At 60.7% G+C, this 57,671-nt stretch carries 47 protein-coding genes, 4 tRNA genes and 2 pseudogenes (1 of these 53 running past the window's edge); 26 read left to right on the forward strand and 27 right to left on the reverse strand.

What is annotated here, in order from left to right:
- Positions 1–233: the 3' portion of a DUF6124 family protein gene (locus tag HU722_RS18345; RefSeq protein ID WP_065873470.1), read on the forward strand. The gene continues 118 nt to the left of window position 1, outside the view; only the last 233 of its 351 coding nucleotides appear in the window; its start codon lies off the left edge, out of view; it ends in the stop codon at positions 231–233.
- A 466-nt stretch (positions 234–699) separates the two neighbouring features.
- Positions 700–1,851 (forward strand): M14 family metallopeptidase, encoded by a 1,152-nt coding sequence (locus HU722_RS18350; protein ID WP_065890736.1) that lies wholly within the window; start codon positions 700–702, stop codon positions 1,849–1,851.
- Here HU722_RS18350 and HU722_RS18355 read toward each other — a convergent pair.
- Positions 1,848–2,300 (reverse strand): winged helix-turn-helix transcriptional regulator, encoded by a 453-nt coding sequence (locus HU722_RS18355; RefSeq protein WP_065890735.1) that lies wholly within the window; start codon positions 2,298–2,300, stop codon positions 1,848–1,850. The two genes, HU722_RS18350 and HU722_RS18355, sit on opposite strands and share 4 nt — an antisense overlap.
- A gap of 99 nt (positions 2,301–2,399) precedes the next feature.
- Between HU722_RS18355 and HU722_RS18360 the strand changes: the two genes are divergently transcribed.
- Positions 2,400–3,671, forward strand: a complete 1,272-nt coding sequence (locus HU722_RS18360; protein ID WP_065881805.1) for an MFS transporter — start codon at positions 2,400–2,402, stop codon at positions 3,669–3,671.
- Here the strand turns inward: HU722_RS18360 and HU722_RS18365 are convergent.
- Together HU722_RS18365 and HU722_RS18370 are read right to left on the reverse strand one after the other, a co-directional pair.
- Complete coding sequence (locus tag HU722_RS18365) at positions 3,573–4,112, reverse strand: cytochrome b (protein ID WP_049712601.1); 540 nt, start codon at positions 4,110–4,112, stop codon at positions 3,573–3,575. The two genes, HU722_RS18360 and HU722_RS18365, sit on opposite strands and share 99 nt — an antisense overlap.
- A complete protein-coding gene (locus HU722_RS18370; protein ID WP_065873475.1) occupies positions 4,109–5,191 on the reverse strand; it encodes a catalase family peroxidase in 1,083 nt (360 codons plus the stop codon). The genes HU722_RS18365 and HU722_RS18370 overlap by 4 nt, the downstream gene beginning before the upstream one ends.
- A 167-nt stretch (positions 5,192–5,358) precedes the next feature.
- Between HU722_RS18370 and HU722_RS18375 the strand changes: the two genes are divergently transcribed.
- From HU722_RS18375 to HU722_RS18390, 4 genes are all read left to right on the forward strand, one after another.
- Entirely contained in the window at positions 5,359–5,865 is a 507-nt protein-coding gene (locus HU722_RS18375) for a sigma-70 family RNA polymerase sigma factor (protein ID WP_049712599.1), read from the forward strand.
- A complete protein-coding gene (locus tag HU722_RS18380; protein ID WP_065881804.1) occupies positions 5,862–6,599 on the forward strand; it encodes an anti-sigma factor family protein in 738 nt (245 codons plus the stop codon). The genes HU722_RS18375 and HU722_RS18380 overlap by 4 nt, the downstream gene beginning before the upstream one ends.
- Before the next feature lie 120 nt (positions 6,600–6,719).
- Positions 6,720–7,814 carry a cell division protein ZapE gene (zapE, locus tag HU722_RS18385; RefSeq protein ID WP_065890734.1) on the forward strand — a complete coding sequence of 365 codons (1,095 nt, stop codon included), beginning with the start codon at positions 6,720–6,722 and terminating at the stop codon, positions 7,812–7,814.
- A gap of 39 nt (positions 7,815–7,853) precedes the next feature.
- Entirely contained in the window at positions 7,854–9,146 is a 1,293-nt protein-coding gene (locus HU722_RS18390) for a protein kinase (RefSeq protein ID WP_065890733.1), read from the forward strand.
- 116 nt (positions 9,147–9,262) lie between these two features.
- Here HU722_RS18390 and HU722_RS18395 read toward each other — a convergent pair whose 3' ends face one another.
- Both HU722_RS18395 and HU722_RS18400 read right to left on the reverse strand, forming a co-directional pair.
- Positions 9,263–9,970, reverse strand: a complete 708-nt coding sequence (locus tag HU722_RS18395) for a YebC/PmpR family DNA-binding transcriptional regulator (protein ID WP_049712595.1) — start codon at positions 9,968–9,970, stop codon at positions 9,263–9,265.
- A gap of 100 nt (positions 9,971–10,070) precedes the next feature.
- A complete protein-coding gene (locus HU722_RS18400; RefSeq protein ID WP_065890732.1) occupies positions 10,071–10,928 on the reverse strand; it encodes a LysR substrate-binding domain-containing protein in 858 nt (285 codons plus the stop codon).
- A gap of 113 nt (positions 10,929–11,041) precedes the next feature.
- On the opposite strand from HU722_RS18400, the gene HU722_RS18405 reads away from it, so the two are divergent.
- The 3 genes from HU722_RS18405 to HU722_RS18415 all read left to right on the forward strand — a co-directional run bounded on the left by HU722_RS18405 (position 11,042) and on the right by HU722_RS18415 (position 13,688).
- Complete coding sequence (locus HU722_RS18405; RefSeq protein ID WP_065890731.1) at positions 11,042–12,166, forward strand: 2-aminoethylphosphonate--pyruvate transaminase; 1,125 nt, start codon at positions 11,042–11,044, stop codon at positions 12,164–12,166.
- Positions 12,163–12,990: a phosphonoacetaldehyde hydrolase gene (phnX, locus tag HU722_RS18410; RefSeq protein WP_065873481.1), complete on the forward strand. Its 828-nt coding sequence runs from the start codon at positions 12,163–12,165 to the stop codon at positions 12,988–12,990. Before HU722_RS18405 ends, phnX begins: the two co-directional genes overlap by 4 nt.
- Before the next feature lie 131 nt (positions 12,991–13,121).
- Entirely contained in the window at positions 13,122–13,688 is a 567-nt protein-coding gene (locus HU722_RS18415; RefSeq protein ID WP_065890730.1) for a cytochrome b, read from the forward strand.
- Positions 13,689–13,878: 190 nt separating this feature from the next.
- Here HU722_RS18415 and HU722_RS18420 read toward each other — a convergent pair whose 3' ends face one another.
- The gene (locus HU722_RS18420) at positions 13,879–14,763 is read right to left on the reverse strand and encodes a 1-aminocyclopropane-1-carboxylate deaminase/D-cysteine desulfhydrase (RefSeq protein ID WP_065890729.1); all 885 of its coding nucleotides are present in this window, start codon (positions 14,761–14,763) and stop codon (positions 13,879–13,881) included.
- 55 nt (positions 14,764–14,818) lie between these two features.
- Positions 14,819–16,858, reverse strand: a complete 2,040-nt coding sequence (locus HU722_RS18425; RefSeq protein ID WP_065890831.1) for an NADPH-dependent 2,4-dienoyl-CoA reductase — start codon at positions 16,856–16,858, stop codon at positions 14,819–14,821.
- Between the two features lie 213 nt (positions 16,859–17,071).
- Between HU722_RS18425 and HU722_RS18430 the strand changes: the two genes are divergently transcribed.
- From HU722_RS18430 to HU722_RS18440, 3 genes are all read left to right on the forward strand, one after another.
- Positions 17,072–18,202, forward strand: coding sequence for a carbon-nitrogen hydrolase family protein (locus HU722_RS18430; RefSeq protein ID WP_065890725.1), 1,131 nt, complete (start codon positions 17,072–17,074; stop codon positions 18,200–18,202).
- The gene (locus tag HU722_RS18435) at positions 18,199–19,227 is read left to right on the forward strand and encodes an AraC family transcriptional regulator (RefSeq protein WP_065890724.1); all 1,029 of its coding nucleotides are present in this window, start codon (positions 18,199–18,201) and stop codon (positions 19,225–19,227) included. The genes HU722_RS18430 and HU722_RS18435 overlap by 4 nt, the downstream gene beginning before the upstream one ends.
- Before the next feature lie 333 nt (positions 19,228–19,560).
- On the forward strand, positions 19,561–20,565 hold the full coding sequence (locus HU722_RS18440) for a transketolase-like TK C-terminal-containing protein (RefSeq protein ID WP_186752814.1): 1,005 nt from the start codon (positions 19,561–19,563) through the stop codon (positions 20,563–20,565).
- A 63-nt stretch (positions 20,566–20,628) separates the two neighbouring features.
- Here HU722_RS18440 and HU722_RS18445 read toward each other — a convergent pair whose 3' ends face one another.
- Complete coding sequence (locus tag HU722_RS18445; RefSeq protein ID WP_065876010.1) at positions 20,629–21,099, reverse strand: MarR family winged helix-turn-helix transcriptional regulator; 471 nt, start codon at positions 21,097–21,099, stop codon at positions 20,629–20,631.
- A 145-nt stretch (positions 21,100–21,244) separates the two neighbouring features.
- Between HU722_RS18445 and aceE the strand changes: the two genes are divergently transcribed.
- Positions 21,245–23,905 carry a pyruvate dehydrogenase (acetyl-transferring), homodimeric type gene (gene aceE / locus HU722_RS18450; protein WP_065880966.1) on the forward strand — a complete coding sequence of 887 codons (2,661 nt, stop codon included), beginning with the start codon at positions 21,245–21,247 and terminating at the stop codon, positions 23,903–23,905.
- 1 nt (position 23,906) lies between these two features.
- Here the strand turns inward: aceE and HU722_RS18455 are convergent, their stop codons facing one another.
- The gene (locus tag HU722_RS18455) at positions 23,907–24,680 is read right to left on the reverse strand and encodes a DUF2242 domain-containing protein (RefSeq protein ID WP_065876008.1); all 774 of its coding nucleotides are present in this window, start codon (positions 24,678–24,680) and stop codon (positions 23,907–23,909) included.
- 89 nt (positions 24,681–24,769) lie between these two features.
- Positions 24,770–25,669 (reverse strand): LysR family transcriptional regulator, encoded by a 900-nt coding sequence (locus HU722_RS18460; RefSeq protein WP_065876007.1) that lies wholly within the window; start codon positions 25,667–25,669, stop codon positions 24,770–24,772.
- A gap of 118 nt (positions 25,670–25,787) precedes the next feature.
- Here HU722_RS18460 and HU722_RS18465 point away from each other — a divergent pair.
- Positions 25,788–26,993: pseudogene (locus tag HU722_RS18465) on the forward strand (MFS transporter).
- On the opposite strand, the gene HU722_RS18470 reads toward HU722_RS18465, so the two are convergent.
- From HU722_RS18470 to HU722_RS18520, 11 genes are all read right to left on the reverse strand, one after another.
- Positions 26,940–27,464, reverse strand: a complete 525-nt coding sequence (locus HU722_RS18470) for a GNAT family N-acetyltransferase (protein ID WP_065876005.1) — start codon at positions 27,462–27,464, stop codon at positions 26,940–26,942. The pseudogene HU722_RS18465 and the gene HU722_RS18470 overlap by 54 nt on opposite strands.
- Before the next feature lie 99 nt (positions 27,465–27,563).
- On the reverse strand, positions 27,564–29,438 hold the full coding sequence (locus HU722_RS18475; RefSeq protein ID WP_065890722.1) for a SurA N-terminal domain-containing protein: 1,875 nt from the start codon (positions 29,436–29,438) through the stop codon (positions 27,564–27,566).
- A 230-nt stretch (positions 29,439–29,668) separates the two neighbouring features.
- Positions 29,669–29,941, reverse strand: coding sequence for an HU family DNA-binding protein (locus tag HU722_RS18480; protein WP_003174819.1), 273 nt, complete (start codon positions 29,939–29,941; stop codon positions 29,669–29,671).
- A 148-nt stretch (positions 29,942–30,089) separates the two neighbouring features.
- Positions 30,090–32,486, reverse strand: coding sequence for an endopeptidase La (gene lon, locus HU722_RS18485; RefSeq protein WP_065890721.1), 2,397 nt, complete (start codon positions 32,484–32,486; stop codon positions 30,090–30,092).
- A 173-nt stretch (positions 32,487–32,659) separates the two neighbouring features.
- The gene (gene clpX, locus HU722_RS18490; RefSeq protein WP_017136464.1) at positions 32,660–33,943 is read right to left on the reverse strand and encodes an ATP-dependent Clp protease ATP-binding subunit ClpX; all 1,284 of its coding nucleotides are present in this window, start codon (positions 33,941–33,943) and stop codon (positions 32,660–32,662) included.
- Between the two features lie 112 nt (positions 33,944–34,055).
- Complete coding sequence (gene clpP, locus HU722_RS18495; RefSeq protein ID WP_017848147.1) at positions 34,056–34,691, reverse strand: ATP-dependent Clp endopeptidase proteolytic subunit ClpP; 636 nt, start codon at positions 34,689–34,691, stop codon at positions 34,056–34,058.
- Positions 34,692–34,782: 91 nt separating this feature from the next.
- A complete protein-coding gene (gene tig, locus HU722_RS18500; protein WP_065876002.1) occupies positions 34,783–36,093 on the reverse strand; it encodes a trigger factor in 1,311 nt (436 codons plus the stop codon).
- A 399-nt stretch (positions 36,094–36,492) separates the two neighbouring features.
- Positions 36,493–36,568: transfer RNA gene (locus tag HU722_RS18505), tRNA-His, on the reverse strand.
- 77 nt (positions 36,569–36,645) lie between these two features.
- Positions 36,646–36,730: transfer RNA gene (locus HU722_RS18510), tRNA-Leu, on the reverse strand.
- Positions 36,731–36,787: 57 nt separating this feature from the next.
- Positions 36,788–36,863: transfer RNA gene (locus HU722_RS18515), tRNA-His, on the reverse strand.
- A 32-nt stretch (positions 36,864–36,895) separates the two neighbouring features.
- A tRNA-Arg gene (locus tag HU722_RS18520) sits at positions 36,896–36,972 on the reverse strand.
- Between the two features lie 279 nt (positions 36,973–37,251).
- Here HU722_RS18520 and folD point away from each other — a divergent pair.
- Positions 37,252–38,106, forward strand: a complete 855-nt coding sequence (gene folD, locus HU722_RS18525; RefSeq protein ID WP_065890720.1) for a bifunctional methylenetetrahydrofolate dehydrogenase/methenyltetrahydrofolate cyclohydrolase FolD — start codon at positions 37,252–37,254, stop codon at positions 38,104–38,106.
- Between the two features lie 206 nt (positions 38,107–38,312).
- Positions 38,313–39,236 carry a D-alanyl-D-alanine endopeptidase gene (pbpG, locus tag HU722_RS18530; protein ID WP_065890719.1) on the forward strand — a complete coding sequence of 308 codons (924 nt, stop codon included), beginning with the start codon at positions 38,313–38,315 and terminating at the stop codon, positions 39,234–39,236.
- Positions 39,237–39,385: 149 nt separating this feature from the next.
- Here pbpG and HU722_RS18535 read toward each other — a convergent pair whose 3' ends face one another.
- The gene (locus HU722_RS18535) at positions 39,386–40,048 is read right to left on the reverse strand and encodes a C39 family peptidase (protein ID WP_065880961.1); all 663 of its coding nucleotides are present in this window, start codon (positions 40,046–40,048) and stop codon (positions 39,386–39,388) included.
- Positions 40,049–40,258: 210 nt separating this feature from the next.
- On the opposite strand from HU722_RS18535, the gene HU722_RS18540 reads away from it, so the two are divergent.
- Complete coding sequence (locus HU722_RS18540) at positions 40,259–40,411, forward strand: hypothetical protein (RefSeq protein WP_175403023.1); 153 nt, start codon at positions 40,259–40,261, stop codon at positions 40,409–40,411.
- Here the strand turns inward: HU722_RS18540 and HU722_RS18545 are convergent.
- A complete protein-coding gene (locus tag HU722_RS18545; protein WP_049712574.1) occupies positions 40,408–40,818 on the reverse strand; it encodes a PA0061/PA0062 family lipoprotein in 411 nt (136 codons plus the stop codon). The two genes, HU722_RS18540 and HU722_RS18545, sit on opposite strands and share 4 nt — an antisense overlap.
- 196 nt (positions 40,819–41,014) lie before the next feature.
- Here HU722_RS18545 and HU722_RS18550 point away from each other — a divergent pair, with 196 nt between their 5' ends.
- From HU722_RS18550 to HU722_RS18560, 3 genes and pseudogenes are all read left to right on the forward strand, one after another.
- A complete protein-coding gene (locus HU722_RS18550; RefSeq protein ID WP_065890718.1) occupies positions 41,015–44,236 on the forward strand; it encodes an efflux RND transporter permease subunit in 3,222 nt (1,073 codons plus the stop codon).
- Complete coding sequence (locus HU722_RS18555) at positions 44,226–45,395, forward strand: efflux RND transporter periplasmic adaptor subunit (RefSeq protein WP_065880959.1); 1,170 nt, start codon at positions 44,226–44,228, stop codon at positions 45,393–45,395. The genes HU722_RS18550 and HU722_RS18555 overlap by 11 nt, the downstream gene beginning before the upstream one ends.
- Positions 45,379–46,791 (forward strand): annotated as a pseudogene (locus tag HU722_RS18560) (efflux transporter outer membrane subunit); the annotation flags it as partial. The gene HU722_RS18555 and the pseudogene HU722_RS18560, both read left to right, overlap by 17 nt.
- On the opposite strand, the gene HU722_RS18565 reads toward HU722_RS18560, so the two are convergent.
- The 4 genes from HU722_RS18565 to HU722_RS18580 form a co-directional block, all read right to left on the reverse strand.
- Positions 46,760–47,599: a TIGR03915 family putative DNA repair protein gene (locus tag HU722_RS18565; protein ID WP_065890717.1), complete on the reverse strand. Its 840-nt coding sequence runs from the start codon at positions 47,597–47,599 to the stop codon at positions 46,760–46,762. The pseudogene HU722_RS18560 and the gene HU722_RS18565 sit on opposite strands and share 32 nt — an antisense overlap.
- Positions 47,596–48,816 carry a putative DNA modification/repair radical SAM protein gene (locus tag HU722_RS18570; protein WP_065875995.1) on the reverse strand — a complete coding sequence of 407 codons (1,221 nt, stop codon included), beginning with the start codon at positions 48,814–48,816 and terminating at the stop codon, positions 47,596–47,598. Before HU722_RS18570 ends, HU722_RS18565 begins: the two co-directional genes overlap by 4 nt.
- Positions 48,817–48,995: 179 nt before the next feature.
- Positions 48,996–50,333 (reverse strand): lysine N(6)-hydroxylase/L-ornithine N(5)-oxygenase family protein, encoded by a 1,338-nt coding sequence (locus tag HU722_RS18575; RefSeq protein ID WP_065875994.1) that lies wholly within the window; start codon positions 50,331–50,333, stop codon positions 48,996–48,998.
- Positions 50,334–50,453: 120 nt separating this feature from the next.
- Positions 50,454–50,936: a sigma-70 family RNA polymerase sigma factor gene (locus tag HU722_RS18580; RefSeq protein WP_065875993.1), complete on the reverse strand. Its 483-nt coding sequence runs from the start codon at positions 50,934–50,936 to the stop codon at positions 50,454–50,456.
- A 255-nt stretch (positions 50,937–51,191) separates the two neighbouring features.
- Between HU722_RS18580 and HU722_RS18585 the strand changes: the two genes are divergently transcribed.
- From HU722_RS18585 to HU722_RS18605, 5 genes are all read left to right on the forward strand, one after another.
- Entirely contained in the window at positions 51,192–52,361 is a 1,170-nt protein-coding gene (locus HU722_RS18585) for an efflux RND transporter periplasmic adaptor subunit (RefSeq protein WP_065875992.1), read from the forward strand.
- Position 52,362: 1 nt separating this feature from the next.
- Positions 52,363–54,333: a MacB family efflux pump subunit gene (locus HU722_RS18590; RefSeq protein ID WP_065880957.1), complete on the forward strand. Its 1,971-nt coding sequence runs from the start codon at positions 52,363–52,365 to the stop codon at positions 54,331–54,333.
- Positions 54,326–55,729, forward strand: a complete 1,404-nt coding sequence (locus tag HU722_RS18595; RefSeq protein ID WP_065890716.1) for an efflux transporter outer membrane subunit — start codon at positions 54,326–54,328, stop codon at positions 55,727–55,729. Before HU722_RS18590 ends, HU722_RS18595 begins: the two co-directional genes overlap by 8 nt.
- A gap of 104 nt (positions 55,730–55,833) precedes the next feature.
- Complete coding sequence (locus HU722_RS18600) at positions 55,834–56,631, forward strand: alpha/beta fold hydrolase (protein WP_065890715.1); 798 nt, start codon at positions 55,834–55,836, stop codon at positions 56,629–56,631.
- Positions 56,632–56,691: 60 nt separating this feature from the next.
- Positions 56,692–57,462 (forward strand): FadR/GntR family transcriptional regulator, encoded by a 771-nt coding sequence (locus HU722_RS18605; protein ID WP_065875988.1) that lies wholly within the window; start codon positions 56,692–56,694, stop codon positions 57,460–57,462.
- The last annotated feature ends 209 nt before the right edge of the window (positions 57,463–57,671 follow it).

Raw genomic sequence — 57,671 nt, forward strand, 5'->3', positions numbered from 1 at the left:
CATCAACCCCTGACGAGGCCTTGTTCGCCATCAATCCAGGCATCAGCCAGGAGGAAGCCCTGGTGCACGCCTCGGAGCTGTTGCGCAGCGCCGCGGCAACGGCCTATGAATCAGCGAGCAGCCATCAGGGCAGTCATCGTGACATGGCGTTTTCAGTGGTGTATTTGATCGATATGGCGAAGGCGATGGTGGAGCGATCATTGCAGGTGCCAGAGGCTCAAGCGAACAAATAACTGGCGCTTAGAAAAAATATTTCTATCCCACGGATAAAAACATTTGACTTGCAAATGATAATGATTATTATTGGACCCAGCTGATCGCGAGATCAGTCGATAGACCAAGGGACCTTAGGTCGGACTCTTGGAATATCTCCTCATCAGGCTAATCACGGTTTTTGACCCGGCTCTTTGGCCGGGTCTTTTTTTTGCCAGTTTCCCTGGCGTGGCTTCAGGCTAATGAAGACTGTGTGCTACTTGATGGGGCGCATGGTAGCAAAAGACCATCGCCAAAAGAAAGCCAGCGGGTAGCTCCAGCCCACATCTTTGCGAATTAGCGCTTGAGAATCAATCTTATAGATTCTAAGCTGCCGCGGCGTCAAGGACGACGCCCCCCTCCCTCTCGCAACAATTTTGCATCCGGTCTTTACCAGACTCCTGTGTAATATAGCCGCCACAACACTCATACTCAGGCAACCAGACTATGACCGTGGCCTTGACCTCCATCAAAATAAGCACCGACTTCGACAGTGGCAATATCCAGGTACTGGATGCCCACGATGCCTATCAGTTGTTGCTGGCAATCAAACCCGATACCTGCAGCGCGCATTACCAGTGGTTCCACTTCAAGGCCGAAGGCATGCATGTGGGCCACACCCATACCTTTCGCCTGAGCAACGCGGGACAGTCCTCCTACCCCAACGCATGGAGCGGCTACAACGCCGTGGCGTCCTACGACCACATCAATTGGTTTAGGGTACCTTCGCGATTTGATGGGGAAATCCTGCATATCAGCCTCGAGACCCGCGAAAAACATGCCTGGTTCGCCTATTTCGAACCCTATAGCCGCGAGCGTCACGACTGGCTGATCGAACAGGCCCTGAACCGCACGGGCACCCAATTGCTGGCCACCGGTAAAAGTGTTGAAGGCCGTGATATCCAACTGCTACGGCGGGGTAAAGGGGGCGAAGGCCGGCGCAACATCTGGATCATCGCTCAACAGCACCCCGGCGAGCACATGGCCGAATGGTTTATGGAGGGCATCATCGAACGCCTGCAACAGGACGGCGACGATGAGATGAAAAAGCTGCTGAAAGTCGCCGACCTGTACCTCGTGCCCAACATGAACCCGGACGGCGCCTTCCACGGCCACCTGCGCACCAACGCCATGGGCCAGGACCTCAACCGCGCCTGGCAGAGCGCCAGCCAAGAGAACAGCCCGGAAGTACTGTTCGTGCAGCAACAAATGGAAAAGTACGGCGTTGACCTGTTCCTCGATATCCACGGCGACGAGGAAATCCCCTACGTCTTCACCGCTGGCTGTGAAGGCAACCCCGGCTATACCCCGCGCATCGAGACGCTGGAAGAACATTTCCGCAGCCACTTGAGTGGCCTGACCCGCGACTTCCAGACCACCTTCGGCTACACCCGCGACCTGCCGGGAGAAGCCAACATGAGCCTGGCCTGCAACGCGGTAGGCGAGCAATACGACTGCCTGTCCCTGACCCTTGAAATGCCCTTCAAGGACAACGACGACGCCCCCAACCCGCACACCGGTTGGTCAGGTAAACGCTCGATGCAGTTGGGCAAGGATGTATTGAGCACCGTGGCCTATATCGTCGACGAGCTGCGTTAAACCGACTCGGCGGGCACCCGCCGACAATCCTCGGGCCCCAGCAAGCGTCCATCCGCGGAGCGCAATTCCAGCGCTCGCAGCGGCTCACCCTGGGCGCGGTCTACCATCACCGAATGCGCCTCGCCTGCCCCGTAGAAAAACCCTTCCCCCCACTGCCGTAACCCGATGATCACGTTGAACAGGCCTTGACCCTTTTCCGTGAGGGCGTACTCCTGATACGCACTGCCATCCGACGCCGGCACAACCTCCAGCACGCCATGGGCCACCAGGCTGCGCAAGCGCGCGGACAAAATATTCTTGGCCATCCCCAAGCTGCGCTGGAATTCACCAAAGCGACGGCTGCCATCAAACGCGTCGCGAATGATCAGCAACGACCAGCCATCGCCTATGGCATCCAACGAACGCGCCACCGGGCATTCGGCATTTTCAAAACGGGTGAGCTTGACCATCAGGCTGCCTGAACTCGACTAACAATGTAGTTGCAATATAAAACTGGAATCCTTACCGTACAACTGGTTTCATTTTAAAACCAGAAAAGGATAAGCCGCATGTCGTCATCCCCCTTGAGCGGCGCCGTGGTATCGCTGTTCGCCATCGCCTGTGGCCTGTCGGTGGCCAACGTCTACTACGCACAGCCGCTGCTCGACGCCATGGCCGAGACCTTTGCCATGGACCACGCCACCGTTGGCATCATCATCGCCCTCACCCAGATAGGTTATGGCGTAGGACTGTTGCTGCTGGTGCCTCTCGGGGATCTACTCAACCGACGCAAACTGATCGTCACCCAATTGCTGCTTTCCACGCTCGCCGTGCTGGTGGTGGCGTTGTCTTCCAACAGTTTCTGGCTGCTGGCCGGCATGGCGCTCACCGGGCTGCTGGCCGTTATCGCCCAGGTGCTGGTGGCATTGGCGGCCCATCTGGCGTCGCCTGAACAGCGCGGGCACGTGGTCGGACTGGTTACCAGCGGTATCGTGGTCGGGTTGCTGCTGGCGCGCTCGGTTTCAGGCGCCATGGCTGACCTCGCGGGTTGGCGTTCGGTGTACCTGCTATCGGCGGGCCTGACGTTATTGATGGCGATCCTACTGTGGCGAGTGCTGCCACGCACCGAGCAACCGCAGGCGACCGGCACCTATGGCGCGTTGATCCGCTCGGTTTTCAGCTTGTTCAAAGAGGAAAAAGTCTTGCGTGACCGCGCCGTGCTGGCGATGCTGATTTTCGCCGCCGGCACCGTTCTGTGGACGCCATTGGTACTGCCCTTGAGCGCCCCACCGCTGTCGCTTTCGCACACGCAGATCGGCCTCTTCGGGCTCGCCGGTGCCGCCGGAGCCCTGGGTGCTGCGCACGCCGGACGCCTGGCCGACAAGGGCTTCGCCCAATGGGTCAGCGGCACGGCACTGCTGCTCATGCTGCTCTCCTGGGTTGCCATCGGTTTTACCCAATCGTCGCTGTGGGCATTGTCGCTGGGGGTAATTGTGTTCGACCTGGGCTTGCAGGCCGTGCACGTCACCAGCCAAAGCCTGATCTATGCGGTACGCCCCGATGCACAGAGTCGGCTGGTGGCGGGTTACATGGTGTTTTACTCAGTGGGCAGTGCGGTGGGATCGGTGAGTGCCACGGCGATGTATGCCTGGGCCGGGTGGATCGGGGTGTGCGGCCTGGGCGCGGCGATCAACCTGCTGGCGTTGATCTACTGGCTGGCCACACTGCCCCCGAAACCGGTCTCAGTCTTTACTGCCGGTCATGCTTTGCAGCACGCCGTCACGGCGAATCAGCCCATGGAACAGCGCCGCCGCCAGGTGCAACAACACGGTGAGGAATAGCAGATAGGCCAGGAACCCATGGGCCTTGCGCAGCACCGCAAACAAAGGCGCATTTGCCCCCACCAGCGCCGGCAACTGCACTGAACTGCTGAGCATCACCGGGTCGCCCGCCGCCGAAATCATCGCCCAGCCCAGCAGCGGCAACACCAGCATCAAGGCATACAGCACCAGGTGAGACGCCTTGGCCGCCAACACTTGCCACAGCGGCAAGTCGGCGGGCAACGGTGGTTGGCGCGTGGAGAAGCGCACCACCAGCCGCACGATCACCAGCGCCAGAATCGCGATCCCCAGCGGCTTGTGCAGGTGGATCAACCATTCATGCCGCTCCGAGACCGAGGCCGCCAGGCCCGCGCCGATAAACAGCATGGCGATGACCATCAGCGCCATCAACCAGTGCAGCAGGCGCGCCAGGGGAGCGAAAAACCGTGGTTGAGCATTCATGGCTTCGACTCCTGAGGGGCACTGTGCAACGGGCTGACTTCACCGGCGCGGCGCAGGTACGAGCTGGCGTACGCCGCCGAACGTGCCGCCAGCAACGGATCATTGGAGGCTTCGATGCCGCTGGGCAGAATCAGCGGGTCGAAGTTGATGTCGCGGCAATCGCCATCGGCCTGAGCCTGGCTGCTTTGCAGCACCAGGGTGCCGGCGTTGATGACTTTATGCTCGCCGGTCCAGGCTTTGCTTGCATCGTCCAAAGGATCGCCGGGGTTGGCCAGGGTCATGTTCAACTGCCAGCGCAGCGGCCCGACAGCGAGGCGCTGTACCAAGTCCTTTTCCAGGAAATCGCTGCCGGCAGGCGCAGTATCACCCGCTGCATCCTGACTCTGCGGCACTACGCCCCAACGCACGGCCTGGCGCTTGCCATCGGCCCCCACCAGGTAGAACGCGTTGATGCCGTTGTAGGTTTCGGTCGCGTAACTGGCCGAAGGCTTGGCGGTCTTGACCCACGCCAGGAACGGTGCAGTCTCGGGATGGGCGGCAAAGAACGCCGGCATGCCCGCCGGGTCCGGTTTGCCGGTGGAAGGCTGCGGCGCACCGGCCTTGAGCAGTTGGTAGAACGCCTCAGGCGTGCCCACCGGGAACACCGGCATGCTGTTCATGCCGGTGCGCCACTGCTGGCCGTTGGCCTGGCTGAATTGCACGGCAAAACTGCGGATCGGCACACTGCTGTCCGGTGCATAGGGGTTGCCGCTGGGCAACGCAAATCGGCCAATCAGTGGGGTCTTGGCCTCGTTGAACACCTGGGCGCTGGAATAGGCACGCGCCTCGGGGCTGCTCTCGAAATACCCGGCCACGCACACGCCCTTGGCATGGTTACGCCGGAAGCCAGGGTGGACACCGTTGTTGGTTTCCAGGGCATTGACCAGGGTTTTCGGACGCAGGCGCTGTGGGTCGAGGGTGCCATTGACGTAGGCAAATGCCCCCGCCACAACCGCAACCACAGCTCCGATCCCCGCCAGGCGCGCGATCAGGCTCGCCGTGCTCAAGGGGGGACGGGGCGGTGATGAGTGATCTACCATGAAGAAACTCCAGGGCCCAAGGCCGTAGGGGTGAACATAAGGTCGGAGCATTAAGACGAACGCCGATCGGCTCTATTCCCTGGCCTTGGATTTATTTCCCGGCAAGGGGAATAACCTTCATCGCCGCACGTCTCTCTAGTCCCAGCGTAGTGAACAGCCAGCTCCCCATGCATGAACTCGACGAACCGTTACGTGAACTCATCCCCCGGCTGCGGCGTTTTGCCGTGTCCCTGACGCGTAACGCCAGCAGCGCCGACGACTTGGTACAGTCAACCCTGGAACGGGCGATCATCAGTTGGGCCGACAAACGCGTCGAAGGCGACTTGCGCGCCTGGCTGTTCTCGATTCTCTATCGGCAGTTCCTCGACGCCCATCGCCGCACCCGGCGCTACGCTCGCATGCTCGAATTTTTCACCGGACGCGACGATGCGCAGCCGTCGGTCGAACGTACGGTGATCGCCCAGTCAACCCTGCAAGCCTTCGATCAACTCAACACCGAGCAGCGCGCCCTGCTGCTGTGGGTCTCGGTCGAAGGCTTGAGCTACAAGGAGGTCGCCGAAATCCTCGATGTGCCCATCGGCACCGTGATGTCGCGCCTGTCCCGGGCACGCCAAGCCCTGCGTCAACTCAGTGATGGCGAAATTGCCAGCCCTTCCCTGCGGATACTCAAATGATCAGCCTGCCTCCCAGCGAACGCGATTTGCATGCCTACGTCGATCACCAACTGCTGGAAAGTGATCGCCGTGTCCTGGAAACCTATCTGGCGGCCCATCCGGACGTCGCAGCCCAGGTCCACGCCTGGCAGCACGACGCGCAATTGCTGCGCGCCGCGTTGGGCGGTGCCCTGCAACAGCCGGCTAACCCGGACCTGGACCCGGCACTGATTCGCCAGCGCATCAAGCGCCAATCGCGCCGCCATTTCGCTACGGCAGCCATGCTATTGATCGCCGTCAGCCTCGGTGGCCTGGGTGGCTGGCACGCCCGTGAAGCCACTCAGCCTCCCCTGTTGCCGATGGCCGATGCGATGCAAGCCTTCCGCCTGTTTGCGCAGGACGGCATCATGCCCGCCGACTACAAAGTCCAGGGCAACGGCACGATGCAGGCTTGGCTCGACCGCTACTTCAACCAGGCCCACCGCCTGCCCGACTTGAGCGCATCAGGCTTCATGCCGGTCAGCGGCCGCCTGCTCACTACCGAGCAAGGTGCCGCCGCCATGGTGCTATACGAAGACCCACAGGGGCGGCGCATCAGTTTCTACATCCGCCCACCGGGCCCGGAAAACGGCTTCCTGCCCCGTGGCAGTCGCAGTGCCGATGGCTTGCAGGCCCAATACTGGTCCGGCGCTGGCTACAACTATGCGGTGGTCAGCCCAGTGGACCAGCCCACCCCGCAGATGCTGAAGTTCTAGAAGCCCACGCCCAGCACGACGCTATCGAGACAGGTGCCGGCAAGCGGCACCCTTCTCTATTGGTCAAATCGCCGCGGGCGCCCTACAGTAAGCGACCACTGAAATACAGAGTGACTTGCATTGGCCGTGCTTCCCCTTATCCGTCGCCTCCTCGGTAAAAGAACCGACAGCCTCGACGACTCGCCCATCCCTGCATTCTTTCAGCAAAAAGCCGAGCAACAGGGCTTTACCCTGAGCACTGGTCAAACCCGCGCCATTGCCGCCCTGGCCCGTGAAACCAAGACCCTGCTCACCGGCCAGTCCACCCGCAGCCTGTATTTGCACGGGCCGGTGGGGCGCGGCAAAAGCTGGCTGCTGGATGGTTTTTTTCAGGCGTTGCCGATTACCGAGAAGCAACGTGTGCACTTCCATGACTTTTTTGCCCAACTGCATCGCGGCATGTTCAAGCATCGCGGGCAAGACAATGCCCTGGCCTTGACCCTGGATGAACTGCTGACGGACTGCCGGGTGCTGTGTTTCGACGAATTCCACGTCCACGACATCGGCGATGCCATGCTGATATCGCGGCTGTTCAAGGCGCTGTTCGGACGCGGTGTGCTGGTGCTGGTAACGTCCAACTATGCGCCGCAAGACTTGCTACCCAACCCCCTGTATCACGAGCGTTTCAAGCCGGTGATCGACCTGATCGCCGCGCGTATGGAGGTGCTGGAAGTCAGCTCGCCCCAGGATTTTCGCAGCCTGCCCCAGACTCGGAGCGCGCAACGCTTTACCAGCGGTCACTATGTCTGGCCGGGGACCGCGAGCCAGCGCGAAGCACTCGGTTTGCCTCCTGTAAACTGCACGCCTCAGCCCTTGCCCGTCGGCACTCGAACCTTGATATGTCGCCGCCATACAGGCCGCTCCATTGCCTTCACCTTCAACGACCTGTGCGAACAGTTGACGGCAGTGATGGACTACTTGCTGCTGTGCCAGGACTACGATTACTGGGTCATCGACGGCTTGCCACCACTGGCGGAGTGCCCGATTGCCGTGCAGCAGCGATTCATCAACCTGGTGGACGTACTCTACGACCGGGACAAGCAACTGATTCTGATCGGCGAGCAGCCCCTCAACATTGCCTTGGGTGGCCAAGCCATCGACCTCGCCCGCACCGCCAGCCGTCTCGGACAATTGCAACAGGCCAGCCCGCAACGCTCGCGCGACCCGGTATCATGAACGCCATTCACGCCCCCTTGCCGAGTGACTGCGCCGTTCATGAATACCCTCGCCCAACTCAAGGCCGGCCAACTGGCCGGTATCACACGGCTGGACCTGTCCTGCGGACTGGCCGAATTCCCCCAGGAAATTTTCGAACTGGCCGACTCGCTGGAGATCCTCAACCTCAGCGGTAACGCCCTGAGCAGCCTGCCCGACGACCTGCACCGCCTGCCTCACCTGCGCGTGCTGTTTTGCTCGGATAACCTCTTTACTGAACTGCCAGCCTGCCTGGGCGAGTGCACCAGACTGAGCATGATCGGCTTCAAGGCCAACCAGATCCGCCACGTGCCTGCCGCCGCGTTACCGCCGTTGTTGCGCTGGCTGATCCTGACCGATAACCAGATCAGCGAGCTGCCTGACGAGTTGGGCGAACGGCCATTGCTGCAAAAACTGATGCTGGCCGGCAACCGACTGACGCACCTGCCGGAAAGCCTGACCCACTGCCACAACCTCGAATTGCTGCGCATCGCCTCCAACCGCTTCACCCAGCTGCCGGAATTGCTACTGGCCCTGCCAAGCCTGACCTGGCTGGCCTATGCCGGTAACCCGGTGGAAATGGCGATGGAGGTGGCAGGTGATGACGCCACACCACATATTCCCTGGTCCGAACTGGAACTGGCCGAAGTCCTCGGCGAAGGCGCTTCCGGCGTTATCCGCAAAGCGCTGTGGAAGCCGTCAGGCAAACCCGTCGCGGTCAAACTCTATAAAGGCACCATCACCAGCGACGGCTCACCGCTGCACGAAATGCAGGCCTGCATTGCTGCCGGGCTGCACCCCAACCTGATCAAGGTTGAAGGCCGCGTTATCGGCCACCCCGATGACCAGGCCGCACTGGTGATGGACCTGATCGACCCGAGCTACCGCAACCTTGCAGCCCTGCCGAGCCTGGCCTCGTGCACCCGGGATATCTACGAACCGGGCGTGCGCTTTAGCGTTGAAGTGGCCTTGCGCATGGCGCGGGGTATCGCCTCGGTGGGCGCGCATTTGCACCGGCATGGCATTACCCATGGCGATCTGTATGGCCACAACATTTTGTGGAATGAAGCCGGGGATTGTTTGCTCGGGGACTTTGGCGCAGCGTCGTTCCATGCCACGGCGGACACCGTGGAAACCAGAGCGCTGCAACGGATTGAAGTGCGCGCGTTCGGGGTGTTGCTGGGGGAGTTGTTGGAGCGGGTTGAGTCGGGAGTGAACGCGCAGTGGAGGGAGCTGCAAAGAAAGTGCTGTCAACCAGAGGTGATGGCACGGCCTGGCTTCGAGGAAATCGAAGCGCTGCTGAACCAGGGCTAAAACCCAATCCAACTGTGGGAGCTGGCTTGCCTGCGATGAGGTCGTGTCATTCACCTTTCCAGTGACTGATACACCGCCATCGCAGGCAAGCCAGCTCCCACATTTTTTACCGCGTTTTAGCCAGCCAGGCCGACGAACATATCCTGCACGTCATCATGGTTGTCCAGGCCTTCCAGGAAGGCTTCGACTTCAGCCATCTGCTCGGCGCTCAAACCGCTCACCGGGTTTTTCGAGAGGTAACCCAGCTTGGCCGACAACACGGTAAAGCCCTGCTCCGGCAGCGCCTTCTGTACAGCATCCAGGTCGGTGGTTTCGGTGATGAACAGGGTGGTGCCCTCTTCCTCGCCGTCTTCGAAATCCTGGGCCCCGGCTTCAATCGCGGCCATTTCCGGATCGGCGTCCGGGCTGTCCGGCGAGGCTTCGATCAGGCCGACGTGGTTGAAGTCCCAAGCCACGGAGCCGGAGGCGCCCAGTTGGCCCTTACGGAACGCCACACGGATTTCAGCCACCGTGCGGTTGATGTTGTCGGTCACGCACTCGACGATCAGCGGCACCTGGTGCGGGGCGAACCCCTCGTAGGTCACACGGTGGTATTGCACGGTCTCGCCGAGCAGACCGGCACCTTTCTTGATGGCGCGTTCCAGGGTTTCCTTGGGCATCGAGGCCTTTTTGGCCTGTTCCACCACCAGACGCAGGTGGGCGTTGGTCGCGGTGTCGGCGCCGTTGCGGGCGGCGATGGTGATTTCTTTCACCAGCTTGCCGAAGATCTTGCCCTTGGCATTGGATGCCGCTTCTTTATGTTTGACTTTCCACTGTGCGCCCATGACTCACTCTCTTTTCGTCCATCGCGCCGAAACGTCTACTGGCCGGCGCTTTGGGGGCAGAGTTTATAGCGCAAGAACGCATCGTTCCACCAAAAAACCGTCAGGGTGCCAACTCGAAAAATGCCTGGATCAAGCGCAATGAGCGCCGCCGCTCCATGCAACCAAGCATGTGGCGATTCAGCAGCCCTTCGCCCTGGATCGGCACGGCGCACACGCGCGGGTCCGGGCTGACTTCCATCGACGACACCACGCCTACGCCCAACTCGGCAGCAACGGCCTCGGTCACCGCCTCACGGCTGTCGAGTTCCAGCAGCACCTTGGGCTGTACACCGGCAGCCAGGCAGGCGTCATCAAAGGTGCGCCGGGTGATGGAGCTGGGCTCGCGCAGCACCATGATCACGTCGTTAAGCTGACCCAGGCGGATACCCTTGGGCAGCGTCGCCCAGGGGTGACTGACAGGCACCAGCGCGCAGATCCGCGACTCGCTCAAAGGTTGCAAATGCAGGCCATTGCGCGGTTCGACCTCGGTAAGTACCGCCACATCCGCATGCTCGGACAACAACGCGGCCAGGGTTTCCTGAGCGTTGCCCAAGCGCAGGTTGACGGTAATCCCAGGGTAACGCGCGCGCAGGCTGGCGATCATCGGCATCACCAGATGCGGGCCGTCCGCCGCCACTTCCAGGCGCCCGGTGAGCAATTGCTGGTTGGCCTCCAGCATCGCCTGCGCTTCATCTACCAGGCCGAAGATCGCCCGCGTGATCGCCGCCAGGCGCGCGCCCTCCTCCGTCACCTCTACCCGACGTGCGGTACGCCGCAGCAACGGGATCTGGTAGTGCTCTTCCAGCGCCTTGATATGCCCGGTTACCGCGGGTTGGCTGATGAACAGCCGCGCCGCCGCACGGGTAAAACTGCCCTCGCGGGCCACGGCATCGAATGCGCGCAATTGAAACAGAGTCATAGCTATCGGCCTCACTGATAGCTCGCATAACAACAAACAATTTGATTGATGACAAGCCAAACTGCAATTTAGTCGCCGTAGCTTCAGCCCCCGATGCCTTGCGAGAATTCGAAATGACCACCGCGCCGATCCTGCTGACCCCTGGCCCCCTGACCACCTCCGCCCGGACCCGTCAGGCAATGATGGTGGACTGGGGTTCATGGGATGACCGTTTCAACCAGCTCACCGCCAGTGCGTGCGAACACTTGCTGGCGATTCTCAACGGCGCCGACACTCACCATTGCGTGCCCTTGCAAGGCAGCGGCACGTTCGCCGTCGAAGCCGCCATCGGCACCCTCGTACCGCGCAATGGCAAGGTGCTGGTGCTGATCAACGGCGCCTATGGCAAGCGCCTGGCCAGGATCTGCGACGTGCTCGGCCGCGATTTCAGCACCTTTGAAACCGCCGAAGACGAACCGACCACCGCCGCCGACGTCGACCGCCTGCTGCAGGCCGACAAGGCCATCACCCACGTCGCGCTGATCCACTGCGAAACCAGCACCGGCATTCTCAACCCACTGCCGGAAATCGCCCAGGTCATTAAAAACCACGGCAAGCGCTTGATCATCGACGCCATGAGCTCCTTTGGTGCGCTGCCGATCAACGCCCATGAAGTGCCGTTCGACGCACTGATTGCAGCCTCCGGCAAATGCCTGGAAGGCGTACCGGGGATGGGGTTTGTCTTCGCCGAAAAAACCGCGTTGGCCGCGGCCCAAGGAAACTGCCACTCCCTGGCGATGGACCTGTTTGACCAGCACAGCTACATGGCCAAGACCGGCCAATGGCGTTTCACCCCGCCGACCCACGTGGTCGCCGCCCTGCACGAAGCGCTGCTGCAATACGTTGAAGAAGGCGGCCTGCCCGCGCGCCATCGACGCTATGCACGCAACTGCCAGGTGCTGCTGGATGGCATGGCCGAACTGGGCCTGCGCAGCTTCCTGCCGGCGGCGATCCAGGCGCCGATCATCGTCACCTTCCATGCTCCGCAAGACCCGCACTATCAATTCAAGGATTTTTACGAGCGGGTCAAGGCGAAGGGTTTCATCCTGTATCCGGGCAAGTTGACCCAGGTGGAAACCTTTCGCGTGGGCTGCATCGGCCATGTCGACGCCACCGACATGCACGCCGCCGTCACCGCCATTGCCGAGGCACTGCAAGCCATGGGCATCACCCTTTCTTCCTTCGGAGCACACGCATGAACTACCAGAACCCCAATGCCCTGCAAGCTGTGATCCTCGACTGGGCAGGCACCGTGGTCGATTTCGGCTCCTTCGCACCCACGCAGATTTTTGTCGAAGCCTTTGCCGAGTTCGATGTGCAAGTCTCCATCGAAGAAGCCCGCGGCCCGATGGGCATGGGCAAGTGGGATCACATCCGCACCCTCTGCGACCAGCCGCAGGTCGCCGAGCGCTACCGCAAGGCGTTCGGCCGCACGCCGACCGATGACGACGTAACCGCCATCTACCAACGCTTCATGCCGTTGCAGATCGAGAAGATCGCCGAACACTCGGCGCTGATTCCCGGTGCCCTCGACACCATCGCACGCCTGCGCGTGCAAGGCATAAAGATCGGTTCCTGCTCCGGCTACCCCAAACAAGTGATGGATAAAGTCGTCGCCCTGGCGGCCACCAACGGTTATATCGCCGACCATGTAGTCGCGACCGATGAAGTGCCCAACGGCCGCCCATGGCCGGCCCAGGCGCTGGCGAATGTGATCGCGCTGGGCATCGATGATGTGGCAGCGTGCGTGAAAGTCGACGACACCGTGCCCGGCATCCTCGAAGGCCGCCGCGCCGGGATGTGGACCGTGGCCCTGACCTGCTCCGGCAACGCACTGGGATTGACCTACGCGCAGTTCCGCGCCCTTGACACCGCCACCCTGGCCAGCGAGCGCAAGCGCGTCGAAGCGATGTTCGAAGGCTCGCGCCCGCACTACCTGATCGACACCATCAACGACCTGCCTTCGGTGATCGCCGACATCAATGCGCGCCTGGCCCGTGGGGAAATGCCGCAGAGCCACTGATAGAGGTCAAAACAACGGCATTTGCGTGGGGCAAAACGCTCAAAATCGGCTTACAGTTAACGCACTGCGTCACCAAAGAACGCAATGTTGTTCCGTGAATAAACTGTACCTGATAAGTGAGGAACCCAGCGATGCCGTGGAAAAACTCCGATACGCGCTACAGCACCATGTCGATCGCGTTGCACTGGTTGATGGTGGTGCTGCTGGCGGTGGTCTACGCCTGCATTGAACTGCGTGGCCAGTTTCCGAAAGGCAGCGGTGCGCGAACGTTGATCGTCGAAATGCACTTTATGTTTGGCCTTACCGTGTTTGTGCTGGTGTGGCTGCGGTTGTTTGCGCGCAGCCTGGGGGTTGCCCCCAAGATCGTGCCGGCACCGCCGCAATGGCAGAGCCTGCTGGCGACGCTGATGCATGTCGCGCTGTACGCGCTAATGATCGGCATGCCGATTGCCGGCTGGCTGATTGTGAGTGCCGAGGGGCATTCGGTGATGTTCTATGGCATGGAGTTGCCGCCGTTGATTGGCGAGAACAAGGACCTCGCCAAGCAGATTGAAGGCTGGCATGTCTGGTTCGGCAAGGTCGGTTATTGGCTGATCGGGCTGCATGCACTGGCGGGGATTGCCCACCATTACGTCCTGCGGGACAACACGGCGTTGCGGATGACGCCGGGGCGGTTTGCCAAGAAAACTGCTGAATGATGGAACGCGATTACGGCATGGGTAGCGTGCTGCGTCGTGCCTGTGACGGTCTGGCAGTCAAATAGGTTGGATCGAGGGTAACCGGTTCAAATGTGGGAGCTGGCTTGCCTGCGAATGTGTTAGGCCAGTTACAGATATGCCAATTGACACCCCTCTTCGCGAGCAAGCCCGCTCCCACAGGGGTTCTGTGTCAGGCATTGAACCCTCGGCGGCCTTGCAGGCCGCCGGTGTGCACGAAGATCAGGCGGGTGCCGGAAGTAAAGCGCCCTGCTTCGATCTGCGCCTTCAAGGCCAGTAACGCCTTGCCGGTGTAGAGCGGCTCCAATGGCAAGCCGCAGGCCCGCTCTGTGGTTTCGATAAACTCGAGCAGCAGCGGATCGACCTTGGCAAAGCCACCTCGGCTGGCGTCCACCAGCTCATACCCACTTTGCACGATAGACTCCACGTTCTGCGCCACACCGTGATCATCCGGCACCGCCATGGCGCCGTGCACCGTGTGTGCACCCGCCTCCGCCAGCACCAGACCGGCCAACGTGGTGCCAGTGCCTGCAGCTAACCACCAGCCGTCGTAGTCGGTCCACCCCAGTGCGGGCAACTGCGCCCGCACCTGCTTGACCAACACGGAGCAACCCGATGCACCCGCAATACCACCGCCGCCTTCAGGCACGGGATGCAGATGGGGATACTGCTCACGCCACGGCAGCCAAAAGTCCGGTTCATGGCGCGCGCGATAACCGCCATACCCCAGCCAATGCAATTGCATGCCAAATGCCTTCAAGTCGAGGACAGTAGGGGTGTCTTGTGGATGCCCGCGCAGCAGGCCTACGGTGGGGAAGTCAAAGCGCTTGCCGGCGGCGGCTAACGCGTGCAAATGGTTGGAGTAAGCGCCGCCCAGGCTGATGATGCCGCGGGCGTTTTGCGCCTGCGCTAAATGCCCGCTGAGCTTGAACCATTTGTTGCCACTGATCAGCGGGTCGATACAATCCAGGCGCAACACGGCCAGCTCGACACCTTGCAGCCAATCCAGCTGCAAGGGTTCAAGCGGTGCGCGGGGAAGCCAATCGAAGGGGCCCATCGGGACATCTGTATGAAAAACGGGGCGGTAGTCTAACACCGCCCCGTTTGGGTTCTTACAGTTCGGCAGCGAGGCGTGAACCCTGATTGATAGCGCGCTTGGCATCCAGCTCGGCCGCCACATCGGCGCCGCCGATCAGGTGCACGGTCTGGCCCGCCGCGACCAGGCCGTCCTGCAGTTCGCGCAGCGGGTCCTGGCCGGCGCAGATGACGATATTGTCCACCGCCAGCACTTGGGGTTCACCCTCGGCGCCAATGCGGATATGCAGGCCTTCATCGTCGATTTTCAAATACTCGACGCTGTTGAGCATCTGCACCTGCTTGCTCTTCAAACCGGTACGGTGGATCCAGCCGGTAGTCTTGCCCAGGCCGTCGCCCACCTTGGAAGTCTTGCGTTGCAGCAAGAACACTTCACGCGCCGGCGCATGGGGTTGCGGTTTGATACCGGCAACACCACCGCGGGCTTGCAGCTGGGTGTCGATGCCCCACTCTTTCCAGAACGCTTCGCGGTCCAGGCTGGTGGACACACCTTGGTGCACGAGGAATTCCGAGACATCGAAACCGATACCACCGGCGCCGATCACCGCTACGCGCTTGCCTACCGGTTTGCGTTCGAGGATCACATCCAAGTAGCTCAGCACCTTGGCACTCTCGACCCCCGGGATCGCCGGGGTACGCGGCGCGATGCCGGTGGCCAGGATGATCTCGTCATAACCACCCGCCGCCAGTTGCGCCACGTCCACACGGGTATTGAGGCAAAGCTCCACGTGGGTGGTCTGCAATTTGCGCTTGAAGTAGCGCAGGGTTTCGAAGAACTCCTCCTTGCCCGGCACGCGCTTGGCGATATTGAACTGGCCGCCGATCTCGCTGGCGGAGTCAAACAGCGTCACCTGATGGCCGCGCTCCGCAGCCACCGTTGCCGCCGCCAGACCGGCAGGACCGGCACCCACCACGGCGATCTTCTTGATTTGCTTCACGGGCAGGTAGTTGAGCTCAGTCTCATAGCACGCGCGCGGGTTGACCAAACAGGTGGTCAGCTTGCCGCCGAAGGTGTGATCCAGGCAGGCCTGATTGCAGCCGATACAGGTGTTGATTTCATCGGCACGGCCAGCGGCAGCCTTGTTGACGAATTCCGGGTCGGCCAGGAATGGGCGTGCCATGGACACCATGTCGGCATCGCCCTCGGCGAGGATCTGCTCGGCGATTTCCGGGGTGTTGATGCGGTTGGTAGTAATCAGCGGAATCTGCACCGCACCGCGCAGTTTGGCGGTGACTTTGCTGAACGCGCCGCGCGGCACCTTGGTGGCGATGGTCGGGATACGCGCTTCGTGCCAGCCAATCCCGGTGTTGATAAGGGTCGCACCGGCGCCTTCGATGGCCTTGGCCAACTGCACGATTTCTTCCCAGGTGCTGCCGCCCTCCACCAGATCGAGCATCGACAGGCGGAAGATAATGATGAAATTCGGGCCCACGGCCTCACGCACACGGCGCACGATATCCACCGCCAGGCGCATGCGGTTTTCGTAGCTACCGCCCCAGCGGTCGGTGCGATGGTTGGTGTGGGCGGCGAGGAACTGGTTAATGAAGTAGCCTTCGGACCCCATGATTTCCACACCGTCGTACTCGGCGACCTGGGCCAGCAACGAACAGGTGACAAAATCCTGGATCTGCTTTTCGATGCCTTCTTCGTCCAGCTCCTTGGGCTTGAACGGGTTGATCGGCGCCTGGATCGCGCTCGGTGCAACTTGTTTAGGGCTGTAGGCATAACGACCGGCATGGAGGATCTGCATGCAGATCTTGCCGCCCGCCTCATGCACGGCTTTGGTCACGATCTTGTGTTTTTGCGCTTCTTCGTCGGTGGTCAGCTTGGCCGCGCCGGCGTACACCCCGCCCTCGTCATTCGGGCCAATGCCGCCAGTGACCATCAGGCCAACGCCGCCACGGGCGCGCTCTGCAAAATAGGCGGCCATGCGTTCGAAGCCGCCGGGCTTTTCTTCAAGGCCCGTGTGCATCGAGCCCATCAGGGTACGGTTGCGCAAGGTGGTAAAACCCAGGTCCAACGGGGCCAGCAGATGCGGGTAGGCAACAGCGGTCATGGTCAAGCTCCACAACGGATCATCACGGGGGCGTGACAGGCTCATGCGGCCCGCCATCGGTTTATGTCCCACAGACTAAGAGCCGGCGGACTACCGCTCAATGACTGAAACTGACAAGTTATTGATCCAAATGCACAGCGCCCCTTGGCAAGCCGGTCCATGGGCCCTACCCTAGTCGGCGAACCCTGCACACGGTCTGTTGTCTGTTGCCCCATGCGTAAACTTCTCGCTTTTACCGTCACCATGGCCCTGGTTGCCGCCGTCGCCGCGTATCTGGTCTGGACCCAGGAGCGCCCCGTGGCGCATTACCTGTCGGACCTGCGCATCACCCTTGCCGTCAACGAAGGCCTGCCGGCTGACCGTGGCAACTTGCTGGGCATCCAGCCGGAGCTGTTTCCGGCCGACTACCAGAGCCTGGAACGCCTGCACCTGAAGCTGTCGGCCTACCTGCAAAAAGCCCGCGACCAAGGGCTGATCAACGACAAGACCATCGTGGTACTGCCCGAACATATTGGCACCTGGCTGATGCTCATAGGCGAGAAGAACGAGGTCTACCAGGCTCTCCACGCGAAAGATGCGATGAATTGGCTGTCGGTCAGCAACCCACTGATGTTTGCGCGCGCGTGGATCAGCGCCACGGGCGACAACCGCACCGACGACGCCTACCTGCGCATGAAAGCCGATGGCATGGCGCGGGACTATCAGGTGTTGTTTGGCGGCCTGGCCAAGGAGTTTGGCGTGACCTTGGTGGCCGGCTCCATCACCCTGCCCAACCCAAGCGTCAGTCAGGGACAGCTGCAGGTCGGCCATGGTGCGCTGTATAACGCCAGCGTGGTCTTCAGCGCCGACGGTTTGCCCGTCGGCGAGCCGCAGCGTCAGCTCTACCCGATCTACAATGAACGTGGCTTTATCGAACCCGGTGATGAAAACGTCGTCAGCGTGGTCGACACCCCGGCCGGTCGCCTGGGCGTGCTGGTGGGCAGCGACAGCTGGTACCCGGAAAACTACCGCAAACTCAACGAACACGGCGCGCAGTTGATCGCAGTGCCGGCCTTTGTGCTGGGACGTGACACCTGGGACGGCCCATGGCGCGGTTTCAAAAGCGTGTCCACCCCGACTGAAATCAGCCTCAAGCCCGAAGAACTCAGTGAAGGCGAAGCCTGGCGCCGTCTCACGCTGATCAGCCAGCCCCCCGTCAGTCAGGCAAGCGCCGGCATGAGCGTGTTCCTGCGTGGACAATTCTGGGACCTGGGCACCGCTGGGCATAGCTTCCTCAGCAGCAACGGGCAAATCAGCGCAGATAGCGACGCCCGTGGTGCGCGCTTGTTGAATATCTGGCTGTGAAGCCCGTACGGCTGGGGGACCTGTCGGTGGGCTTCGTGCACACCCTGGCGGATGCCATCCACAGCCACGGCCAGGACCCGCAGCCGCTGCTGCTGCAATACGGCCTCGACCCGGCGCGCCTCGCCGAGGCCGGTGCACGCTTGTCGATCCCGCGTTACATGCGCCTTGGCCATGCGGCCATCCAGCTCACCGGCGACCCGGGCCTGGGTTTGCGCATGGGCCAGTTCAGCCGCCTGAGCCAGGCAGGGCTCGCGGGCGTCACCGCCGCCCAGGCGCCCAACGTACGCGAGGCTGCGCGCACATTGACTCGTTTCGAAGCACTGTACGGCTCCAATTATCGCGGGCAGTCGAGTTTTGTCGAAGATGCCGAAGGCGCCTGGCTCCGCTTCTACTCCATCAGCCCCTACAACGCCTTCAACCGCTTTGTGGTCGACTCGATCATCGCCGGCTGGCTGCATCAATTGTCGAGCCTGGCCCAACACCGGGTGCAGGCACAACGCATCGACATCGAATTTGAAACACCGGTGTATGCCGATCAGTACAACGCGCTCGGAGACATTCACTTCAGCGCCGAGGCCAACCAATTGCGCCTCAACCAGCAAACCCTGGCCCTGCGCAACCCGCAGCACTGCCCAAGTACCTGGAACCTGTTGTTACAACTTTGTGAGAGAGAGTTGGAGCAATTGACCCGCACCCGCAGCCTGCGCGAGCGCATTACCCGGTTGCTCGGGCCGATGCTCAATGGCGGCCGGGAACCCGACCTGGAAGAAGTGGCGGCACGCTTGAAGCTGCCGACCTGGACGCTACGCCGCAAACTGGCCGAAGAAGGCACTCAGTTCCGCGCCATTCTCAACGATACCCGCCGCGACCTGGCCATGACCTATATTCGCGATACGGAACTGGCGTTCGGCGAGATCGCCTACTTGCTCGGTTTTGCCTCCGCCCAAGCCTTCCAGCGGGCGTTCAGGCGGTGGAACAACCAGACCCCAGGGGAATTTCGCCGCAGTCAGCGGCATTCCGCCTGAAGTCGGTCTTACAGCTCGGTTGCATCGTCTGCGGGTTCCAGCGGGTCCCATTCAAAGGCCTGGTACTCGAGCAGCTCTTCCTGGTAATCGTCCATGGGGGACTCCTTTTTTGAATTAACAGCGGTTGCAAACAAATGACATTCATCAACAGCCTAAAGTGCCGTGATGACGAAAAAATGTCTGCGCCATGACGTTCCTGCACTCCAGGATTAAACGTAGCAGCGCTTTATGGATTTAGCCGCCAGGACTTGAGGTGCGATTGCAATCATTGCAATTGCAATCACATAATGGATTCGATTAGGGTAGGCGCATCCGTGACCAGGTGACTCGCCCATGCCCACCTCCACCCTTGACTGCGCGCAACGCTGCATCGACGTTTTGAGCGCCGCAGAAGACGCTCCCAACTCACCGCTGTACACCGTGATGACCATGGCCAACACGCTCGAATCCAGCCGACAGGCGTGGGTGATTCGCTGCCAGTCACGCTCCCGGCGCGTGGGGAACTGGCCCAGCTGGTTTGCGCGCAATACCGTCGAAAAACCCTTGCTGTACCTGCACAGTGCGCAATCATCGGCACAGTTGAGTGCGCTGGCGGACGTGACCCAGCAACGCGGCATCCTGTGCAACGACATCGAAAACCAGCCTTCGCCCTGGCCCAAAGGTGCACAACCTTCCCTGCCGCTGTGGCTCGCTACCCATCCACGTTGCACGCCGTACGACCCGGCTTCCGGTGAAGAAGCCCGGGCGATTGTGCTGGCAGGCTTGCACACGCTGTATGTCGACGGTGAACCGGGGTTTTATTACCTGGCGTTACATGATCAGCAAAGCGCAGGGGTGCTGAGCGGGCAGGATCGCGAGGACGCGCTCAAGGGCATGTACCCGATCAAGCGTGACCACACGGGCGACGTACGTTTGCTCGGTGCGGGCCGGGCACTGGAAGACGTGCTGCATGCCGCACGGTTATTGAAGCAGGACTGGGACATCACGGCGCAGGTGTGGAGTTGCCCCAGTTACACGCGACTGGCGCGTGAGGCTGCAGCGGCTGAACGCTGGAATCGGCTGCACCCCACAGCGCCCAAGCGCAGTTGCCATCTGCGTGAATGCCTGGCCGCAACTGCGGCGCCGGTGATTGCTGTCACCGGATATCCGCAGGCGATTGTCGATCAGTTGGCCGCTCATACGGATGCGCGGTTTGTGGCGCTGGGGGCCGGGTCGGTGCAGGCCGGGGCGCCGAGTCGGTATTGGATTGTGGTGATGGCGCTCAGGGCGCTGGCGGATGAGGGGCGTATTGATCTTCAGCAGGTGGAAACAGCGATGGCCCGGTACCCGCTCAAATGAATTGGAACGCCGTCAACTGTGGGAGCTGGCTTGCCTGCTCCCACATTGGATCTCCACTGAGTTTCAGGTTTTGCGCCGGCTGCGGGTCTGTACCCCGGCCTCCATCGCCAGCCCCGCCGTGCGCTCCAACGCATCCGCAAACCCCTGGCGCTGCTCCGGTTCGATCTGCGACAGGAACAACTCATCCACCGTGCTTTCGTAGATCTTCCACATTTTTTTACGCAACACCCGGCCGGCATCGGTGATCGAGGCAAACGCCGCGCGGCCGTCGCCATCGGAGCGCGAACGCACGACCAGGCCATCCTTTTCCAGGCGGTCGACCAGGCGCGTGAGGTTGTAGCGCTCGATGGCCAGCACATCCGCCAGCTCGTGCATGCGGCGGGTGCCATCGGGGCCGCTTTCCAGGCCCCACAATGCGTCGTACCAGGCATAGGGCGGCAGGTTCGCCTCGGCCAGGCGGCGTTCGATTTCACGGATGACCGTCCTGTGGGCCCTGACAAAACGGAACCATACATCAGGCTCTTTCGACGACATGCAACACCATCCGAGGGATTTCAAGAAGGTTGCAATAGTAGCTCATCCCGCGCTAGATTCGGCTATATAGTTGCAATTGCAATTACATTGACGGCACTCCCACAAAGAGCCCGCCACTTGAATTCCGCCTACCCTGGAGCTCCACATGACCCCGAACAACGCAGTCAGACGCGACGACGATCCACAGGAAACCCGCGAGTGGCTGGAGTCCATCGAATCGGTGTTGTCCACCGAAGGCCGACCGCGCGCGCACTACTTGATCGATCAGTTGCTGGATTTCGACGTGGCGCGGCATGGCGACTTCTATGGGCGGGTGACCACCCCCTACGTCAACACCATCCCGGTGGACCGCCAACTGCCCTACCCTGGCAACCTGGCCATCGAACGCCGGACCAATGCGTTTATTCGCTGGAACGCCATGGCGATGGTATTGCGTGCAGGCAAACACTCCGGCGTTGGTGGGCATATTGCGACCTATGCGTCAGCTGCTGTGCTGTATGACGTAGGCTTCGATCACTTCTTCCGTGGGCGCACCGATACCTTTGACGGCGACCTGGTGTACATCCAGGGCCACTCCTCCCCTGGCATTTACGGCCGCGCCTACCTGGAAGGCCGCATCAGCGAAGCGCAACTCGACAACTTCCGCCGCGAGGCCGGTGGCGAGGGCATTTCGTCCTATCCGCACCCACGGCTGATGCCGGACTTCTGGCAATTCCCCACCGTGTCCATGGGCCTCGGCCCGATCACCGCCGCTTACCAGGCGCGCTTTATGCGCTATCTGGAATTGCGCGGCCTCAAGCAGCACCAAGGGCGCAAAGTCTGGGCCTTCCTCGGTGATGGCGAAATGGACCAGCCGGAATCCCTGGCCGCCATCTCCCTGGCGGGTCGCGAGAAACTCGACAACCTGATCTTCGTGGTCAACTGCAACCTGCAACGCCTGGACGGCCCCGTGCGCGGCAACGCCAAGGTGATCCAGGAGTTCGAAAGCCTGTACCGCGCCGCTGGCTGGAACGTGATCAAAGTGATCTGGGGCGGTGGCTGGGACGCGCTGCTGGAAAAAGACCAAAGCGGCCTCCTGCGCCAACGCATGATGGAATGCGTGGACGGCGACTATCAGAACTACAAGTCCCAGAACGGCGCTTATGTGCGCGAACATTTCTTCGGCAAATATCCGGAATTGCTGGCGTTGGTTGCGGACATGTCCGACGACGATATCTGGAAACTCTCACGGGGCGGGCATGACCCGGACAAGGTCTACAACGCCTACGCCGCCGCCGTGCGCCACAACGGCCGACCTACCGTGATCCTGGCGAAAACCGTCAAGGGCTTTGGCATGGGCGAAGCTGGCGAAGGCCAGAACATCAACCACCAACTCAAGAAAATGGGCGCCGACGCTGTAAGAGCCTTCCGCGACCGCTTCGGCCTGGAAGTGGCCGACGACCAACTCGCCGAAATCCCATACATCAAGCCTGCCGCGGATAGCGAAGAAGCCCGCTACTTCGCTGCACGCCGCCAGGCCCTCGGCGGCTACGTACCGGCGCGACACAGTGCGGTCGAATCGTTGCAAATCCCTGAACTGAGCGCCTTTGCCACCCAGCTTAAAGACACCGGCGAACGCGCGATCTCCACTACCATGGCCTTCGTGCGCATCCTTGGCACCCTGCTCAAGGACCCGCACCTGGGCAAACTGATCGTGCCCATCGTGCCAGATGAATCGCGCACCTTCGGCATGGAAAGCCTGTTCCGTCAGATCGGTATCCATTCCGCCGTCGGCCAGCTCTATACCCCACAGGACGCCGGGCAACTGAGCTACTACAAGGAGAGCAAGGACGGACAGATCATGCAGGAAGGCCTGAATGAATCCGGCGCCATTTCCTCATGGATCGCGGCGAGTACGTCCTACAGCAACCACGGCCTGATGACCGTTCCGTTCTATATTTTCTACTCCATGTTCGGCTTCCAGCGCGTCGGTGACCTTGCCTGGGCGGCAGGCGATGCAAGGGCGCGCGGCTTCCTGCTCGGCGCCACGGCCGGCCGCACCACGCTGATGGGCGAAGGCTTGCAACATGACGATGGGCACAGCCATATCCTGTCGTCGGTGATTCCGTGCTGTGTGTCTTACGACCCGACGTTTGCCTACGAGCTGGCGGTGATCATTCGCGAAGGCATGCGGCGGATGTATGTCGACCAAGAGGACATTTACTACTACATCACCCTGCTCAACGAAAACTACCCGCACCCGGCGATGCCTGATGGCGTGGAAGATGGAATTCTCAAGGGTATGTACCGACTGAATGCCTGCGAGCAGGCCCAGGTGCAACTGATGGGCAGTGGCTCAATCCTGCGGGAAGTCATGGCGGCGGCTGAATTGCTGGAGAAAGACTTTGGCGTGCAAAGCAACGTGTGGAGCGCAACCAGCCTTACCGAATTGCGTCGCGATGGCCATGAGGCCGAGCGCTGGAACCTGCTGCACCCGGAGAGCGAGCCACGGCCAAGTTATGTGGAGCAATGCCTGGCCGGTGAAACGGGACCCGTGGTGGTGGCGACGGACTACATGAAGCTATTCGCCGATCAGATCCGCCCTTTCGTACCTGGCCGGCGCTTTGTGGCACTGGGTACGGATGGCTTCGGGCAATCGGATACCCGAGAAACCCTGCGGGCATTTTTCGAAGTGGACCGGCACTTCATCGTGCTGGCGGCCTTGAAGGCGCTGGCGGATGACGGTGTGATCGGTCGCGATAAAGTCAGTGAGGCAATCAGCCGCTACGGGATCAACGTCGACAAGACGAACCCCGTAGCGGTCTGAGTTACTGTGCAGGCGTCGGCAGGGGCGGAATCGCTTCGGTCGGCGCAGGCAACTCCGGGTTGGTGGCAGCCGGTGCAGGCTCTGCTTGCGGGGCAATCGGCGCGGCCTCGGCAGGCGGCGTGACGGGTTGTGAAGCGGCAGGCGCGTCCTTCGGCGGCTCGACCTTCTCGGCAGCCGGGGCGGCTTTAGGTTCCGGCACCCCCAGGTCAGCCTTCGGCTTCTCAGGGATATTCTCGGCCTTCTTCACCTCTTGCGGCAGGAACACATCCACCAGCGCAAAGTAACGATCATAGAACTTCGGCGCGGACACGGTCTCACTGGCCACCTTCACCATCGAGTCATCGGTAGAGCCGATTGGCATCGACACGGACCCCAGCACACCCACCCCCACACTCGCGGAGTTGTTGACCTTCTTCAGCGCGTAGCGATCCTGCAAGGCGTTGGCAAACATCGTTGAATGGTTGGTGCCTTTGCCATCATCGGCACACACCACGTTGAAGCTGATCTGCAGGTGGCTCTCGCCCGTCTGCTGAAAGCTCTTGTTACCCACGACCACTTTCGAATCGTTACTGGTGATGATGTAGCCCTGGCTCAGCAGGGCACGCCGCGCAGCTTCGCACGCGGCGACATCACTGACCGGGTAATCCCGTGAAAACGTGCCGGAGTCGTCGAAGCTCTCATGTTCATAGATAGCGGTCTTGGGTGACGAGCAGCCCGCGGCGCCCGCCAACACCAGCGCCACCCCAAGGCCACGCAAGTAAAATGATGTCGACATTGAAAATCCCGAGGAAAACAGTCAGGGCCGTATTGTGCAACAGAACGAGGCCTTGGCGCGCGCATTCCTGTCGGTAAAACGTCACAGCCCTATGAGACGCCACCTGTAGGAAAAAGCCCGGCGCACATGTGATCAACAAATACGCGCAATTTAACCGACGCATGGCGACTTGATGGCCACAACATCCAGAAACTGCCCCGGTGTTCAAGGTAGTCATCCAGTACCCTTTGCAGGCGCCCCTCGCGCACAGCGCGGTTGACCATATAGTCCGGCAGGCAAGCGATACCCAACCCTTCGTGCACCACATGGTTGAGGGACTCGATGGTGGTACTGACCAGAGGCGCGCGTAAAAAGGGTTCCGAGGCGCCGGGGGCGATGCGCAGCGGCCAAGGTTCCAGTTTGCCTGTGGTACAGAACTTGTGGCGCAGGCAGGCATGCTCGCTCAACTGCTGCGGCTCTTTCGGCGTGCCATGCTGGCGAAAATAAGCCGGTGTACCGACCAGCACCAATTGGTAATGCCCCAGATGACGGGCCATCAGGCGCGAATCTTCCGGTTTGCCAGTGCGAATAACCGCGTCGAAACCTTCCTCGATCACGTCCACCATGCGGTCGGAAAAATCCACATCCAGCTCGATATCCGGGTAGGCCCGCATAAAATCGCTGAGCACCGGCATCAACAAACCGCGCACTTGCGGCACGCTGATGCGCAGCTTGCCCCGAGGCGTGGCGCTGGCTTCGGTCAGCTCGCGCTCAGCGGCCTCGACTTCGGCAAGGATACGCCGCGAACGCTCAAGGAACAGCGCGCCCTCGCTGGTCAAGGTGATGCTGCGGGTGCTGCGGTGAAACAGCCGCACACCCAAGCGCTCTTCCATCCGCGCGATGCTTTTGCCTACGGCCGAAGACGACACCCCCAGCGCACGCCCGGCGGCGGTGAAACTGCGAGTCTCCGCCACCTGCACGAATACCGAGAGTCTGCCAAGACTGTCCATGATGGGCCTTTGAAGATTGCGGACACTAAGGTCCGATAAGTTCGGAACCTTAGCCTGTTTTTCCGCCGACCACAGCCCCCTACTCTGCGTGCTCGACCTTTTGCATGGACAGAGCGCGATGACCTCCCTCACCGATTCCCCCGTCACAACCCGGCCTGAAACACTGCCGATGGCAGGCTTGCTGGCCCTGGCCAGTGCCGGCTTTATCACCATCCTCACCGAAGCCATGCCTGCCGGGCTCCTGCCGCAGATGGGCGAAGGCCTGGGCGTTTCGCCCGCGCTGGTTGGCCAATTGGTTACGCTTTACGCCCTGGGGTCACTGCTGGCGGCCATCCCGTTGACGCTGTTGACGCGAGGCTGGCGACGGCGGCCCTTGTTGCTGGTGGCCATTGGTGGCTTTGCGCTGGTCAACAGCGTGACCGCCCTTTCCAGCCACTATGGGCTGACCTTGGTGGCGCGCTTCTTCGCCGGCGTATTCGCCGGGCTGCTCTGGGCGTTACTGGCGGGTTATGCCAGCAGAATGGTTGCGCCACATCTGCAGGGCCGGGCGATTGCGGTGGCAATGCTGGGCGCCCCGTTGGCGCTGTCATTGGGTGTACCCGCCGGCACCTTTCTGGGCGCCGCGGTTGGCTGGCGCCTGAGTTTTGCGATCATGACCGGGCTGACCCTGGTGCTACTGATCTGGGCGCGCTGGCAGCTTCCGGATTTTGCCGGCGAACGCGGCGGAAAACGTTTGGGGCTGCATCAAGTGCTGACATTGCCGGGCATTCGTCCGGTGCTGTGGGTGACCTTCACCTACGTGCTGGCCCATAACATTCTCTATACCTATATCGCCCCGCTGTTGGTACCGGCGGGAATTGTTGCGGATATCGATCGGCTGCTGCTGGTGTTCGGCCTCGCCGCATTATTGAGCATCTGGCTGGCCGGCGTATTGATTGATCGGTGGTTGCGCGCACTGTTGCTGATCAGTTGCGCGCTGTTTGGCCTGATCGCCTTTGCGCTGGCGTTCTGGATTGACCTGCCAGCGGTCATCTACACCGCCGTCGCGCTATAGGGCCTGGCCTTCGGCGGACTGCCCGCGCTCCTGCAAACAGCGCTGGCCAAGTCGGCGGGCGAGTCGGCGGATGCCGCGCAGTCGATGCTGGTGACCGTTTGGAACCTGGGCATCGCGAGCGGCGGTTTGGCAGGCGGCGTGTTGCTCCAGGGGTGGGGTGTCGGCGCATTTCCGTGGGCGGTTGTGCTGCTGATGCTGCTGGCCCTGGCCGGCGCTCTACAGGCTGCGCCCCAACAACTGGCCCGGCCATCCCTCCAGGTCGAACGTTGAAATGCGCTCATAGCCACAGGACTCATAAAACCGCACCAGGTCGCCGGTCCCACCGCCGTAGCAGTCCACACGCAAACGCCTCACTCCCGCAGCACGGGCACGGTCGTCGGCGAAGGCCATGAGGCGCCGACCGATACCCCGTACACGCTGATCCCGCGCAGCGATCAGCAGCCGCACATAGACCTCCGGCTCTGTCGCTGCGGGCACATAAGCCATGGGCTCGCCCAACACGAGTGCGGCCAGGACCCGGCCGCCGCGTTCCTCTACCACCCACGCACCCGGCATCGCGCAGGCATCGGTTACTTGCGCAACCCGCCGCGGCGAGGCCGACCAAGGCTCGGTTCCCCATTGACCGTTATTGCCGATGGACACGAACCAGGCAATCACTTCGTCGAACACCTGCAAAACCGCCGGGGCATCCGCCACACTGGCCCGGCGGATCACCACCCCCTCACTTCCTTGATCGAACACGCTGAAAACTCCTTGGTCCGCGACAGTGAATGCCCAGTCTAGCGCACATAAAAAAACCCCCGGACTTTTCAGGCCGGGGGCTTCTTGTTCAAACCGACATCAGTACTTCTTGATGTCAGCCTTGGTTTCCAACTGCTTGCGGTACGCCGCGAAGTCCTGCTGCCCGACACGGGAAGCGAGGAAGCGGCGGTATTGCGCCTTTTCTTCATCCGTTGGTGCAGCGGCTTCGTTGACGCCGTTCAAGCGCACGATCACCAGGCTGCCGTCAGCCAGGGTCACGGTGGTGAAGGTCGGCTTGTCCTTGGCCGCAGGCTTGGGCATGCGGAACAGGGCTTGCAACACCGCAGGGTCGATCGCTTCCTGGCTACGGGTAGCCGCTTCAGTGACCTTCCAGGCCTGGCCGTCGACCGGCTGGTTCAGCGGTGTCTTGCCATCACGCAGGCTGGCGATCAACTCGTCAGCGTGGGTCTTGGCAGCCGCGCTGGCGCGTTCCTTGGCCATCTGCGTACGAATCGCGGCATTGACGCTTTCCAGCGGCAGTTGCGCAGGCTTCAGATGCTCCTTGGCACGCAGCACGATGATGGTTTCCGGGTCCAGCTCGATGGCGGTGCTGTTGGCACCCTCATCCAGTACTTCCGGGCTGAACGCAGCAGTGACCACGGCACGGTTGGCCGCAACACCTTCGCCACCTTCACGGCCAAACGGCGCGGAGGTATGCACGGTCAGCTTCAGGTCGGACGCCGGCTGGGCCAGGTCGGACGCTTCAAATGCCGCATCTTCCAATTGCTTGGTCGCTTCGACAAAACGCTGCTCGACTTGCTGGGCCTTGAGCTCTTTGGTCAACTTGTCTTTCAGGCTGGCAAACGTCGGCACTTGCGGTGCCTCAACGCCCAACAGCTTGATCAAGTGCCAACCGAAGGTACTGCGCACTGGCGCCGAGACCTGGTCCTTGTTCAACGCGTACAACGCGGTTTCGAAGTCCGGGTCGTAAACGCCTGGGCCGGCAAAGCCCAGATCGCCGCCACTGTTGGCCGAACCTGGATCCTGGGAGAACTCCTTGGCCAGGGCTTCGAACTTCTCACCCTTGGCCAGGCGGGCCTGGATCTCTTCGATCTTGGCCTTGGCTTGTGCGTCGGTGACCTTGTCGTTGACTTCAATCAGGATGTGCGCTGCACGACGCTGTTCAGCGAGGTTGGCGGTTTCTTTCTGATAGGCAGCCTGCAGCTCATCGTCCTTGACGCTGACCTGGTCGAAGAAGGACGACTTCTTCAATTCCAGGTAGTCGATAACCACTTGATCAGGGGTCATGAACTCTTTGGCGTGCTGGTCGTAGTAAGCCTTGACCTCGTCGTCGGTGAGTTTCACCGCGGCAGGGTTGGCCTTGATGTTGACGGTGGCGAAATCGCGGGTCTGTTTTTCCAGACGGGCGAATGCCAGCACTTCGGCGTCGGTGACGAAACCACTGCCGGCGATACCTGCGCGAACCTGACCGATGAGCATTTCCTGGGTCAGCATCTGACGGAATTGCATACGGCTGTAGCCCAGTTGACGAATCACCTGGTCAAAGCGTTCGGCGCTGAACTTGCCGTCCACCTGGAACTCCGGCGTCTGCAGGATCACCTGGTCCAGCGCAGCTTCAGAGAAGCCAAACTTGGAATCGGCCGCACCTTGCAGCAGCAGCTTGCGATCGATCAGACCCTTGAGGGCCGCCTCGCGCAGCAGTTTTTCGTCCAGCAGCGAAGCATCGAAATCCTTGCCCAGCTGTTGCATCAGCTGGCGACGTTGCATGTCGACGGCTTGGCTCAGCTCGGTCTGGGTGATCTCTTCACCGTTGACCTTGGCCACGTCCTGTTTACTGTTACCCGAAGCCTGGAAAATGGCTTCGATACCGGTGAACGCCATCAATGCGACGATGATCCCGATAATGGTCTTGGCAATCCAGCCTTGTGAATTGTCCCTGATATTTTGCAGCATGCGTCCCCCAGAAACGGTTGAACTTCAAAAATAGGCAACCGTGGAGCGTGGGTAGAGTCCGGATAGAAGAAAGGCGCATCCGAGGATGCGCCTTCTCGTAACTGGCGGAGCGGACGGGGGTTTGAACCCACACCCCCGGCGTAGCGACCCAATGGATACGTAGGTCAGCTGCCGCTCCGCTGCCAGGCCAGACCTGCGTCCGACCCGGGTAGGTAAGGCTTGAGCGAAGCTTAGTTAACGGCTTCTTTCAGGGCTTTACCGGCTTTGAAACCTGGTTTCTTGGCAGCAGCGATTTGCAGTGCTTTGCCAGTCTGTGGGTTACGGCCAGTGCGAGCTGGGCGGTCAGTCACAGAGAAAGTACCGAAGCCTACCAGGACCACGGAGTCGCCGGCCTTCAGAGCGCCAGTGACGGATTCGATTACTGCATCCAGCGCACGGCCAGCAGCAGCTTTCGGGATATCAGCGGATGCAGCGATAGCATCAATCAGTTCCGACTTGTTCACTCTAAGTCCCCTTATATTTCTATTGAGTATGATTCTAAGTTTTTTGGTAAAAACAAAAGCCAGTGCTGAATGGCCTACAGACACTTAAGAGCCGCTTTATAACAAGGGCTCTAAAAAGCTGTCAAGGAAGCCACCCGGCTTAATCGCATTAATGCGTGCTAATTCTTTCCTTGGAATCTGACTCGCGTTTTTCATCCTTCGCGACAATCTCCGGAGCCACATCCGGCAAGGGCTCCGGCGCGTATTGCAGCGCAATTTGCAGGACCTCGTCAATCCATTTAACCGGTTTAATCTGAAGATCCTGCTTGATATTGTCAGGAATTTCTTTCAAGTCGCGAACATTCTCTTCAGGAATGATCACGGTCTTGATGCCACCCCGGTGTGCGGCGAGCAATTTCTCCTTCAGACCACCGATAGCCAGTACTTGACCACGCAGGGTAATTTCCCCGGTCATAGCGACATCGGCACGCACCGGAATGCCAGTCAATGCCGACACCAGGGCCGTGCACATCCCTACGCCTGCGCTAGGGCCGTCCTTCGGGGTCGCCCCTTCCGGCATGTGGATGTGCGTGTCGTGCTTCTCATGGAAGTCCAGGGGGATCCCCAGGCTCTTGGCGCGGCTGCGCACCACGGTCTGCGCAGCAGTGATGGACTCGACCATCACGTCACCCAGGGAACCGGTCTTGATCAGTTGGCCTTTGCCCGGGATCACCGCAGCTTCGATGGTCAGCAACTCGCCGCCCACTTGGGTCCACGCCAGGCCAGTGACCTGCCCTACCTGATCCTGTTGCTCGGCCAGGCCGTAACTGAATTTACGCACGCCCAGGAAATGCTCCAGGGAGTCGGCGGTGACCTTCACCGAGAAGCGTTTTTCCAGCGCATGTTCCTTGACCGCTTTGCGGCAGATTTTCGCGATCTGGCGCTCCAGGCCCCGTACACCGGCCTCGCGGGTGTAATAACGCACGATGTCGCGGATCGTTTCGAGCTCGAACTCGATCTCGCCCTTCTTCAGGCCGTTGGCCGAAATCTGCTTGGGCGCGAGGTATTTGACCGCGATGTTGATCTTCTCGTCTTCGGTGTAGCCCGGCAGACGAATCACTTCCATCCGGTCCAGCAACGCTGGCGGGATGTTCATGGAGTTGGAGGTGCACAGGAACATTACGTCGGACAGGTCGTAATCGACTTCCAGGTAATGGTCGTTGAAATTGTGGTTCTGTTCCGGGTCGAGCACTTCGAGCAGGGCCGATGCCGGATCGCCACGCATGTCGCTGCCCATTTTGTCGATTTCATCGAGCAGGAACAGCGGGTTGCGCACACCCACTTTCGTCATCTTTTGAATCAATCTTCCTGGCATCGAACCGATGTAAGTCCGGCGATGACCACGAATTTCCGCTTCATCGCGCACACCGCCGAGGGCCATGCGCACGAATTTACGGTTGGTGGCATTGGCAATCGACTCAGCCAGCGAGGTTTTACCCACGCCAGGCGGCCCCACCAGGCACAACACCGGCCCACGAATTTTCTTCACGCGCTTTTGCACGGCGAGGTATTCGAGGATGCGTTCTTTGACTTCTTCGAGGCCGTAGTGATCGGCGTCGAGGATATCCTCAGCGCGAGCCAGGTCCAGGCGCACTTTGGTCTGGGCCTTCCACGGCACCTGCACCAGCCAGTCGATGTAGGAGCGCACCACGGTGGCTTCAGCCGACATCGGCGACATTTGCTTGAGCTTGTTCAGCTCGGCGTTGGCCTTGGTCAGGGCGTCTTTCGGCAGGCCGGCGGCATCGATGCGCTTTTTCAGCTCTTCGATTTCGTTGTGGCCTTCCTCGCTGTCGCCGAGTTCTTTCTGGATGGCCTTCATCTGCTCATTCAGGTAGTACTCGCGCTGGCTGCGCTCCATTTGTTTCTTCACACGGCCACGGATGCGTTTCTCAACCTGCAACAGGTCGATTTCGCCATCCAGCAGCGCTAGCACATGCTCAACACGGGCCGACAGGTCGATGATTTCGAGGATGTCTTGCTTCTGCTCGATTTTCAGCGCCATGTGCGCGGCCATGGTGTCGACCAGGCGGCTTGGCTCATCAATGCTGTTGAGGGAAGACAGGACTTCAGCCGGGACTTTCTTGCCCAACTGCACATACTGCTCGAATTGCGAGAGCAGGCTGCGTACAAAAACTTCCGACTCACGCTCAGGGGCTTCGACTTCGTCGATCAGCGCGACTTCGGCGCGCAGGTGGCCGTCCACCTCCATGAAGCGTTCGACCGCACCCCGTTGCTCACCTTCCACCAGCACCTTGACAGTGCCATCAGGCAGCTTGAGCAATTGCAGCACGGTAGCAATGGTGCCCACGCGATACAGGGCATCTTCGCCTGGATCATCATCAGCAGGATTTCTCTGGGCCAACAGCAGGATCTGCTTGTCGCCCGTCATCGCGGCCTCGAGGGCTTCGATAGACTTCTCGCGCCCCACGAACAGCGGGATAACCATGTGCGGATAGACGACGACATCACGCAACGGCAGGAGAGGCAATTCAATGGTTGTCTTCATGATTTCGCCTCTATGACAGTTGAAAAATAAACTTGAAACCAAGATGGGGGCTGCATGCAAAAAAAACAAGCTTATTGCCAGCAGTTAAACGCAGTAAACGCTTTGGAGTAAAAACGCTGTAAAAACAAAGGGGCCCCTGGAGGCCCCTTGTTTATACCGAAACTGCGAAACGCTTACGCGTCGGGCGCAGCCTTGGCAGCCGGCTCACTGTTTTCGTAGATATACAGTGGCTTGGACTTGCCTTCTATAACGCTTTCGTCGATCACCACTTTACTCACCTCGGACTGCGAGGGGATTTCGTACATGGTGTCGAGCAACACGCCTTCCAGAATCGAACGCAGGCCACGTGCACCGGTCTTGCGCTCCAGTGCCCGCTTGGCCACTGATTTGAGTGCGTCGGTACGGAACTCGAGGTCTACACCTTCCATCTCGAACAGCTTGGCGTATTGCTTGGTCAGGGCGTTTTTCGGCTCGGTGAGGATCTGAATCAGAGCAGCCTCATCCAATTCGTCCAACGTGGCCAGGACGGGCAGACGGCCAACGAATTCCGGGATCAGACCGAACTTGACCAGATCGTCAGGCTCGACTTCACGCAGGGACTCGCCCACCTTCTTGCCTTCTTCCTTGCTGCGCACTTCTGCACCGAAACCAATGCCGCCCCGGGTGGAACGTTGCTGGATAACTTTTTCCAGCCCGGAGAACGCACCGCCACAGATGAACAGGATGTTGCGCGTATCAACCTGAAGGAATTCCTGCTGCGGGTGCTTGCGGCCGCCTTGTGGCGGTACGGAAGCAACCGTGCCTTCGATCAGTTTCAACAGGGCTTGCTGCACGCCTTCACCGGAAACATCCCGAGTGATCGACGGGTTGTCAGACTTGCGCGAAATCTTATCGATTTCGTCGATGTAGACAATACCCATCTGGGCTTTCTCTACGTCGTAGTCGCACTTCTGCAGCAGCTTCTGAATGATGTTCTCGACGTCTTCACCCACGTATCCAGCCTCGGTGAGGGTGGTGGCGTCGGCGATAGTGAACGGAACGTTGAGCAGACGAGCGAGGGTTTCTGCAAGCAGGGTTTTACCCGAGCCTGTAGGACCGATCAGCAAGATGTTGCTCTTGCCGAGTTCGACTTCGTCGCCTTTCTTGTCACGCTGGTTCAAGCGCTTGTAGTGGTTGTATACCGCTACGGCCAAAACCTTCTTTGCACGCTCTTGACCAATCACGTATTGATCAAGGATGCCGCTGATTTCTTTAGGCGAAGGCAATTTATGCGCGCTGCTTTCGGCCTGGGCTTCCTGCACCTCCTCACGGATGATGTCATTGCACAGGTCGACGCACTCGTCGCAGATAAAGACCGAGGGGCCGGCAATCAATTTGCGTACTTCATGCTGGCTTTTGCCACAGAAGGAGCAATAGAGCAGCTTGCCGTTGTCCTCGCCGTTGCGGGTGTCAGTCATTCGTTCGATCCAAATCCGATAGGCTTGCAACACAAGATGAAGGCTTATGCGGGCTTTTTCAAGCCCGCCAGTGGTCGGACATGCCGACCGGCCCTATTTTGAGCGGCTTATATTAAGCGGGGCGCTTGTCGATCACGGCGTCGATCAGCCCGTAGTCACGCGCGGCCTCGGCACTCATGAAGTTGTCGCGGTTGGTATCGCGCTCGATTTCTTCCAGGGTGTGCCCGCTGTGCTTGGCCATCAACGTATTGAGACGCTCGCGAATGAACAGGATTTCCTTGGCGTGGATTTCGATGTCCGACGCCTGGCCCTGGAAACCGCCCAGTGGCTGGTGAATCATCACGCGCGAGTTAGGCAGGCAATAACGCTTGCCTTCGGCACCCGCAGTCAGCAGGAACGCGCCCATGCTGCAAGCCTGGCCAATGCAAGTGGTGGATACGTTCGGCTTGATGAATTGCATGGTGTCGTAGATCGACATGCCCGCAGTCACCGAACCGCCCGGTGAGTTGATGTAGAGATGGATGTCCTTGTCCGGGTTTTCCGCTTCAAGGAACAGCAGCTGCGCACAGATCAGGTTGGCCATGTAGTCCTCTACCGGGCCCACCAGAAAAATCACTCGCTCCTTGAGCAGACGCGAGTAGATGTCGTAGGCGCGTTCGCCACGAGCGGACTGCTCGACAACCATCGGGACCAGGCCGCCAGCGGCCTGGATATCAGAGTTCTGCTGAATATAGGAATTACGGAACATGCTCTGCAGTTACTCCCAAATAGTCATGTCTTGAAAACGCATAAGCCAGCGCGAGGCTGGCTTATGGTTGAATTTCCAACGAGTTGGACAATCAGTCGGCTTGTGGTGCTTCCGCCGGTTTGACTGCTTCTTCGTAAGAGACCGCTTTATCGGTCACCTTAGCCTTCTGCAGAACAGTATCCACAACTTGTTCTTCCAGCACAACCGAACGTACTTCGTTCAGTTGCTGGTCGTTCTTGTAGTACCAAGCCACAACCTGCTCAGGCTCCTGGTAGGCCGAAGCCATTTCCTGGATCATTTCGCGAACGCGGTCTTCGTCAGGCTTGAGGTCGAACTGCTTGACCACTTCTGCCACGATCAGACCCAGGACGACGCGGCGCTTGGCTTGCTCTTCGAACAGCTCGGCCGGCAGTTGATCAGGCTTGATGTTGCCACCAAACTGCTGAACAGCTTGTACGCGCAGGCGATCCACTTCGTTGGACAGCAGTGCCTTAGGCACTTCGATCGGGTTGGCAGCCAGCAGACCGTCCATGACCTGGTTCTTGACCTTGGATTTGATGGCCTGACGCAGCTCGCGCTCCATGTTCTTGCGAACTTCGGTGCGGAAGCCTTCGATGCCGGTTTCCTTGATACCGAATTGAGCGAAGAACTCTTCGTTCAGCTCAGGCAGCTTAGGCTCGGAAACGCTGTTGACGGTCACGGTGAACTCGGCGGCTTTGCCAGCCAGGTCCAGGTTCTGGTAGTCAGCAGGGAATTCCAGGTTCAGAACACGCTCTTCGCCGGCTTTGGCGCCAACCAGGCCGTCTTCAAAGCCAGGGATCATGCGGTTGGAACCCAGCACCAGCTGAGTACCCTTGGCGGAGCCGCCAGCGAAGACTTCGCCGTCAACCTTGCCAACGAAATCGATGTTCAACTGGTCTTCGTTCTGGGCAGCACGCTCGGCTACTTCAAAACGGGTGTTCTGCTTGCGCAGGATTTCCAGCATGTTGTCCAGGTCCGAATCAGCCACTTCGGCGCTCAGGCGCTCGATAGCAATACCGTCGAAACCGGCCACTTCGAATTCTGGGAACACTTCGAATACGGCAACGTATTCCAGGTCCTTGCCCGCTTCGAGGGACTTAGGCTCGATCGACGGCGAACCTGCTGGGTTCAGCTTTTGCTCAACCACTGCTTCGTAGAAAGAAGCCTGGATTACGTCACCAACAGCTTCCTGGCGCGCATCAGCACCAAAACGGCGCTTGATTTCGCTCATTGGCACTTTGCCTGGACGGAAACCAGCGATCTTGGCCTTTTGGGCAGTCTGCTGCAGACGCTTGTTGACCGCAGTCTCAATACGCTCTGCCGGAACGGTGATGCTCAGGCGGCGCTCGAGAGCAGTAGTATTTTCAACAGAAACTTGCATGGATATTCCTCGTTGCACAGACGTTAGCCGGCCATTTCCGACCCCAATCAAGGGCATGCATTCTAGTGGGTCAAACTCAAGAAGTCACCCTACTGAAAATACGCCCGAAAACAGCCGGCAATTTATCGGTACGAAGGCACTGACGCACCTCGCCCCGGTGACAAATACAGCCAAGTACGCCAGGGCTCCGCGCCGCCTCTTCTATATATAGAAGAAGTCGTCTGCACCCCCTTGGCGGCCAACCCCTCAAACAGGGCCAGCAGGCAGTGCGGCATCATCGAGATACATAAATACGACGAAACGCCCTGCCGTTGCGACCCACTACCTGCAGCCGCCGAATATTCGTACCGCTGAAACCAAAAAAGGCGCCAGACTGTTAAATCTGGCGCCTTTCGAATATGGGGTGGACGAAGGGGATCGAACCCTCGACAACGGGAGTCACAATCCCGTGCTCTACCAACTGAGCTACGCCCACCATATTGCGTTAACAAAGAAACCAAACCACTTCTTTGTTTAGCCCTGCCCTGCCTTTCGACATGGCCAAGCCTTGTTTGGTGCGGATGAAGAGACTCGAACTCTTACGCCTCGCGGCGCTGGAACCTAAATCCAGTGTGTCTACCAATTCCACCACATCCGCGCTTGTAGCTCTTAAAGCAAAGGCGCCAGACGATTAATCTGGCGCCTTTTCAAAATATGGGGTGGACGAAGGGGATCGAACCCTCGACAACGGGAGTCACAATCCCGTGCTCTACCAACTGAGCTACGCCCACCAACTAGCGCTACTTGTGCCAAAGCTGCCTAATGGCGCACCCGGCAGGACTCGAACCTGCGACCATCCGCTTAGAAGGCGGATGCTCTATCCAGCTGAGCTACGGGCGCCTGATTAATCTGTACTCTTGGAGGATTACAAACTAAGTGCTTCCAGCCTTGCAGAACAACACTCTATTCTGCTCGACCTTCTTAACCAGTGCTAGGCTGTGCCCGACAAGTGCGACGAATAGTATAGAGGGCCTGGAAACCCGTCAAATCTTTTTTGAAAAAAACTGATTTTATTTAAGGGGTTAGGGCAATTTGCAGACCAAGCGCCTTTGCCCTCACGTCATGGCATGCGAGAATGCGCGCACTTTTCTTCCCCCTCTCGATGGTTAATCACGCGTAATGACTGCACAACTTATCGACGGCAAATCAATCGCCGCCAGCCTGCGCCAGCAGATCGCCAAACGCGTCTCCGAGCGTGGCCAGCAAGGCCTGCGCACGCCTGGCCTCGCGGTGATCCTGGTCGGCAGCGATCCTGCGTCCCAGGTTTATGTCTCGCACAAGCGTAAAGACTGTGAAGAGGTCGGCTTTATTTCCAAGGCCTACGACTTACCTTCCGAGACCACCCAGCAGGCGCTTACCGACCTGATCGACGGTCTCAACGACGACCCGAAGATCGATGGCATCCTGCTCCAACTGCCTTTGCCCGAGCACTTGGACGCGTCCAAATTGCTGGAGCGCATCCGCCCGGACAAGGACGTCGACGGCTTCCACCCTTATAACGTCGGCCGCCTGGCCCAGCGTATCCCGCTGCTGCGCCCGTGCACGCCGAAAGGCATCATGACCCTGCTGGAAAGCACCGGTGTCGACCTGTATGGCCTTGATGCCGTGGTTGTCGGCGCGTCCAACATCGTCGGCCGCCCGATGGCCATGGAACTGCTGCTGGCCGGCTGCACCGTGACCGTCACCCACCGCTTCACCAAAGACCTCGCCGGCCACGTTGGCCGCGCCGATCTGGTCGTTGTCGCCGCCGGTAAGCCGGGCCTGGTCAAGGGTGAGTGGATCAAGCAAGGCGCCATCGTCATCGACGTGGGCATCAACCGCCAGGAAGACGGCAAACTGGTGGGGGACGTGGTGTACGAAACCGCCCTGCCCCGCGCCGGCTGGATTACTCCAGTACCGGGTGGAGTTGGCCCGATGACGCGTGCCTGCCTATTGGAAAACACCTTGTACGCCGCAGAAACCCTGCACGATTAATAACCAGGTGTACTGAAAAAGCCCTGTCTTATCGCAGGGCTTTTTATTGCCCGCAAAAAACTCTTTTTTCTTAGTTTTTAGGAACTTTCATCTGGCTTTAGAAGAACATTCGACAGTTTCTGATCCATACTCCTAAAATGTAACGGCATTTATCAAAAACCCGTTCCCCAACGGCATTTCCTTACTTTTTTAGCGAGTTCATCCGCGTGAAAATTCGTCTCTCTATTGTCAGCCTATTTTTTGCTTTCACAGGCACCTTCGCGCAAGCAGCCGAAACCACCCAGGCTCCGCGTGATACCTCCAAGCTGCAGATCGCTTCAGGCAGCGCCATGCTGGTGGACCTGCAGACCAATAAGGTCATCTATTCCAGCAACCCCGACGTGGTGGTGCCCATTGCCTCGGTGAGCAAGCTGATGACCGGCCTGATCGTGCTCGAAGCCAAGCAGAACATGGATGAGTACATCGATATCAATATCAAGGACACGCCGGAAATGAAAGGTGTGTTCTCCCGCGTGAAAATCGGCAGCGAAATGCCGCGCAAAGAGATGTTGCTGATCGCCCTGATGTCGTCAGAAAACCGCGCCGCCGCCAGCCTGGCCCACCACTACCCAGGCGGCTATCCAGCGTTTATCGCGGCGATGAACGCCAAGGCCAAAGCGCTGGGCATGACCAGCACCCACTACGTCGAGCCTACTGGCCTGTCGATTCATAACGTGTCCACCGCCCGTGACCTGAGCAAATTGCTGGCCGCCGCGCGCCACTACCCGCTGCTCAGCCAACTGAGTACCACCAAGGAAAAGACCGTTTCGTTCCGCAAACCCAACTATACCCTGGGTTTCTCCAACACCGATCACCTGATCAACCGCGCCAACTGGGAGATCAAGCTGACCAAGACCGGCTTCACCAACCAGGCCGGCCACTGCCTGGTGCTGGTGACCAGCATGGGTAACCGCCCGGTGTCGTTGGTGATCCTGGATGCCTTCGGCAAATTCACGCACTTTGCCGATGCCAGCCGGATTCGTAATTGGGTTGAAACCGGTAAGAGCGGCTCGGTGCCGGATGTGGCATTGCGCTACAAGGCGGACAAGAACCTGAAGAACCGTCCTAACGCTGCGGAAGTGCGTCGCTAAACACGCACTACCTATGTGGGAGCTGGCTTGTGTGGGAGTCGGGCTTGCCCGCGATGCAGACACTGCGGTGTTTCAGTGGCACCGCGGAGATGCTATCGCAGGCAAGCCAGCTCCCACACAAGCCCCACATTGGATCGTCGGTGTTTTCCTTACTTGCGTTCCGCCAACACTTTAAGTGCCTGCGCCGCCGCCCGTTCCTGCCCCGCCTGGGCCGTTGCATTAGCCGAATCCCGCCAGCGTTGCGCATCCACATTGGCCGGCAACTGGCTAGGGCGCTGGGTGAGGATTGCCCAACTCCCCGCGCTCTTCCACTTCGATTCAAAGTCGCTGAAGCTCATCAACAGGCGCCGGTCCATCCCGGAGCGCAGTAGCACGGTGCTTTTCTGCTGATTGAACCCGACCACGACCACATAATGCGCGTCAGACCACATCCCACCACCAATCCGCGCCATCACCGGGTAACCCGCCGCCACCTGCGCCAGCACCGCCGTCAGCTCTGCATCCAGCGGATACACCATGAGCCCGTATTCACGCGCCAGCACCTGCATGTTGCGTTCAAGGTCTGCCTCGGCGCCCGGTAAACGCAGCGGCTTATCCAGCAGGCCCGGTGTCATGACAATGCCTTGTTGCGACAGCATGCTGGCTAAAGCCGTAGGACCGCTCTGATAAGCCTCGCTCCGAAAAGTCGGCACGCCATTGAGCTCGACGCGCTCCGGCAGGCCCGCCAGCCTCGATGGGGTTGCAGAACAGGCCGCAAGCCCCAGGGCACAGGCGAGCAACACGGATGTTTTAAGGTTCGACCGTAACCGCAATTTTCTACTCTCTTGATCAACTGCCGGTGAGGGCCCTGATCATAGGACGCTCTGCCACGCGGGTATAGCCCGCAGGCTTAGTAAAGGGAGTGGATAGAGCAAAGAAGTTGGTCAGACACGACCATTGGTCAATAGCAGGCAACCGCCAGCTAGCTAGACTGTCCCTTGAGAAGACTGTGTGTGCCCCGAACGGGGCGAAAGGAGGCCCGAATGAGCCTTGCAACAACGATTTTCCTGTTGATCTGCGGCTGGCTGGCGGTAGCCGGCGCCATGCTGTGGGGGGTGTTGCGCATTACCCGCCGGCACCATCACCCCCACGCCAAACCCGCCAAGCCTCATAAGGCAGCGGTGCATCACGCCTAGCCAGGCATGCAATTGAAGTCCTGAGTCGCCGCGACTTCCTTGCCGTGGCCATCCTCGAGGGATGCGCGCACGGTCGTGCCCAGGCTGGATTCCACCAAGGTGTAGTGCTCACCCGCCTTGAAGTCCTTGTACTCGACCCGGCCCTGGCAGTCCTGCTGGTTGTCGTCGCCTGGTTCTTCCTCGAATAACGTCACATCCAGGCGATGATCTCCCGGTGTCACTTCAAAAAAACGCCCGTCATCCACGCGTTTTCCATCCACTCGCTCAGCCATCAGGTCGTTCGGCGCTTCTTCCTTCAAGCCGATCCAGGCTTCGCTCGGGTCGGCTTTTGGAATGGGGCCGGCGCAAGCCGATAACAGCAGCACAGCACCGAGGGCGGGAATCAACAACAGGGGTTTGAGTGACATGGCAGGGCTCCAAAGAAAGACGATGTGTCCGATGGGTTACAAGCTTGGTGAGCGCGCCTGTTTAGAACAAATGAATACATATGAAACGATCTTCAGCCCTTACCTAAATGTTCCTTCACCTGGCTGAAAGGTGCGTGTTAGGTGGGTCGGGCAAGACTGCCGGGGTTTGCAATCCTGCTCCTTTGGAGGTTCACGCATGCTCGGGCTGGTAAAGACCGCACTGCAAAAGCCGTACACGTTTATCGTGTTGGCCATATTCATCTGCATCATCGGGCCAATGGCGGCCCTGCGTACCCCCACTGACGTTTTCCCGGATATCGGCATCCCTGTGGTAGCGGTGGTGTGGCAGTACAACGGCCTGTCGCCGGACGCCATGGCCGGCCGGGTGATTTACACCTACGAACGCTCCCTGAGTACCACCGTCAACGACATCGAACACATCGAATCGCAATCGCTGCCCGGCATGGGCATCGTCAAGATCTTCTTCCAGCCCGGCGTGGATATCCGCACCGCCAACGCTCAGGTGACGGCAGTTTCTCAAACCGTACTCAAGCAGATGCCACCGGGCATCACGCCGCCGCTGATCCTCAACTACAGTGCCTCCACGGTGCCGATCCTGCAGATGGCATTCTCCAGCCCGAGCCTCTCGGAGGCGAAGATTCGCGACCTGGTGCAAAACAACATCCGCCTGCCTTTAAGCGCCCTTCCCGGCCTGGCGATGCCCACACCCATGGGAGGTAAACAACGCCAGATCACCCTCGACCTCGACCCGCAGGCGCTGGCCGCCAAAGGGCTGTCGGCCCAGGACGTGGGCAATGCACTCGCGTTGCAAAACCAGATCATCCCAGTGGGCACCGCCAAACTCGGTCCCAACGAATACACGATCCTGCTCAACAACAGCCCCAAGGCAATTGATGAACTCAACGATTTGCCAATCAAAACCGTCGACGGTGCGCTGATCACCATCGGCCAGGTGGCCCACGTACGTGACGGCTCGCCGCCGCAGACCAACATCGTACGCGTCGACGGCCACCGTGCGGTGCTGATGCCGGCATTGAAAAACGGCAGCATCTCTACCCTGTCGATCATCGACGGCATCCGGCAGATGTTGCCGCGCATCAACGAAACGCTGCCGCCGTCGCTGAAGACTTCGCTGCTGGGCGACGCCTCGGTGTTCGTCAAACAGTCGGTGGGCAGCGTGGCCCAGGAAGGCATCATTGCCGCGCTGCTGACGAGCGCGATGATCCTGCTGTTCCTTGGCAGCTGGCGTTCGACGCTGATCATCGCGGCGTCGATTCCCCTGGCCGTACTCTCGGCCATCGCGCTGCTGGCGGTGTCCGGGCAAACCCTCAACGTGATGACCCTCGGCGGGCTGGCGTTGGCCGTGGGCATCCTGGTGGACGACGCCACGGTCACCATCGAAAACATCAACTGGCACCTGGAACAAGGCAAGGCGGTAAAAACCGCGATCCTCGACGGCGCCGCGCAGATCGTCGGCCCGGCGTTCGTCTCGCTGCTGTGCATCTGCATCGTGTTTGTGCCGATGTTCTTGCTGCAAGGCATCGCCGGCTACCTGTTCCGCCCGATGGCCCTGGCGGTCATCTTTGCCATGGCCAGTTCGTTCATCCTCTCGCGTACGTTGGTACCGACACTGGCGATGTTCCTGCTCAAGCCGCACATGCCGGAGCCAGGCGCGGGGCATCACCCGGAAGATGAATTCATCAATCATCACGAAGGTGAGCAGCACACGAAACAGCGCAACGCCCTGCTGCAATCGATGCTGAATTTCCAACAGGGGTTCGAGCGCCATTTCTCGAATAGCCGCGATACCTATTACGGCCTGCTGACGTTGGCGCTGGGCAATCGCAAACGCTTTATCGTCGGTTTCCTGGCCTGCGTACTCGCGTCATTCCTGCTGTTGCCTAGCCTGGGCCAGGACTTCTTCCCAGCCACCGACGCCGGTGCCCTCGCCCTTCACGTACGTTTACCACTGGGCACGCGCATCGAAGAAAGCGCCGCCGCTTTCGACCGCATCGAAGCGCGGATTCGTGAAGTGATTCCCGCCGAAGAACTCGACACCATTGTCGATAACATCGGCATCCCGCTGAGCGGCATCGACATGGCCTACAGCAGCAGCGGCACCATCGGCCCGCAGGATGGCGACATCCAGGTCACCTTGAAAAAAGACCACGCCCCCACCGCGGACTATGTGAAGAAACTGCGTGAAGCCTTGCCGCAAAGTTTTCCCGGCAGCCACTTTGCGTTCCTGCCGGCGGGTATCAGCAGCCAGATCCTCAACTTTGGCGCGCCTGCCCCGCTGGACGTGAAGATCTCCGGGCGCAGCGACGAAGAAAACCGCGCCTATGCGGTAGAACTGGAGTGCCGCCTGCAGCACGTCCCGGGCATCGCCGACCTGCGTATCCAACAGTCCACCGGCTACCCGTCCTTGCAGGTGAATGTCGACCGGATGCGCGCCAACGGCCTGGGCATCACGGAGCGTGACGTGACCAACAGCATGGTCGCCTCCCTCGCCGGCAGCTCCCAGGTGGCGCCGACCTTCTGGCTCAACCCGGCCAACGGCGTGTCCTATTCCATCGTTGCCGCGACCCCGCAATACCGCCTCGACAGCCTGCCGTCACTGGAAGCGCTGCCGGTAACGGGTGCTGGCGGCCAGTCGCAAATCCTCGGCGGCGTGGCAACCATCTCCCGCGTGCAGAGCCCGGCGGTGGTGACTCACTACAACATCGAACCGACCCTGGACTTGTACGCCAATGTCCAAGGCCGCGACCTCGGCGGCGTGGCCCGTGATGTGCAAAAAGTGCTGGATGACACCGCGTCGATGCGCCCCAAAGGCGCGGTGATCAGCCTGCACGGGCAGATCGATGCGTTGCATGAAGCGTTCAGCGGTTTGAGCGTCGGCCTGCTCGGTGCGGTGGTGCTGATCTACCTGCTGATCGTGGTCAACTTCCAGTCGTGGGCTGACCCGTTCGTGATCATCACCGCCTTGCCGGCGGCCCTGGCGGGGATCGTGTGGATGCTGTTCCTCAGCGGCACCTCGCTGTCGGTGCCCGCGTTGACCGGCGCAATCCTGTGCATGGGCGTCGCCACCGCAAACTCGATCCTGGTCGTGAGCTTCTGCCGCGAACGCCTGGCCGAACATGGTGATGCGCTGAAGGCCGCGCTGGAAGCGGGCTACACGCGCTTTCGCCCAGTGTGCATGACCGCCCTGGCGATGATCATCGGCATGCTGCCACTGGCGATCTCCGAGGAGCAGAACGCACCGCTCGGCCGTGCGGTGATCGGTGGCTTGATCTTCGCCACCGTCGCCACCCTGTTGTTTGTTCCCGTGGTCTTCAGCCTGGTCCACGGTCGTCACTCTACTCGCGCAGTTGCAGGAGTTCCCCCACATGTCGTCTGATCAAAAACCCTCGCGCAAGCGTCTGATGCTCATGGGTGTCGGCGGCCTGACCCTGGCCGCCCTGTTGGTCGCCAACGGCCTGCACGCCCGTACGCTGCACGAACAATCGGTTGCCGCCTGGACCGAGACTGCCGCCATCGCTCAAGTGAGGGTGGTCCAACCGCAACAGAACGCCGCCGGCGATACCCTGCGTTTGCCCGCGCATTTGGAAGCCTGGAGCAAGGCGCCGATTCACGCCCGGGTCAGCGGCTACCTGAAAGACTGGAAAGCCGACATCGGCACTCAAGTCAAGGCCGGGCAGGTCCTCGCCGAGATCGACAGCCCGGACCTGGACCAGCAACTGGCCCAAACCCACGCACGCCTAGTGCAGGAACAAGCCAACGCACGCCTGGCCGAAACCACCGCCACCCGCTGGCAAAACCTGCTCGCCAGCCACTCGGTATCACGCCAGGAGGCCGATGAAAAAACCTCCAATGCCGCCGCGGCCAAGGCCAACGCCGAAGCCGCCGCTGCCGACTACGCGAGGCTCACCGCGCTGGAAAGCTACAAGACCCTTCGTGCGCCATTCGCCGGCACCATCACCGCGCGCAACACCGATATCGGCCAGTTGATCAAAGCCGATACCGACAGTGATCCCGAGTTGTTCAACATTGCTGACACCCACCAGTTGCGCCTGTATGTGCCGGTGCCACAGAACTACGCGGCCGTCATCCATCCCGGCCTTGAAGCCGAACTGACAGTGCCCGAGCATCCTGGCGAACACTTCAAGGCCCGCCTGATCGGCGACTCCACCGCCATCGACCGCCGCTCCGGGACCCTGCTCGCGCAATTCGTGGCAGACAACCCCAAGGGCGAATTGCTGCCCGGTGATTACGCCGAAGCCACCCTGCCGATTCCGGTGGACACCCATGGCGTGAGCATCCCGGCCAGCGCGTTGATCTTCCGCGCCCAAGGCACGCAAGTGGCGGTGCTGGACGCGCAGAATCACGTGCACCTGCAGAACATCCACATCGGATTGGATTTGGGCGAACGCTTGGTGATCGACCAGGGCCTGAAACGCGCCGACCGTGTCGTCGACAACCCACCCGACGCCCTGCGTGAAGGCGACCCGGTGCAACTGGCCAACGCCTCGGGAGGTGCACATGTGCCCAAGGCTTAAACCTGTCGCAGCCCTGATACTGCTGGCGTTGCAAGGTTGCTCAATGGCGCCGACCTACACCGTGCCTTCGGTAAACCTCCCGACGGGCTACCGCGAACAGACCCGTGACGGCCCGTGGCACAGCGCTCAACCCTGCGACCAACTGGCGCCCGAATGGTGGAAACTCTACAACGACCCACACCTGAATGACCTGCAACAGCAACTGCTCAAGGCCAATCCGGACCTGGATGCAGCGCTGGCGCACTTCGATGCGTCCCAGGCGTACGCCAGCCAACTGCATGCCGGGTTGTTCCCGCAAATCACTGCCAGCGCGCAGCCGTTGCGGCAACGGCAATCGGACTCGCGACCGTTGCGGGGGACGACTCAGCCGTCCGTGTATAACAGCAACACCGCAGGTTTTTCATTGAGCTACGACCTGGACCTGTGGGGCAAAATCCGCAACCAGGTGGCGGCGGGTGATGCTCAGGCGCAAGCGTCCGGCGATGACTTGGCGGTGGCACGCTTGAGCCTGCAGCACCAGTTGGCGACGTTGTATGTGCAGCTCAATGGGCTGGATGCGCAGGCGCGAATTCTCAACCGTTCGCTGGACGATTTCAGCCAAGCGCTGCAATTGACCCGCAGCCGGTATGAAGGCCAGATTGCTTCTGAGCTGGACCTGACCCGCGCGCAGAATCAGTTGGCAGAAGCCAAGGCGCAATTGGATGAAGTGCGCGGCCAGCGCAACCTTACTGAGCATGCCATTGGTGAACTGGTGGGTGTCGCAGCCAGTGATTTTACGTTGCCGCCGAGCCAACGGTTGATCGCGTTACCGGGAATTCCTACGCAGTTACCCAGCCAGTTGCTGCAGCGCCGCCCGGATATTGCGGCGGCGGAACGGCGGGTGTTTGCGGCCAATGCGAATATCGGGGTGGCCAAGGCCGCGTGGTATCCGGATTTCAGCTTGACCGGGTTGGTTGGCGGGCAGACGCAAGGCGTCGGCAATCTGCTTTCGGCGGGCAATCGGTATTGGGCGCTGGGGCCGCTGGTCAACTTGCCGATCTTTGATGGCGGCCGCTTGAGCGCCAATGAACATCAAGCCAAAGCGGAGTTTGAAGAAGCCTCGGCGCAATACCGGAGCCGCGTACTGAAAGCGGTGCGCGAGGTCGAAGATAACCTGGCGCAGCTTCGGGACTTGCAACAGGAAGCCCAGGACGAACAGGCGGCGGCGGATGCCGCGCAACATACGCAATCGCTGGCGATGAACAGCTACCAAGCCGGGGCCGTGAGTTACCTGGATGTAGTGACCGCACAAACGGCAGCCTTGCAGGCACAACGAACATTGCAGGCGGTGCAGACCCGTCAGTTACAGGCAAGCGTGGGATTGGTCACCGCGCTCGGTGGGGGCTGGCAATCTGGCGACCGGCTTTTGCCCCAATCAACTTCGCCTGCCCATCCTTCTGCTTCCCCGTCCGCGCCTCAGTGATCAACCCTGGGATCAACTTGCCCTCGGGCAAGTTCTTCCAGAACCGGCTCGGCAAGTGCCCTTCCATCACCTTGGGGTTCAACCGCGCCGGGTTGAAGATGTGGCTGTAATAGGTCAGCCACATCGCACTGTGCGGATCCTCCACATTCTGCGCCAGCTGCCGCCACGCCTCGGGGCACTCGCGCTGATGAATAAGCTGTTCTCCGTCGTAGTACACCCCGTCCAGCGGCGTGGCGATCATCCAACGATGACGGCCCATGCGCCCTACGAAATGCTGGCTGGCGGATTTCAGAATGTCGTGTGCAGGCTCGTGCCAGGCCACATATTCCGGCAGCTCCGCCCCCGCCCCGGCGGGTAATGCGATAAACCGCACAAACGCATGCAGGTGGTGCGCCTCGCGGCTGACCTGTTTGATCCGCCGCTGCAACTCGCTGCCCAGCTTGTCCCCCGCCAGCATCACAGTACGATCGCCATGGCTCACACGCCACAACACTTCATACAGCAGGCTCCAGCGCTGGTCGCCGTGGTAGCAGGCGGCCGACCCCAGCAGATCCAACAACGCCTTGGGCACGCGCGTCTGGAACGGCCCGAGGCCTTCGGGAATGGACTGGTCGGTGGCAAACAGATCGGCTACCTCGGCCTCGCCCCAGCTCACCTGGCTGGGATCGACCTGATGGCTGAGCAGCCATCGCGCCTGGTCGCGCCAAGTGCTGAACAGGTTGTCGCATTCCAGGCTGATCATCCCCACAGCCCCATTTGCTGGGGTGCGGGGCGGTCGCGCAATTGTTCACGTAGCAGCACGCTGGTGCTTTCGGCCTGTTGCGGGTGATAGTCACTGGTGATGAAAAACGGCTTGGCCTTGGCCAGTACGCAGCGCATGCGCGCCAGGTCTTCGAAGCGGATCTTGCGTTCACGCCGCAGGTCCACCAGGCGCTGGGTGGTGCGCAGGCCAATGCCCGGAATGCGCGCAATCAAGGTCGGCTCGGCGCGGTTCAGGTCCAGGGGGAATACCTCGCGGTGTTCCAGGGCCCAGGCCAGCTTGGGGTCGATATCCAGGGCCAGGTGGCCGGGGCCTGCGAACAGTTCGTTGGCGCTGAACCCGTAGCTGCGCAGCAGGAAATCGGCCTGGTACAAGCGATGCTCGCGCATCAGCGGTGGTGCAGCCAGGGGCACGCTCTTCGGGCTGTTGGGGATGGGGCTGAACGCCGAGTAATACACACGCCGCAGCTTGAAATTGCCGTAAAGCGCCTCGGCACCGTGGAGGATGGTGCTGTCATCGGTGTCGTCGGCGCCGACGATCATTTGCGTACTCTGCCCTGCCGGGGCGAATCGCGGCGCGCGCGGCTCGTTGAGCACGGTCTGCTCGCCGGTGTAGATGGTCTGCATGGCCTGCTTGATCGAGACGATCTGTTTTTCCGGCGCCAGGGTCTGCAAGCTGGTCTCGGTAGGCAGTTCGATATTCACGCTCAGGCGGTCGGCATAACGCCCGGCTTCGGCGATCAGCGCCGGGTCCGCGTCGGGAATGGTCTTGAGGTGGATATAGCCGCGAAAGTCGTGTTCTTCGCGTAGAAGCTTGGCGACCCGCACCAACTGCTCCATGGTGTAGTCGGACGAACGGATGATGCCGGAGCTGAGAAACAGCCCGCTGACGCAATTGCGCCGGTAGAAGTCCAGGGTCAATGTGACCACCTCCTCCGGGCTGAAACGCGCGCGGGGCACGTCGCTGGAGCGGCGGTTGACGCAGTATTGGCAGTCGTAGAGACAGAAGTTGGTGAGCAACACCTTGAGCAATGACACGCATCGCCCATCGGGCGTATAGCTGTGGCAGATGCCCATGCCATCGGTAGAACCCAGCCCCGCCTTGCCCTCGGAGCTACGCTTGGGCGCGCCGCTGCTGGCGCACGACGCATCGTACTTGGCGGCGTCGGCGAGGATGCTGAGTTTTTCGATCAACTGCATGGAGGGCTACCGGTACTGGTTTTTTGTACAGTACCAGTAGCTCAACCATCACGCCAGTGCCGTCTGTAGGACAGAGATTTTGTGGCGAAGGAGCTTGCTCCCGCTGGGCTGCGCAGCGGTCCCAAAAAGCCGGCTCCAGCTGCGCTGTCGAACGGGAGCAAGCTCCCTCGCAACAACGATCAGCTGGCGGTAGCGAGTAGCAAATCCTGCACCGACCGCCCCTTGCCGCGCCCACGGTCCAGCGCATACAACGACGCCGCGATCTCATCCGCCCGAATCGGCAGCACCGACAGCAAGGTGTCACTCAAACCGTGGCTGGCCTGGCTGAAACCCTGGATGTAGATCCCGGCGTTGCAACGCTCGTCGGTGACGATGCGGTAGTCGCGCGCCACGTCAAAGTCGCCCAGGTAGCCTTCCAGCGGCGCCAGCAAGGCGCGGTGCGTCTGGCGCTCGTAGCCGGTGGCGAGGATCACCGCATCGTAATGATTGACGCTGGTTTCGCCGCTGGCGTTATTGCGCAGCACCAGCTCGATGCCCAACGGACCAGGGGTGGCTTTCTCGACCACCGTCATGGTGCGGAACGCCTGGCGGGCGATGCCGGAGACTTTCTGGCGATAAAAGATGCCGTAGATACGCTCGATCAGGTCCAGGTCTACCACCGAATAATTGGTGTTCTGGTACTCGGCGACCAGGCGCTCACGCTCGGCGCCTTCCTGCTGGAACACCAGGTCGGTAAAGGCCGGCGAGAACACTTCGTTGACGAACGGGCTGTCATCGGCGGGCTTGAGCGCCGATCCGCGCAGGATCATGTCGACCTGCACCGACGGGAAGCTGTCGTTCAGGTCGATAAACGCTTCGGCTGCACTCTGGCCGCCGCCGATGATGGCGATGCGCATGGCCTTGCCCTCGACACACGGTTGCGTGGCCATGCGCTCCAGGTATTGAGAATGGTGGAACACCCGGCTGTCCCCTTTGAGCGCCTTGAACGCCTCCGGAATACGTGGTGTGCCGCCAGCGCTGACCACCACCGAACGGGTGGTGCGTACATGCTGCTCGCCCAGGGCATCGCGGGAAATCACGCGCAGCGCTTCAACCTGCTGCTGATGCAGGATCGGCTCGATGGCCAGCACTTCCTCGCCGTAGCGCGCCTGGGCCTGGAACTGCCCGGCGACCCAGCGCAGGTAGTCGTTGTACTCCATGCGGCACGGGTAAAAGGTGCCCAGGTTGATGAAGTCCACCAGGCGGTCGTGGGCTTTCAGGTAATTGACGAAGGAATACGGGCTGGTGGGGTTACGCAGAGTCACCAGGTCCTTGAGGAACGAGATCTGCAGTTCGCTCTGGGTCACCAGGGTATTGCCGTGCCAGCGGTAGTCGGCCTGTTTGTCGAGAAACAGCACGTCCAGTTTGCCCTGGGCCTTTTCGCGCTCCTGCAGGGCGATGGCCAGCGCCAGGTTCGAAGGGCCGAAACCGATACCGATCAGGTCGTGAACCGCGGGCGAAGCAATAGCCTGTGTCATTCCAGTGTCCTCTGGATAAGCCCCTTGGCGGTGGGGCGGGAATACCTTTCAAGACCTGCACAACAGGTCATCTGTTGATAGGAAACGAGGACAGTGAAATAAAATTTAACTAACAGGTGATCAGTGCGCTTCCCACTCTCGCATCCGCCCCCGGCAGTGCTTCATGGCGTTGACGATGTGTTTTTCCACCAGGGCGCGGGAAATGCACAGGCGCTCGGCGATTTGCAGGTGGGTCAGGCCGTCGAGCTTGCGCAGCAGAAAGCTGTCGCGGCAGGCAGGCGGCAGCTCGGCCAGGGCACGTTCGAGCAATTCCAGGCGCTGGCCGTGGTCGTGGTGAGTGTGGGGCGAGCAACTGGCGAAGCGCTCTTCGGCATCCAGCACATCCAGGGGTTCAACCTGGCGCAAGGCGTTGCGGCGATGACCGTCGATCACCAGGTTGAGCGCAGTGCGGTACAAAAAGGCGCGGGGTTGTTCGATGGGCGTGTCGCTGGAACGTTCCAGCACCCGGACATAAGCGTCATGCACCACATCCTCGGCCACCTGACGGTTGCCCAGCTTGGCGTTGAGGAAACACACCAGCTCGCGATAGTAGTTTTCCAACATGACTCCCGACCGCCGGGTGGCGGCATTAGGCCCTTGGGTGCAAAAAAGACAGCGTTTAGGTGATGGCAGTTTGAGTGCGTGCAATTTATAGTAATTCTCATCTACTTTTAAAGCACACTTGCATCAACGGACGATTATTTTTCTTCAAAGGAGCTGTAACTGCTTATGTAACCGCCTAAATCCCCGCGCAATTCCCTCGTCTACTTGTCAGCTCCCCGCAACTGCGGTCCGAACTTTCCTGGCTGGAACCAAAGCATGAAACGCCCTCGACCTGCCCGACGCGCCTTGCTTGTTATCGCGTGCCTGATCCCCGTCATCGCCATCGCGGCCTGGCAAGTGCTGCCGCCGGGGCCCGACACCCTCACCACTGTGAGCGTCACCCGCGGCAATATCGAAAACAGCGTGACGGCCCTGGGCACCCTGCAACCCAGGCGTTATGTCGATGTAGGCGCACAGGCGTCCGGGCAGATCCGCAAGATCCACGTCGAGGCCGGCGATCAGGTCCAGGAAGGTCAGTTGCTGGTGGAGATCGACCCTTCCACGCAAAAAGCCAAACTCGACGCCAGCCGCTACGCCATCGAAAACCTCAAGGCTCAGTTGCAGGAGCAAAACGCCCAGCATGAGTTGGCACGCCAGAAGTACCAGCGCCAGCAGCGCCTGGCCGCCGGTAATGCGACCCGCGAAGAAGATGTACAAACCGCCAAAGCTGAATTGAGCGCTACAGCGGCCCGGGTCAGCATGTTCCAGGCGCAGATCCGGCAAGCCCAGGCCAGCCTGCGCAGCGATGAAGCGGAGCTGGGCTACACGCGCATCTATGCGCCGATGACCGGCACCGTAGTGGCGGTGGACGCGCGCGTTGGCCAGACCCTGAACGCCCAGCAGCAGACACCGCTGATCCTGCGCATCGCCAAACTGTCACCGATGACCGTCTGGGCGGAAGTCTCGGAAGCCGATATCGGCCACGTCAAACCGGGCATGACCGCCTATTTCACCACCCTGAGCGGCGGCAACCGGCGCTGGACCAGCACCGTGCGGCAGATCCTGCCGATCCCGCCCAAGCCCTTGAATGAAACCCAAGGCAGCGGTAGCCCCAACAGTTCCAGCAAAAGCGGCAGTGGCCGTGTGGTGCTGTACACCGTGCTGCTGGACGTGGACAACAGCGACAACGCGTTGATGGCGGAGATGACCACCCAGGTGTTTTTCGTCGCCAGCCAGGTCAAGGACGCCCTCACTGCACCGGTTGCCGCGCTGCGGGGCACGTCCAGTGCCGACCGCCAGATCGCCCGGGTCCTGACCAAAAGCGGCCGTATCGAAGAACGCCACGTGCACCTGGGCATCAGTGACCGCCTGCGCGTCCAGGTGCTCGACGGCCTGAACGAGGGCGATCAATTGGTGATCGGCCCGGCCGACGGCAACGGGGGTTAAGTTGACCACGCCCCTGATCGAACTCAAGAACATCCGCAAATCCTACGGCGGCGGCGACAGCCCGCAGGTCGACGTGTTGCGCGGCATCGACCTGTCGATTCATGCCGGGGAGTTCGTTGCCATCGTCGGCGCCTCGGGCTCCGGCAAGTCCACGCTGATGAATATCCTCGGCTGCCTCGACCGCCCAAGCGTCGGTGACTACCTGTTCGCCGGGGAAAACGTCGCGCACCTGGACAGTGACGAACTGGCCTGGCTGCGCCGCGAAGCCTTTGGCTTCGTGTTCCAGGGCTACCACTTGATTCCCTCCGGCTCGGCCCAGGAAAACGTCGAGATGCCGGCGATCTATGCCGGCATCAGCGCCACCGAGCGCCATGCCCGCGCCAACGCGCTGCTCACGCGCCTGGGCCTGGCCGACCGCACCGGCAACCGTCCGCACCAGCTTTCCGGCGGCCAGCAGCAACGCGTGTCCATCGCTCGCGCGTTGATGAACGGTGGCCACATCATCCTGGCCGATGAACCCACCGGCGCCCTCGACAGCCACAGCGGCGCCGAGGTCATGACCCTGCTCGACGAACTGGCCAGCCAAGGCCACGTGGTGATCCTGATCACCCACGACCGCGAAGTGGCGGCGCGGGCCAACCGCATCATCGAGATTCGCGATGGCTTGATCATCAGTGACTCGGCCGATGGCAGCGAAATAGCTCCTGCATTAGCCAACGGCGCCCTGCAAGCCGTTGACCTACGCCAACGCCTGGCCGACGGCGCCGAGCACAATGGCGCATGGAAAGCCGAATTGGTGGATGCCGTGCAAGCTGCCTGGCGGGTGATGTGGATCAACCGCTTCCGCACCGCGTTGACCCTGCTGGGCATCATTATCGGCGTGGCATCGGTGGTGGTGATGCTGGCGGTGGGCGAAGGCAGCAAGCGCCAGGTCATGGCGCAGATGGGCGCGTTCGGCTCCAACATCATCTACCTCAGTGGATCGTCGCCCAACCCGCGTACGCCGCCGGGGATCGTGACGCTCAATGACGTCCACGCACTGGCCGCCCTGCCTCAGGTGCAGCGCATCATGCCGGTCAACGGCAGCGAAGCCGGGGTGCGTTTTGGCAATGTCGACTACATGGCCTATGTGGGCGGCAATGACACCAACTTCCCGGAGATCTTCAATTGGCCGGTGGTCGAGGGCAATTATTTTACCGCCGAGGACGAGCGCGCCGCCGCCACGGTGGCGGTGATCGGGCATCGTGTGCGCGAGAAGCTGTTCAAGGGCGAGGTCGACCCCATCGGCCAGTACATCCTGATTGAGAACGTGCCGTTCCAGGTGATCGGCGTGCTGGCGGAAAAAGGCGCCAGCTCTGGCAACAAGGACAGCGACGACCGCATTGCCATTCCTTATACCGCCGCCAGCGTGCGCCTGTTCGGCAGCTATAACCCCGAATACGTGGTGATCGCGGCGGCTGATGCGCGCAAGGTCCACGAGGCCGAGCTGGCCATCGACCAGTTGATGCAAACGCTGCACAACGGCAAGCGCGATTACGAGCTGACCAACAACGCGGCGATGATCCAGGCCGAAGCACACACGCAGAACACGCTGTCGTTGATGCTCGGTTCGATTGCCGCGATTTCCCTGTTGGTGGGCGGTATCGGTGTGATGAACATCATGTTGATGACCGTGCGCGAACGTACCCGCGAAATCGGTATCCGCATGGCCACCGGCGCACGCCAGCGCGACATCCTGCGCCAGTTCCTTACCGAAGCGGTGATGCTCTCGGTGGTCGGCGGCCTGTGCGGCATCGCCCTGGCCCTGCTGGTGGGTGGCGTGCTGGTACTGGCCGAGGTGGCGGTGCAGTTTTCCCTGGTGGCGGTGTGTGGCGCATTTGGTTGCGCGCTGGTCACCGGCGTCGTATTCGGCTTTATGCCGGCCCGTAAAGCTGCCCGGCTCGATCCGGTTAAGGCGTTGACCAGTGAATAAACGATCCATCTACTTGCCCGGTTTGTGTGTGTTGCTCAGCGCCTGCGCCGGCAACCCACCGGCCATCCACACGGCTATTGCGCCGCCTGCCGCCTGGCAATACGCCGAGCGCGACGCCGCCCAGGCCACCAACCAGCAATGGTGGACACACTTCGCCAGCCCGCAGTTGAACCGTCTTATCGAGCAGGCCCGCCGTGACAGTTTCGACGTTGCCGCCGCCACGGCCCGTGTGCGCCAGGCGCAGGCCAGTGCGGTGATAGCCGGTGCGCCATTGTTGCCCGAGGTGAAGTTCAACCTCACGACCAGTCACCAGAAACTCATACGCGGCCCGGGTGGACCGGACCTGGATGCGTCCCAAAGCGACGACGCCGTCGACAACTTCGGCGCCAACCTCACCGCCAGCTACGAAGTGGACTTCTGGGGTGGCCGCGCCGCCGCCCGCGACAGCGCCCTGCACAGCCTGCGCGCCAGCGAGTTTGACCGGGCCACCGTGGAACTGACCCTGCTCAGCAGCGTGGCCGACCGCTACGCACAAACCCTCGCCGCCCACCAACGCCAGCAGATCGCCGAGCTGAACCTGGCCAATGCGCGCAACGTGCTCGACCTGGTACAGACGCGCTACGACGCCGGCTCCGCCACGGCCCTGGAACTGGCACAGCAAAAAAGCCTGGTGGCCAGCCAGCAACGCCAGTTGCCGCTGATCCAGCAACTGGCCGAAGAATCGCAGATCACCCTGGCCGCCCTGCTCGGCCAACCGGTGCAGGCGTTGGACCTGGGCGCCGAGCCCTTTCAGGCACTGACCTGGCCGACCATCGGCGCCGGCCTGCCCAGCCAACTGCTCAGCCGCCGGCCCGATATCGCCAAGGCCGAGGCGCAACTGGCGGCAGCACAGGCCGACGTCACCGTGGCCCGCGCGGCCATGCTGCCCGCCGTCACCCTTGGTGCAACCTTGGGCTCCGACGCCTACAAGGCCATGGATGTGCTGCGCAGCCCCTACTACACGCTGACCGCCGGCCTCGTCGGCCCGATCTTCAACAACGGCCGTTTAAGTGCTGAACGTGACAAGGCTCGCGCACGCCAGGATGAACTGCTGCAAACCTATCGCGGCGCGATCATCAATGGCTTTGCCGATGTGGAAAAAGCCCTCAGCGGCATCACCCGCCTCGACCAGCAACGCGAATGGCAAAGTGAAGAGCTGAAACAGGCCCAGACCGCGTTCCAGATCGCCGAAAGCCGCTACCAGGCAGGTGCCGAAGACCTGCTCACGGTGCTGGAAACCCAGCGCACGCTGTACGCGGCCCAAGACCAGAATGTGCAACTGCGGCTGTCACGCCTGCAGGCCAGCATCGCGCTGTACAAGGCACTGGGCGGTGGCTGGCAGGCACAGATCCGATAAACAAAACTCCGATCTCGTACATTAGCTGTCTTTTCACCCTACATTCTTCGACCTGAGGTCCTTGGTAAAAAAGCCGCTATTACACGGCCGCCCAGGACCTCTCGATGACTGTTGCAAACTACCTGACGTGCGCCTGTCTCTGGCTGACGGCAAGCCTTGCCTCTGCCCAACCACTGATCCCTCCCACCACCATCGACTGGCTGCTGGACTGCCCCCTGCCCACCGTTGAGCGCCTGGACCCCGAGGTGCTGCAACGCACCCAATGCGGCATTGTGAACGTACCGCGCAATTACGCCGCGCCCCGGCAAGGCAGCTTGCGTCTCTACCTGACTCGCGTCGGCGCCCGTGACCCGCTGAACCGTGAAGGCGTGGTGTTTGCCCAGGCTGGCGACGCCGCCGCCAACAACCAGGGCGGCACCTTTGTCATTCACTTGACCAGCCTCTGGGGCGCCTACGCCAACCCCGCCTATCGCACGCTGGTCGACCGTTACGACGTGATCGAACTCAGCCCCCGCGACCTCAGCAACGACAACGGCATCGAACAGGCCGCCCAGGACATGGAGTACGTCCGCAGGCAACTTGGCGACGCCCAACTGCTCTACCTGGGCAATGACAACGCCGCCCGCCTGGGTAGCCGTTACGCTGCGCTGTTTCCCGATCGCGTGGCGCGCATGGTGCTGGTCAACGCGCAACAGGCCGAAGAAGCGGCTTCGCCGGTCGAGCAACTGCGGCTGAAAGAACCCGTCAAGCACGCCGCCAGCAGTTGCATCAACCGCTGGGTCGCAGACTTCCTGGTCTTTGGCAAGCAGCCACCGCCGTCCACCCGTTGCCTTGACTCAGGTAACCGCGGAGCAGACACCCGTTTGCGACCTGTTGCCATCGAAAACGACACGTGGCGTTGACGCTGCATCCCGATCGCTATTAAGTGCTATTTATCCGCATTAATACGATAAATCGAACCCATGCTAAGTCGCCCGCTCCGACGCAAACGCCAGAAGCTGTCCGATGTGATTGTCGAGTCGGTCAAGCGCTCCATCGTCACCGACGCCTTGAAGCCCGGCGACCGTCTACCCACTGAACGTGAGCTGATGGAAAGCTTCCAGTGCTCCAAGGGCTCGGCCCGCGAAGCGCTCAAGGCCCTGGAAGTGGAAGGCCTGGTGAGCACACGCACCGGCCCCAGCGGTGGTGCTTACCTGAACCAGGCCGGCACTGAGCCCGCCAGCCGCGCGCTGCGCAACTACCTGCACTTCCAGCATTTGGATGGCGAGCAGGTGTACCAACTGCGCAAAGTCATCGAAGTGGAACTCGCGGTGTCGGTGCTCGGGCGCTTGAGCGAAGACGACTACCAGGCCCTGCAAGACAACGTGGATTTCTGCAGCGCCCCGGAAGACAGCGAGGCCGGCCAGCGCGAGCAACGCCTGGCGGAACTGGAGTTCCATAACCTGCTGGCCAAGGCCTGCCCCAATCCGTTGCTGAGTTTCATGGCGCAGTTTCTCAACGACCTGCTGCGCGACCTGGTGGTGTTGAAAAAGGCCTACAAGCCCAAGCGCAAGCAGTTCGACGCGGCCAACCTGGATTATCACAAACAGTTGCTGATCGCCTTTCGTGCCGGGGATGAACGCGCGGTGCGCGGTTTGATGCATGAGCACATGTGCGATGCGGAACACCATATGACGGCGCTGGAAGGTGAAGTCAGCCCGCATTTTCTGCTGGAGTTCGATCACAACCACTGAAAACACCGCGGTACCTACTGTGGAAACCCGATCAATGTGGGAGCTGGCTTGCCTGCGATGCAGGCACCTCGGTGTTCAGTTACACCGAGTCGATGCGATCGCAGGCAAGCCAGCTCCCACAGTTGACCGGGTTCCAACCCTCAGACCGTTTCACCCAATTCAATAACAGGCCTGCCCACAGGCCCTTGCTCCACCGTATCGCCCTTGCC

Origin of the sequence: Pseudomonas tritici (assembly GCF_014268275.3) — a bacterium.
Classification (GTDB): Bacteria; Pseudomonadota; Gammaproteobacteria; order Pseudomonadales; family Pseudomonadaceae; genus Aquipseudomonas; species Aquipseudomonas tritici.

Coding starts and splice junctions, on each gene's coding strand:
- HU722_RS18350 (WP_065890736.1), top strand. CDS start 700: ATGACCGTGGCCTTGACCTCCATCAAAATAAGCACCGACTTCGACAGT.
- HU722_RS18355 (WP_065890735.1), bottom strand. CDS start 2,300: ATGGTCAAGCTCACCCGTTTTGAAAATGCCGAATGCCCGGTGGCGCGT.
- HU722_RS18360 (WP_065881805.1), top strand. CDS start 2,400: ATGTCGTCATCCCCCTTGAGCGGCGCCGTGGTATCGCTGTTCGCCATC.
- HU722_RS18365 (WP_049712601.1), bottom strand. CDS start 4,112: ATGAATGCTCAACCACGGTTTTTCGCTCCCCTGGCGCGCCTGCTGCAC.
- HU722_RS18370 (WP_065873475.1), bottom strand. CDS start 5,191: ATGGTAGATCACTCATCACCGCCCCGTCCCCCCTTGAGCACGGCGAGC.
- HU722_RS18375 (WP_049712599.1), top strand. CDS start 5,359: ATGCATGAACTCGACGAACCGTTACGTGAACTCATCCCCCGGCTGCGG.
- HU722_RS18380 (WP_065881804.1), top strand. CDS start 5,862: ATGATCAGCCTGCCTCCCAGCGAACGCGATTTGCATGCCTACGTCGAT.
- HU722_RS18390 (WP_065890733.1), top strand. CDS start 7,854: ATGAATACCCTCGCCCAACTCAAGGCCGGCCAACTGGCCGGTATCACA.
- HU722_RS18395 (WP_049712595.1), bottom strand. CDS start 9,970: ATGGGCGCACAGTGGAAAGTCAAACATAAAGAAGCGGCATCCAATGCC.
- HU722_RS18400 (WP_065890732.1), bottom strand. CDS start 10,928: ATGACTCTGTTTCAATTGCGCGCATTCGATGCCGTGGCCCGCGAGGGC.
- HU722_RS18405 (WP_065890731.1), top strand. CDS start 11,042: ATGACCACCGCGCCGATCCTGCTGACCCCTGGCCCCCTGACCACCTCC.
- phnX (WP_065873481.1), top strand. CDS start 12,163: ATGAACTACCAGAACCCCAATGCCCTGCAAGCTGTGATCCTCGACTGG.
- HU722_RS18415 (WP_065890730.1), top strand. CDS start 13,122: ATGCCGTGGAAAAACTCCGATACGCGCTACAGCACCATGTCGATCGCG.
- HU722_RS18420 (WP_065890729.1), bottom strand. CDS start 14,763: ATGGGCCCCTTCGATTGGCTTCCCCGCGCACCGCTTGAACCCTTGCAG.
- HU722_RS18425 (WP_065890831.1), bottom strand. CDS start 16,858: ATGACCGCTGTTGCCTACCCGCATCTGCTGGCCCCGTTGGACCTGGGT.
- HU722_RS18430 (WP_065890725.1), top strand. CDS start 17,072: ATGCGTAAACTTCTCGCTTTTACCGTCACCATGGCCCTGGTTGCCGCC.
- HU722_RS18440 (WP_186752814.1), top strand. CDS start 19,561: ATGCCCACCTCCACCCTTGACTGCGCGCAACGCTGCATCGACGTTTTG.
- HU722_RS18445 (WP_065876010.1), bottom strand. CDS start 21,099: ATGTCGTCGAAAGAGCCTGATGTATGGTTCCGTTTTGTCAGGGCCCAC.
- aceE (WP_065880966.1), top strand. CDS start 21,245: ATGACCCCGAACAACGCAGTCAGACGCGACGACGATCCACAGGAAACC.
- HU722_RS18455 (WP_065876008.1), bottom strand. CDS start 24,680: ATGTCGACATCATTTTACTTGCGTGGCCTTGGGGTGGCGCTGGTGTTG.
- HU722_RS18460 (WP_065876007.1), bottom strand. CDS start 25,669: ATGGACAGTCTTGGCAGACTCTCGGTATTCGTGCAGGTGGCGGAGACT.
- HU722_RS18475 (WP_065890722.1), bottom strand. CDS start 29,438: ATGCTGCAAAATATCAGGGACAATTCACAAGGCTGGATTGCCAAGACC.
- lon (WP_065890721.1), bottom strand. CDS start 32,486: ATGAAGACAACCATTGAATTGCCTCTCCTGCCGTTGCGTGATGTCGTC.
- clpX (WP_017136464.1), bottom strand. CDS start 33,943: ATGACTGACACCCGCAACGGCGAGGACAACGGCAAGCTGCTCTATTGC.
- clpP (WP_017848147.1), bottom strand. CDS start 34,691: ATGTTCCGTAATTCCTATATTCAGCAGAACTCTGATATCCAGGCCGCT.
- tig (WP_065876002.1), bottom strand. CDS start 36,093: ATGCAAGTTTCTGTTGAAAATACTACTGCTCTCGAGCGCCGCCTGAGC.
- folD (WP_065890720.1), top strand. CDS start 37,252: ATGACTGCACAACTTATCGACGGCAAATCAATCGCCGCCAGCCTGCGC.
- HU722_RS18540 (WP_175403023.1), top strand. CDS start 40,259: ATGAGCCTTGCAACAACGATTTTCCTGTTGATCTGCGGCTGGCTGGCG.
- HU722_RS18545 (WP_049712574.1), bottom strand. CDS start 40,818: ATGTCACTCAAACCCCTGTTGTTGATTCCCGCCCTCGGTGCTGTGCTG.
- HU722_RS18550 (WP_065890718.1), top strand. CDS start 41,015: ATGCTCGGGCTGGTAAAGACCGCACTGCAAAAGCCGTACACGTTTATC.
- HU722_RS18555 (WP_065880959.1), top strand. CDS start 44,226: ATGTCGTCTGATCAAAAACCCTCGCGCAAGCGTCTGATGCTCATGGGT.
- HU722_RS18565 (WP_065890717.1), bottom strand. CDS start 47,599: ATGATCAGCCTGGAATGCGACAACCTGTTCAGCACTTGGCGCGACCAG.
- HU722_RS18570 (WP_065875995.1), bottom strand. CDS start 48,816: ATGCAGTTGATCGAAAAACTCAGCATCCTCGCCGACGCCGCCAAGTAC.
- HU722_RS18575 (WP_065875994.1), bottom strand. CDS start 50,333: ATGACACAGGCTATTGCTTCGCCCGCGGTTCACGACCTGATCGGTATC.
- HU722_RS18580 (WP_065875993.1), bottom strand. CDS start 50,936: ATGTTGGAAAACTACTATCGCGAGCTGGTGTGTTTCCTCAACGCCAAG.
- HU722_RS18585 (WP_065875992.1), top strand. CDS start 51,192: ATGAAACGCCCTCGACCTGCCCGACGCGCCTTGCTTGTTATCGCGTGC.
- HU722_RS18600 (WP_065890715.1), top strand. CDS start 55,834: ATGACTGTTGCAAACTACCTGACGTGCGCCTGTCTCTGGCTGACGGCA.
- HU722_RS18605 (WP_065875988.1), top strand. CDS start 56,692: ATGCTAAGTCGCCCGCTCCGACGCAAACGCCAGAAGCTGTCCGATGTG.